This window comes from Flavobacterium nitrogenifigens, assembly GCF_003254565.1.
In the GTDB taxonomy this organism is placed as follows: domain Bacteria; phylum Bacteroidota; class Bacteroidia; order Flavobacteriales; family Flavobacteriaceae; genus Flavobacterium; species Flavobacterium nitrogenifigens.
The window spans coordinates 1-57,671 of sequence record NZ_QJRI01000177.1; the positions used below are offsets into that span (position 1 = coordinate 1).

General features: G+C 33.3%; 56 protein-coding genes (1 of these 56 running past the window's edge). 34 read left to right on the plus strand and 22 right to left on the minus strand.

Features of this window, described 5'->3' with window-relative positions:
- Nucleotides 1-485: 485 nt before the first annotated feature.
- Nucleotides 486-1,931: a glycosyltransferase gene (locus DM397_RS14465; protein ID WP_111378222.1), complete on the minus strand. Its 1,446-nt coding sequence runs from the start codon at nt 1,929-1,931 to the stop codon at nt 486-488.
- Nucleotides 1,932-2,458: 527 nt separating this feature from the next.
- Here DM397_RS14465 and DM397_RS14470 point away from each other — a divergent pair.
- Nucleotides 2,459-2,905, plus strand: a complete 447-nt coding sequence (locus DM397_RS14470) for a response regulator (RefSeq protein ID WP_111378223.1) — start codon at nt 2,459-2,461, stop codon at nt 2,903-2,905.
- A 12-nt stretch (nt 2,906-2,917) separates the two neighbouring features.
- Nucleotides 2,918-5,383: a PAS domain S-box protein gene (locus DM397_RS14475; RefSeq protein WP_111378224.1), complete on the plus strand. Its 2,466-nt coding sequence runs from the start codon at nt 2,918-2,920 to the stop codon at nt 5,381-5,383.
- Nucleotides 5,384-5,495: 112 nt separating this feature from the next.
- On the opposite strand, the gene DM397_RS14480 is transcribed toward DM397_RS14475, so the two are convergent.
- Both DM397_RS14480 and DM397_RS14485 read right to left on the minus strand, forming a co-directional pair.
- Nucleotides 5,496-5,912: a lipocalin family protein gene (locus DM397_RS14480; protein ID WP_111378225.1), complete on the minus strand. Its 417-nt coding sequence runs from the start codon at nt 5,910-5,912 to the stop codon at nt 5,496-5,498.
- A 119-nt stretch (nt 5,913-6,031) separates the two neighbouring features.
- The gene (locus tag DM397_RS14485; RefSeq protein WP_111378226.1) at nt 6,032-7,033 is read right to left on the minus strand and encodes a hypothetical protein; all 1,002 of its coding nucleotides are present in this window, start codon (nt 7,031-7,033) and stop codon (nt 6,032-6,034) included.
- Between the two features lie 346 nt (nt 7,034-7,379).
- Between DM397_RS14485 and DM397_RS14490 the strand changes: the two genes are divergently transcribed.
- The 8 genes from DM397_RS14490 (at nt 7,380) to DM397_RS14525 (ending at nt 13,893) form a co-directional block, all read left to right on the plus strand.
- Nucleotides 7,380-7,571, plus strand: coding sequence for a hypothetical protein (locus tag DM397_RS14490; RefSeq protein ID WP_111378227.1), 192 nt, complete (start codon nt 7,380-7,382; stop codon nt 7,569-7,571).
- Nucleotides 7,572-7,868: 297 nt separating this feature from the next.
- A complete protein-coding gene (locus DM397_RS14495) occupies nt 7,869-9,332 on the plus strand; it encodes a tetratricopeptide repeat-containing sensor histidine kinase (RefSeq protein WP_317048806.1) in 1,464 nt (487 codons plus the stop codon).
- 6 nt (nt 9,333-9,338) lie between these two features.
- Nucleotides 9,339-10,007, plus strand: a complete 669-nt coding sequence (locus tag DM397_RS14500; protein WP_111378229.1) for a response regulator — start codon at nt 9,339-9,341, stop codon at nt 10,005-10,007.
- 146 nt (nt 10,008-10,153) lie between these two features.
- Nucleotides 10,154-11,215: a type I restriction endonuclease gene (locus tag DM397_RS14505; RefSeq protein ID WP_394364557.1), complete on the plus strand. Its 1,062-nt coding sequence runs from the start codon at nt 10,154-10,156 to the stop codon at nt 11,213-11,215.
- A 75-nt stretch (nt 11,216-11,290) separates the two neighbouring features.
- Entirely contained in the window at nt 11,291-11,656 is a 366-nt protein-coding gene (locus tag DM397_RS14510; protein WP_111378231.1) for a DUF4359 domain-containing protein, read from the plus strand.
- 39 nt (nt 11,657-11,695) lie between these two features.
- Nucleotides 11,696-12,109 (plus strand): hypothetical protein, encoded by a 414-nt coding sequence (locus DM397_RS14515; protein WP_111378232.1) that lies wholly within the window; start codon nt 11,696-11,698, stop codon nt 12,107-12,109.
- A gap of 11 nt (nt 12,110-12,120) precedes the next feature.
- Nucleotides 12,121-12,330 (plus strand): hypothetical protein, encoded by a 210-nt coding sequence (locus DM397_RS14520; RefSeq protein ID WP_111378233.1) that lies wholly within the window; start codon nt 12,121-12,123, stop codon nt 12,328-12,330.
- Between the two features lie 210 nt (nt 12,331-12,540).
- Entirely contained in the window at nt 12,541-13,893 is a 1,353-nt protein-coding gene (locus DM397_RS14525; RefSeq protein ID WP_111378234.1) for a GH1 family beta-glucosidase, read from the plus strand.
- A 158-nt stretch (nt 13,894-14,051) separates the two neighbouring features.
- Here the strand turns inward: DM397_RS14525 and DM397_RS14530 are convergent, their stop codons facing one another.
- A complete protein-coding gene (locus DM397_RS14530) occupies nt 14,052-14,414 on the minus strand; it encodes a hypothetical protein (protein ID WP_111378235.1) in 363 nt (120 codons plus the stop codon).
- A gap of 374 nt (nt 14,415-14,788) precedes the next feature.
- The gene (locus DM397_RS14535; RefSeq protein ID WP_111378236.1) at nt 14,789-15,418 is read right to left on the minus strand and encodes a hypothetical protein; all 630 of its coding nucleotides are present in this window, start codon (nt 15,416-15,418) and stop codon (nt 14,789-14,791) included.
- Nucleotides 15,419-15,972: 554 nt separating this feature from the next.
- Here DM397_RS14535 and DM397_RS23935 point away from each other — a divergent pair.
- Entirely contained in the window at nt 15,973-16,146 is a 174-nt protein-coding gene (locus tag DM397_RS23935; RefSeq protein ID WP_167511668.1) for a hypothetical protein, read from the plus strand.
- A gap of 60 nt (nt 16,147-16,206) precedes the next feature.
- The gene (locus DM397_RS14545; protein ID WP_111378238.1) at nt 16,207-17,952 is read left to right on the plus strand and encodes a tetratricopeptide repeat-containing sensor histidine kinase; all 1,746 of its coding nucleotides are present in this window, start codon (nt 16,207-16,209) and stop codon (nt 17,950-17,952) included.
- A 70-nt stretch (nt 17,953-18,022) separates the two neighbouring features.
- Here DM397_RS14545 and DM397_RS14550 read toward each other — a convergent pair whose 3' ends face one another.
- A complete protein-coding gene (locus DM397_RS14550; RefSeq protein ID WP_111378239.1) occupies nt 18,023-18,556 on the minus strand; it encodes a 5' nucleotidase, NT5C type in 534 nt (177 codons plus the stop codon).
- 88 nt (nt 18,557-18,644) lie between these two features.
- Here DM397_RS14550 and DM397_RS14555 point away from each other — a divergent pair, with 88 nt between their 5' ends.
- The 3 genes from DM397_RS14555 to DM397_RS14565 all read left to right on the plus strand — a co-directional run bounded on the left by DM397_RS14555 (nt 18,645) and on the right by DM397_RS14565 (nt 20,889).
- A complete protein-coding gene (locus DM397_RS14555; RefSeq protein ID WP_167511667.1) occupies nt 18,645-19,394 on the plus strand; it encodes a DeoR/GlpR family DNA-binding transcription regulator in 750 nt (249 codons plus the stop codon).
- A 46-nt stretch (nt 19,395-19,440) separates the two neighbouring features.
- A complete protein-coding gene (locus tag DM397_RS14560; RefSeq protein ID WP_111378240.1) occupies nt 19,441-20,250 on the plus strand; it encodes a helix-turn-helix domain-containing protein in 810 nt (269 codons plus the stop codon).
- Between the two features lie 156 nt (nt 20,251-20,406).
- Complete coding sequence (locus tag DM397_RS14565; RefSeq protein WP_111378241.1) at nt 20,407-20,889, plus strand: YybH family protein; 483 nt, start codon at nt 20,407-20,409, stop codon at nt 20,887-20,889.
- A gap of 79 nt (nt 20,890-20,968) precedes the next feature.
- Here the strand turns inward: DM397_RS14565 and DM397_RS14570 are convergent, their stop codons facing one another.
- From DM397_RS14570 to DM397_RS14595, 6 genes are all read right to left on the minus strand, one after another.
- Nucleotides 20,969-22,009, minus strand: a complete 1,041-nt coding sequence (locus tag DM397_RS14570; RefSeq protein ID WP_111378242.1) for a S66 family peptidase — start codon at nt 22,007-22,009, stop codon at nt 20,969-20,971.
- Nucleotides 22,010-22,123: 114 nt separating this feature from the next.
- Nucleotides 22,124-23,575 (minus strand): TolC family protein, encoded by a 1,452-nt coding sequence (locus tag DM397_RS14575; protein WP_111378243.1) that lies wholly within the window; start codon nt 23,573-23,575, stop codon nt 22,124-22,126.
- Complete coding sequence (locus DM397_RS14580) at nt 23,568-26,735, minus strand: efflux RND transporter permease subunit (protein WP_111378244.1); 3,168 nt, start codon at nt 26,733-26,735, stop codon at nt 23,568-23,570. The genes DM397_RS14575 and DM397_RS14580 overlap by 8 nt, the downstream gene beginning before the upstream one ends.
- A gap of 108 nt (nt 26,736-26,843) precedes the next feature.
- Nucleotides 26,844-27,926: an efflux RND transporter periplasmic adaptor subunit gene (locus DM397_RS14585; RefSeq protein ID WP_111378245.1), complete on the minus strand. Its 1,083-nt coding sequence runs from the start codon at nt 27,924-27,926 to the stop codon at nt 26,844-26,846.
- A gap of 176 nt (nt 27,927-28,102) precedes the next feature.
- Nucleotides 28,103-28,483, minus strand: a complete 381-nt coding sequence (locus DM397_RS14590) for a hypothetical protein (protein WP_111378246.1) — start codon at nt 28,481-28,483, stop codon at nt 28,103-28,105.
- Between the two features lie 188 nt (nt 28,484-28,671).
- On the minus strand, nt 28,672-29,082 hold the full coding sequence (locus DM397_RS14595) for a GNAT family N-acetyltransferase (protein WP_111378247.1): 411 nt from the start codon (nt 29,080-29,082) through the stop codon (nt 28,672-28,674).
- A 171-nt stretch (nt 29,083-29,253) separates the two neighbouring features.
- Between DM397_RS14595 and DM397_RS14600 the strand changes: the two genes are divergently transcribed.
- Nucleotides 29,254-29,817, plus strand: a complete 564-nt coding sequence (locus tag DM397_RS14600) for an outer membrane beta-barrel protein (protein ID WP_111378248.1) — start codon at nt 29,254-29,256, stop codon at nt 29,815-29,817.
- Between the two features lie 43 nt (nt 29,818-29,860).
- Here DM397_RS14600 and DM397_RS14605 read toward each other — a convergent pair whose 3' ends face one another.
- The 4 genes from DM397_RS14605 to DM397_RS14620 all read right to left on the minus strand — a co-directional run bounded on the left by DM397_RS14605 (nt 29,861) and on the right by DM397_RS14620 (nt 34,745).
- Nucleotides 29,861-30,472, minus strand: coding sequence for a hypothetical protein (locus DM397_RS14605; protein WP_111378249.1), 612 nt, complete (start codon nt 30,470-30,472; stop codon nt 29,861-29,863).
- Nucleotides 30,473-30,635: 163 nt separating this feature from the next.
- Entirely contained in the window at nt 30,636-32,513 is a 1,878-nt protein-coding gene (locus DM397_RS14610; protein ID WP_111378250.1) for a M1 family metallopeptidase, read from the minus strand.
- 263 nt (nt 32,514-32,776) lie between these two features.
- A complete protein-coding gene (locus DM397_RS14615; RefSeq protein WP_111378251.1) occupies nt 32,777-34,357 on the minus strand; it encodes an NADP-dependent glyceraldehyde-3-phosphate dehydrogenase in 1,581 nt (526 codons plus the stop codon).
- A 76-nt stretch (nt 34,358-34,433) separates the two neighbouring features.
- Nucleotides 34,434-34,745: a rhodanese-like domain-containing protein gene (locus tag DM397_RS14620; RefSeq protein ID WP_095929060.1), complete on the minus strand. Its 312-nt coding sequence runs from the start codon at nt 34,743-34,745 to the stop codon at nt 34,434-34,436.
- Nucleotides 34,746-35,108: 363 nt separating this feature from the next.
- Here DM397_RS14620 and DM397_RS14625 point away from each other — a divergent pair, with 363 nt between their 5' ends.
- Nucleotides 35,109-35,735 carry a Crp/Fnr family transcriptional regulator gene (locus DM397_RS14625; RefSeq protein ID WP_111363407.1) on the plus strand — a complete coding sequence of 209 codons (627 nt, stop codon included), beginning with the start codon at nt 35,109-35,111 and terminating at the stop codon, nt 35,733-35,735.
- Nucleotides 35,736-36,141: 406 nt separating this feature from the next.
- Nucleotides 36,142-36,927, plus strand: coding sequence for a sulfite exporter TauE/SafE family protein (locus DM397_RS14635; RefSeq protein WP_111378252.1), 786 nt, complete (start codon nt 36,142-36,144; stop codon nt 36,925-36,927).
- Nucleotides 36,928-37,012: 85 nt separating this feature from the next.
- Here the strand turns inward: DM397_RS14635 and DM397_RS14640 are convergent, their stop codons facing one another.
- The 6 genes from DM397_RS14640 to DM397_RS14670 all read right to left on the minus strand — a co-directional run bounded on the left by DM397_RS14640 (nt 37,013) and on the right by DM397_RS14670 (nt 42,792).
- Nucleotides 37,013-37,399: a helix-turn-helix transcriptional regulator gene (locus DM397_RS14640; protein WP_111378447.1), complete on the minus strand. Its 387-nt coding sequence runs from the start codon at nt 37,397-37,399 to the stop codon at nt 37,013-37,015.
- Between the two features lie 229 nt (nt 37,400-37,628).
- Entirely contained in the window at nt 37,629-38,033 is a 405-nt protein-coding gene (locus DM397_RS14645) for a hypothetical protein (protein WP_111378253.1), read from the minus strand.
- 267 nt (nt 38,034-38,300) lie between these two features.
- A complete protein-coding gene (locus DM397_RS14650) occupies nt 38,301-39,155 on the minus strand; it encodes a hypothetical protein (RefSeq protein ID WP_142479093.1) in 855 nt (284 codons plus the stop codon).
- A gap of 232 nt (nt 39,156-39,387) precedes the next feature.
- Nucleotides 39,388-40,464: a cytochrome d ubiquinol oxidase subunit II gene (cydB, locus tag DM397_RS14660; protein WP_111378256.1), complete on the minus strand. Its 1,077-nt coding sequence runs from the start codon at nt 40,462-40,464 to the stop codon at nt 39,388-39,390.
- A gap of 2 nt (nt 40,465-40,466) precedes the next feature.
- On the minus strand, nt 40,467-41,813 hold the full coding sequence (locus DM397_RS14665) for a cytochrome ubiquinol oxidase subunit I (protein ID WP_111378448.1): 1,347 nt from the start codon (nt 41,811-41,813) through the stop codon (nt 40,467-40,469).
- A 388-nt stretch (nt 41,814-42,201) separates the two neighbouring features.
- Complete coding sequence (locus tag DM397_RS14670) at nt 42,202-42,792, minus strand: HD domain-containing protein (RefSeq protein WP_111378257.1); 591 nt, start codon at nt 42,790-42,792, stop codon at nt 42,202-42,204.
- Nucleotides 42,793-42,995: 203 nt separating this feature from the next.
- On the opposite strand from DM397_RS14670, the gene DM397_RS14675 reads away from it, so the two are divergent.
- The 16 genes from DM397_RS14675 to DM397_RS14750 form a co-directional block, all read left to right on the plus strand.
- On the plus strand, nt 42,996-44,408 hold the full coding sequence (locus tag DM397_RS14675; RefSeq protein ID WP_111378258.1) for an MBL fold metallo-hydrolase: 1,413 nt from the start codon (nt 42,996-42,998) through the stop codon (nt 44,406-44,408).
- Nucleotides 44,409-44,559: 151 nt separating this feature from the next.
- On the plus strand, nt 44,560-45,129 hold the full coding sequence (locus tag DM397_RS14680) for a YeeE/YedE family protein (protein ID WP_111378259.1): 570 nt from the start codon (nt 44,560-44,562) through the stop codon (nt 45,127-45,129).
- A 10-nt stretch (nt 45,130-45,139) separates the two neighbouring features.
- Nucleotides 45,140-45,616: a DUF6691 family protein gene (locus DM397_RS14685; protein ID WP_111378260.1), complete on the plus strand. Its 477-nt coding sequence runs from the start codon at nt 45,140-45,142 to the stop codon at nt 45,614-45,616.
- A gap of 23 nt (nt 45,617-45,639) precedes the next feature.
- The gene (locus DM397_RS14690) at nt 45,640-46,158 is read left to right on the plus strand and encodes a GNAT family N-acetyltransferase (protein WP_111378261.1); all 519 of its coding nucleotides are present in this window, start codon (nt 45,640-45,642) and stop codon (nt 46,156-46,158) included.
- A 758-nt stretch (nt 46,159-46,916) separates the two neighbouring features.
- Nucleotides 46,917-48,494, plus strand: coding sequence for a glycerol-3-phosphate dehydrogenase/oxidase (locus tag DM397_RS14695; RefSeq protein WP_111378262.1), 1,578 nt, complete (start codon nt 46,917-46,919; stop codon nt 48,492-48,494).
- A gap of 289 nt (nt 48,495-48,783) precedes the next feature.
- Nucleotides 48,784-49,242, plus strand: a complete 459-nt coding sequence (locus tag DM397_RS14700; RefSeq protein WP_111378263.1) for a MarR family winged helix-turn-helix transcriptional regulator — start codon at nt 48,784-48,786, stop codon at nt 49,240-49,242.
- Nucleotides 49,243-49,255: 13 nt separating this feature from the next.
- Nucleotides 49,256-49,888, plus strand: a complete 633-nt coding sequence (locus DM397_RS14705; RefSeq protein ID WP_111378264.1) for an NAD(P)H-dependent oxidoreductase — start codon at nt 49,256-49,258, stop codon at nt 49,886-49,888.
- A 37-nt stretch (nt 49,889-49,925) separates the two neighbouring features.
- Complete coding sequence (locus DM397_RS14710) at nt 49,926-50,492, plus strand: YceI family protein (RefSeq protein ID WP_111378265.1); 567 nt, start codon at nt 49,926-49,928, stop codon at nt 50,490-50,492.
- 204 nt (nt 50,493-50,696) lie between these two features.
- Nucleotides 50,697-51,977 carry a hypothetical protein gene (locus DM397_RS14715; protein WP_111378266.1) on the plus strand — a complete coding sequence of 427 codons (1,281 nt, stop codon included), beginning with the start codon at nt 50,697-50,699 and terminating at the stop codon, nt 51,975-51,977.
- Between the two features lie 300 nt (nt 51,978-52,277).
- The gene (locus DM397_RS14720; RefSeq protein ID WP_111378267.1) at nt 52,278-53,678 is read left to right on the plus strand and encodes an anthranilate synthase component I family protein; all 1,401 of its coding nucleotides are present in this window, start codon (nt 52,278-52,280) and stop codon (nt 53,676-53,678) included.
- Between the two features lie 114 nt (nt 53,679-53,792).
- Nucleotides 53,793-54,236 (plus strand): hypothetical protein, encoded by a 444-nt coding sequence (locus tag DM397_RS14725; protein WP_111378268.1) that lies wholly within the window; start codon nt 53,793-53,795, stop codon nt 54,234-54,236.
- A gap of 98 nt (nt 54,237-54,334) precedes the next feature.
- Nucleotides 54,335-54,901, plus strand: coding sequence for an anthranilate synthase component II (locus tag DM397_RS14730; protein ID WP_111378269.1), 567 nt, complete (start codon nt 54,335-54,337; stop codon nt 54,899-54,901).
- 85 nt (nt 54,902-54,986) lie between these two features.
- The gene (locus tag DM397_RS14735; RefSeq protein ID WP_111378270.1) at nt 54,987-55,394 is read left to right on the plus strand and encodes a GNAT family N-acetyltransferase; all 408 of its coding nucleotides are present in this window, start codon (nt 54,987-54,989) and stop codon (nt 55,392-55,394) included.
- A gap of 77 nt (nt 55,395-55,471) precedes the next feature.
- The gene (gene trpD, locus DM397_RS14740; protein WP_111378271.1) at nt 55,472-56,464 is read left to right on the plus strand and encodes an anthranilate phosphoribosyltransferase; all 993 of its coding nucleotides are present in this window, start codon (nt 55,472-55,474) and stop codon (nt 56,462-56,464) included.
- An 85-nt stretch (nt 56,465-56,549) separates the two neighbouring features.
- Entirely contained in the window at nt 56,550-57,335 is a 786-nt protein-coding gene (gene trpC / locus DM397_RS14745) for an indole-3-glycerol phosphate synthase TrpC (protein WP_111378272.1), read from the plus strand.
- Between the two features lie 140 nt (nt 57,336-57,475).
- On the plus strand, nt 57,476-57,671 hold the 5' end (the start) of the coding sequence (locus tag DM397_RS14750; RefSeq protein WP_111378449.1) for a phosphoribosylanthranilate isomerase. The gene runs 437 nt beyond the window's last position; only the first 196 of its 633 coding nucleotides appear in the window; the start codon lies at nt 57,476-57,478; the stop codon falls past the right edge of the window.

Sequence of the window (57,671 nt, forward strand, 5' to 3'; positions counted from 1 at the left end):
ATCAAACGTTCCTACGGAACGTAATTGGATGATCACCATTTGTTTTCTACCGATGAGACGTTCCTACGGAACGTAAACCTCCATTGTAAATTTTTATTCAACATTTCTACGGAATGAAAATGCTATTTTAAAAACACAAGAGTTCAAATCTTCGATGGAAAATATTCCGTAGGAATATCTCGTCGGTAGAAATTTTAGATTCAAATCATTGTTTTACGTTCCGTAGGAACGTTTGATTTTTAATCAGCATTTTATAAACAATTTGATGCGTCAAGCGTTCCTGCGGAACGCAATTGTGCGGTTACTTTTTTTTCTACCGACGAAACGTTCCTACGGAACGTATAATCGCAATATAAATTTTAATTCTACTACCTACCAGACATTCCTACGGAATGAATGGCATTTAATCAAAAAACCCGCTACAACAATTTGCAACGGGTAATTCTCTTGGGTGGAGTTTTATATATAGAGTGAAAGTGTACTTTTTATAAACCTCTTGTCAACCAGCCTTTTTTGTTGGCTGTTGCAATGGCATAAGGCGCGATCCAGAATAAGCTGAAAGTGTAAAAAACACTGTATGAATAAGCCCAGAATGATTCTGAAAGCGTGTATCTTTTTGCGTAAAACGCCATTGAAAAACTTGAAAAAATTAAGATTGCCAATAATGTAGAACTTAAAAATAATACTGGGTGAACTGCAATAAAGTAAAACATAAATAATAAAAACGGATATGTCATTGCAATTTTAAAGAACTGGTTTAAGAATAGCATTCTCGCGCCAAATTTTGATCCTTTTCTAAAATCTGTAAAAACATATTTTGCCATCATAAGGTTTTCACGAACGTTACTTCTCGCCCATCTTATGAACATTTTGTAAAGACCTTTATATTCTTCAGGAACATTTGTCAATACCACTGCATTTCTTTGAAATTTAACTTCAAAACCTTGTTTCAAAATCATATTAGTCAAAGCACGATCTTCTCCAATATCTGATGGTTCGCCCATAAAAGTCTGATTGATCCACTCTGGAAGACAATTGAATACAGCATCTCTTTTGTAAGCTGCCAAGGCACCAGGAGTACATAATACAGAACCTAACTCGCTTTCTACAGAACGTTGAAACTCGAAACTCATTACGAAACTCACATTCAACATTTTTGGTAAAATCGCTTTTTTATTGTTCAAAACCTGAACATTTCCTGCAACCGCTCCACATTTTTTGTCTGCCACAAACGGACTTACTAAGTTTCTTAAAGTATCTTTTTTTACAATAGAATCACTATCTACAGTGACAAAGATTTCTCCCGTTCCTAATTTAAATCCTCTGTATAATGCCTGACGTTTTCCTTGATTTTTTGGCTGCTGAAAAATCGTCACACGATCTCCTAATTTTGCTTTTGCTTCCTGCATCCAATACCAAGTATCGTCTTTACTTCCATCGTCAATAGCCAAAAGCTGTAATTTTTCTGCTGGATAATCGCTGTCTGCAAGACTCAATAAAGTATCCCAAACTAATTTTCCTTCATTATAAGCTGGAACGATAATCGTACAAGTTGGCAATAAATCATCTGATACGGATGGAACTGCTTTGTATCTTAAATACAAGAAAGAGCTGTACAAGAAAACACCTGCCTGATAAAAGAATAAAATGGTCGTTATGATTAAGAATGGTAATCCCCACGTTGAAGCAATTCTTTCAAAATGAAATTGCTCAAAATCGTCTTGCAATAAATATACTACTCCAACACCTGCTAGTAGTAATAAAAAAGTTCCGATAAGAACTGCCAACCCGAACGGACTAGTTGGTCTTTCTACAAATACTTTTTGTGATTTTTGTTTAGTTCCAAAAAAAGAACCGTTTATTGTTTTTTCACTGATCGCCGAACTGCTGTTCGCGTAAAATTGTTCTGAGATAATTGTTTCGCTTTCCATGCTTATACTCCTTTTTTAATTTGCTTAATGTGGCTTTTAGTAAAAATCTTTTCTTTTCTAATTATTTGCGACTCATATTCGAGAAACAATAAAAAAACAAACACATCAAAGATTTTGACATTAACACATTTTGCAAGCGACGTGCCAATACGATTTCAAACTGGTATAGAGCATTTTAGAAAAAAAGGCATAAAAAATAGTGTGTAATTATTTCACACTTTCTGGATACGGTATACACTAAAATTGTAGAATTTGGAATTGAAAAGACTAGCTTTTAAACGGCTTCAGAGCGTTTTTACTTTTCCTTTTTCAAAAAAGAGTCGAAGTTTCAAAATAATTTTCTGACGAAAAAATGGTAAGAATTAATAAAACGTCATTGTTGAAATAAAATTGTTTAGAAGAAAGAAAATAGATTTAAAAACAGCTTTTTTTGAGCTTTTAAAAAACATTCTTCATAAAAAATCAGGAAATCTTGCCGAAAAAAGTTAAATTTATCAAAGCAAACTTAAAATAAGGAGATTAAAAAAATGAGTAAGGAGCATTACTATCTTTTACTTGCTGACGATGACGAAGACGATTGTCTTTTCTTTAAAGAAGCTCTCGACGAAATAGCTATCAGCGCCGATCTTTTAACGGTTCATGACGGCGTACAATTAATGGATTATTTACAAAGTAATATTTCTAATCTTCCAGAAGTTCTTTTTTTGGATTTAAATATGCCACGAAAAAATGGCATTGAATGTTTGGATGAAATAAAAGATGACGAAAATCTAAAAAATCTGCCTATAATTATTTTCTCTACCTCGCTCGATAGTGAAATAGTAAACAAACTTTATCAAAAAGGCGCTTCTTATTATATTCGAAAACCGGGTGATTTTTCTAAGCTTAAAAACGTAATCGAAAAAGCACTGACAATTGCATCAGAAAATAACTTTAGACAGCCCGAAAGAGCTAATTTCATACTGCAACCTTAATCTTCTTTGGAAATGAGCCATAAAAAAAAGGAACATTATTTTCTTTCCGAAGGTGGAGAAATGGGAGAATTAATTCGTTCTGCAGATTGGAGCAAAACCTCTTTGGGTAATCCCGATAAATGGCCGCAAAGTTTGAAAACAATGACCGCAATGATGCTCAGCAATCCGTTTGGAATGTACATTGCGTGGGGAAAAAATTATATTCAATTATACAACGATGCTTTTCGTCCTATTCTTGGCACTTCAAAACACCCTGATGCTTTAGGCGGAAGTTCTAAAAATACATTTGCCGAAATTTGGGATATCATTGAACCAATGTTTTCCGATGTTATGAAAGGACATGCTGTAAGTTTTCCTGATTTTAAAGTTCCTTTGCATCGAAATGGTTATACGGAAGATTGTTTTTTTGATTTTTCGTATAGCCCCATAAAAGTAGAAGACGGTTCTATTGGCGGAATTCTCGTTACAGTTATCGAAACCACCGAAAAGAAAATTGTTGCTGATGCTTTACAGGAAAGTAATGCCCAATTTGTCAATAACATCATGCAGGCTCCTGTTCCGGAAGCCATTTTACGAGGAACCGATTTTGTAGTCGAAATGGCCAATTTTGTGCTTTTAAATAATATTTGGAAAAAAGAAGAAAATGAAGTTCAAGGAAAAAAGATATTAGAAATATTTCCCGAGCTGAAAAAACAGAAATATGCTGCTTTACTAAAGAAAGTTTACGAATCTGGAAATGCATATTCTGAATCAGAATCTTTGCTTTTTATTGATAATAAAAAAAATGGCAATCCATTTTATGTCGATTTTGAATTTGCACCGCTACGCGAAAGTGATAATTCGATTTCAGGAATAAGAATGACACTTATAGATGTTACAGAGAAAGTTGAAGCGAGAAAGAAAATCGAAGAAAGCGAGAAAAGATTCAGACTGCTTACCGAGAGTATTCCGCAATTAATCTGGGAAACCGATGCTGATGGAAATGCTCTTTTCACTTCGGGAAGATGGCTGGAATACACTGGAATTGAACCTGGAATAGAAGGTTCATGGCAAAAAATGATTCATCCCGACGATTTCGAAGAAAATATCAAAATCTGGCAGCACGCACTCGCAACGGGAGAAATGTACCGCTGTGATGTGAGAATGCGCAGAAAAGATGGCTCATACCGATGGCACACCGTTATTGGAGAACCTGTATTTGGCCCTGACAATAAAATTGTAAAATGGGTTGGTGCCTTTACCGATATTCATACCGAAAAAGCTTTTACGCATGAACTTGAACAACAGGTTACAGCCAGAACTAGAGAACTAATCCAGATTAACGAATCGCTTCGCAAAAGTGAAGAGCGTTACCATTTGATGGTTGAAGAAGTTCAAGAATATGCTATTTTATATTTGAATAGCAACGGTATTATTGAAAACTGGAATGCTGGTGCCGAAAAAATAAAAGGCTATAAAGCCGAAGAAATCATCGGAAAGTATTTTGCTGTTTTTTATACCGAAAAAGACCAGAAAAATAATCTTCCTCAAAGACTGCTGGAAATTGCCCGAGAGAAAGGAAAAGTCATACATGAAGGCTGGCGTGCGCGTAAAGATGGAAGTCAATTCTGGGCAAGCGTAGTTATTACAGCAGTTCATAACAAAAAAGGCGAGGTTATTGGTTTTTCAAAAGTTACGCATGACCTAACCGAAAGAAAAAAAGCCAATGATAAATTAAAAATGAATGCCCTGGAGTTAGAGCAAAAAAACAATGAACTGGAAGAAATGAACAAAGAACTTCAGTCATTTGCCTATATTTCAAGTCATGATCTGCAGGAACCGCTCAGAAAAATACAGACTTTTGCCTCTCAGATTATTGAGAAGGAAGCTGAAAATTTATCAGAAAACGGAAAAGATAAATTTAAAAGAATGCAGAATGCAGCACAGCGAATGCAGACTTTGATTAATGATTTATTAGCATACTCAAGAACAAATGTCCAAGAACGTATTTTTATCAAAACAGATCTTGCCCAAATCATAAATGAGGTAAAAGAAGATTTAACCGAAGAATTAGATCAAAAAAGTGCTGTAATTGAAATTGAACAAAGTATTGAAGTTGATATTATTCCGTTTCAATTCAAACAATTATTGTATAACCTCATCAGTAATTCGCTAAAATTCTCAAATCCTGATATTCCGATTGTAATTAAAATTAGAAGTAAAATTGCTTTAGGGAAAGATTTAGAAAATGAAAAACTGATTCCTACTAAAAAATATTGCCACATAGAAGTTTCAGATAACGGAATTGGTTTTGAAGCGCAATACAACAAAAAAATATTCGAAGTTTTCCAGCGTCTTCACGGACGTGACCGCTACAACGGAACCGGAATCGGATTAGCAATTGTGAAAAAAATTATTGAAAACCATAACGGAATCATCACCGCATCGGGTATTCAGAATCAAGGGGCTTCTTTTAATATTTATATTCCTGTAAAATAAAAGTTTTTCAAATTTCAAATTCTAAATTCCAATTCATAAAAAACGGAAACTGCAAATAAGCGGTTTCCGTTTTTCCATTTCAAAGGAAATTGAAATTATTTCAAAACAAATTTTATCTAGTATAAACAGTAATTACACCTGTTGTTTTGTCTTTAATTTTTAGCTCTTTGTTGGTAAGATTCATGATATCGCTAGTAGAACTTACATTTCCAATAGTAATAGTCAAATCATTGTGAGATCTTGCATAAGTACCAGTAGTTTCTGTTAAGGCGCAATCACTTCCCTTATAATCACCAATAACTGCAGCATTACTTAATCTTAAGTCTAAAAAATCTCTAGGACATCCACTTTGGTTTTGCGGAGCATCGACTAAAACTTCTTGTCCATTAACAATTGTTCCTGTTTGGCTTAGATTATACTTCCCTTGAATTGGAACTATTGTTTCTCCTTCATTATCGTCGTTACTACAAGAGGTTACGAACATTCCCGCGCTTAAGGCTAATACAAATAAAAAGTTTCTATTTTTCATGATTTCTTTGTTTTTTATTAATTTAATTCAATAATGCTAAATTAAAAGTATATACTTACAAAAAATTTCATGATTATGCGAATATTTTACATAAATCGCATTTTAGGAAAATTCTAAAATTAATTACATTTTGGTCTATCTGATAAGTACTGTTTTATAATATACTGCGTAATTGGTTTCAAGAATCTTTGTGTATTTTCTGGATAAGGCGCAAACTGATTATAGCATTCTACAGAATCTCCAACTCTTATATACCAGACTTGTGCTCTCCCATTATCATCAAAAAATTTTGTTGAATCACATACCTCTATCTTTTTTAAATCAAAATATCTAGCATCATAATAAGTATCACAATAACCCTCACCAGATCTTTCTATTCTTTCATAATGATTTCCAGTCCATTGCATACAATCTTTTGGCAACATACTTAAGTAAATGATTATAACAAATACAGCGAGAAAAGATGCAATTACAAAATATCTTTTCCATCTAAATTTTACTCTATCTTCTCCTCCTATCTTAACAGGAGTTGATATACCCGCTGGAATTGTTTCCAAATCCTGATTTTCATCTTGTTCTATTACATCAGCTTCATCTTGCTCTACTTCTTCATTTTTATCTTCTTTTACCTCTTCATTTTTTAAATCAGGAAAATTTTTGATTTCTATCTCATTACTAAAACCAACAGAAGAAAATTCAGGTTTATAATGTTTGGTGTCTCTTAACTCTTCAATCAATTTCAAATTCTCTGGATCAATTTCTTTTCTAAACTTATTAAAAGGTCTAGGATTAAAATCTACCAAAATTGCTGCCATATCAACAACATCGATTTTATCTGGATCTGTTTCTCCTTTAAAAAATTTTTCTACTGGTCTAAATAGATCAGTCTCTTGCTTAAACTTTTTTTTTGCACTAATATCAAAAGAAAGCCCAAGTAAAGAATTGAACACATTCAAATCATTTGAATGCATATCATTATTCGCAAATTTTTCCCAACATAACTTATTTAGTTTTCCTCTTGTTGGAGCATTCAAGAAATAAAAGTCATCACCATTTTTTACCTCTTCATATTTTTCTTTAATGGCTTTTTTATATAAATCTTCCAAAGTATTGTTATTCATAGGCTTCATTTTTTTGGGTTTTTAAGGATTTATAAGGATCAATAGGGATTTTATAAAACTTAATCGGAAATCCCGGAAATCCGTATCAACACAGGCTCAAAACCATCGTTACTTTGCCTCAACAAAATTAGTTAGCGCTTTGATCTGCAGGTCAAAACAAATGTACAAAACTAGTTCATGTACCAAGTGCGGAAAACCGTAAGACGGATTTTATTCCGGGAAGTATAGATGAAAATCTTACTGTTCTACGCACTTCACTTCCCAAGCAAGTTGGCACTGCCATAACAAAGTTCAGAACCTTTTTGAACGGCAATGCCCTTTATCTAAATTTTAAATCGTAAAAAAAATGAAAACACTATTTACATTGGGAGCGTGCGCGCTATTAAGTCTGACAATTTTTTCTTGTACAGCAGAAGATTTTGAAACAGCAAACAAAGATAAAACTCGAAATGAGGTAAAAAAAGATTCTACAAATACTTCGCAGGCAACTGGTCCGGACGATGATCCTATCGTTGTTCCACCGCCACCAAAAAAGTAATAAATAAAATTTGAAATATTCAATTAATTAGTAATTTCGGGGAAAGTACATTTTATGTTACGATCCCCGTTTTTTTGTTTTTTCTTTTTTTTATTTCTCCTTTCATGTAAAGAAAAAACAACTTCGTCTGTTAATATCGATCAAGCTACAAAAGATAAAGCTTTTGCGGTAAGAGATCAGGGTATATTAGATCTTCAAAACAAGAAGTACAATAGTAGCTTTTACAACTTCAATAAATCAAAAATAATATTTGAGAGTATAAAAGATAGTGCAAATATTGTTTATAATCTCATCCAGATGGCTTCGATTCAGCAAATCAATGGAGATTATTACGGAAGCAAAGAAACATTGACCGAAGCATTACCTTATCTTAAGAAGAAAGATATTTATAGTGCCTCTATTAATAATTTCTTTGGAATTGCAGATAAAGAATTATCTATTTATGATGATGCCATTTTTTATTACAATCAGGCTCTAAAAGATTCAGAAGATGCCACAGCAAAACAGTCTCCCTTAAATAATATTGCTGTTGTTTACATCCAGCAGAAAAAGTATGATAAAGCCATTGAACTTTTAGAATCTATAATAGAGAAATCAAATGATAAACTTACTGTTAAAAGTAAATGTAGAGTTTTAGACAATCTGGGATTTGCCTACTTTAAAAAAGGAATGAATGAAAAAGGGCTTTCTTTAATGAATGAAAGCCTTAAAATAAGAACCTCAACCAGTGATAGTTACGGAGCAATTGGAAGCAATCTTCATTTAGCTGAGTATTATGCCAAAACCGATCCAAAAAAATCAACTCAATATGCTGCAGATGCATATCAAACTGCTACAAAATTTAATAGCATTGATGAACGCTTAGATGCTCTATCTTTTTTGATCACAAATAATTCAAAAACTATAAACCCTGAGTACGTACAAAAATTCATTTTCCTGAATGACAGTATTATTAAAATCCGAAACAATTTTAAAAACAAATTCGCCAAAATTAAATACGATTCAAAAAAAGAAAAGGAAGAAAACCAAAAACTTCGTTTAGAGAATGTAGAGAATGAAGTTGCTCTGCAAAAAGCCGAAAATCAAAAAATATTATTTCTTTCTGGATTCATTATTCTCTCTATTGTTCTATTTTTTGTAAAGAAAAATCATCAAAACAAAACTAGAACTATAAAACTAAAAACAGCTTATGATACTGAAACCCGAATTGCCAAAGACATTCACGACGAACTAGCCAATGATGTTTTTAACACCATTACTTTCACCCAGACACAACCATTAGAAATTGAAAATACGAAGGAAACTTTAATTCAAAAACTAGATCATATTTATGCGCGAGTACGTGGTATTTCGAGAGAGAATAATACTATTGACACCAAGACCAATTTTGCATCTAACTTAAAAGAAATGCTTTCTACTTACAATAGCGACCATACCAACGTTATTATTAACAATATCGAAAAAGTAAATTGGCATTTGGTTGATGAGTTTAAAAAAGTTACGATTCATAGAATTTTACAAGAATTGATGGTTAATATGAAAAAACACAGTCAAGCATCAATAGTTGTAGTAAAATTTGAAAGCAACGGAAAAACAGTATTTATAGATTATACCGATAATGGCAAAGGGGCCGATAAAAATAAAATTATAAAAAATGGCATGCAAAATATGGAAAACCGTATTTTGGCCATAAAAGGAACTATTACTTTTGACACTAAACCCGATAAAGGTTTTAAAGTAAAAATAACAATGTCTAAATAAAAGCCTATGTTTAAAAAAGTAATAATAGCCGAGGATTTTGAAGAATTCAATTTAGCTGTACAGCAAACTTTGAATGATTTCAACATTGTCAATTTTCAACACGCAAAATATTGTGATGATGCCTTTCTTAAAATAAGAAAAGCGATTCAGGATAATGAGCCATACGATTTATTGATTAGTGATCTTTCGTTTAAAAAAGATCATCGTGAAGTAAAAATCGGCAGCGGCGATGAGCTGATTCAGAAAGTTCGAGAACTGCAGCCTGAAATTAAAATCATCGCCTACTCTATCGAAGATAAAAGTGCTCGTATAAAATCACTTTTTGAAGATGCAGAAATTAATGCTTTTGTTCTAAAAGGCCGAAATAGCATTGAGGATCTCAAAAAAGCGCTCACTATAATTTCTGCCTCCGATCAAAAATTTATTTCGCACGAAGTTGCTTCAATACTTCAAGAAAAAGGCAATTACGAAATAGACGATGTAGATATTAAAATCTTAAAATATCTGTCTGACGGAACATCTCAGGACGAGATTATAGAAATATTTAAAAACAATGACATAAAACCAAATAGTAAAAGTGCTGTGGAAAAAAGATTAGCAAAACTAAAAGACTTTTTTAAAGCCAATAATACTATTCATCTGGTTTCGATTACAAAAGATATGGGAATAATTTAAGTCCCTTTTTTACTTATTATTAAAGCTCCTTCGGGAGCTTTTTTTATTTCCAAAAATTAAAATATCGGATTATGGATTTCCGTAAAATACTGGTTTTGATTGGTTTTACTTTTGGGTTATCAATTTAAAACTACAAACTAATGGAAATGAACATTCAACTAAAATCATTAGCAGATAAAATAAATCAGCTGAAAAGTAAAATTGAAACCGAAGAATCTACAAAACATGCTTTTGTACTGCCTTTTATACATGCTTTAGGATACGATGCATTTAATCCGCTAGAAGTAGTTCCTGAGTTTACGGCCGATCTTGGCTTAAAAAAAGGAGAGAAGGTAGATTATGCTATTTTTCAAAATGGAGAACCTATTATCATTGTAGAATGCAAAAGCTGGAAAGAAAAACTTACGGTTCATAATTCTCAGTTATTCCGCTATTTCCACGTGACCAAAACTCGATTTGCACTTTTAACAAACGGAATCCAGTATCAGTTCTTTACCGATTTGGATGATCAGAATAAAATGGACGAAAAGCCTTTTTTAGAATTTGACATCTGTAATCTAAAAGAAAATACTATAAACGAAATTGCTAAATTTCATAAAGCGAATTTTGATGTTAATAATATTGTAAGCAATGCAAGTTCATTAAAATATATTAAGGAAATTAAAAAGCTTATCAATGCTGAATTAGAAAGCCCTTCGAATGATTTTACAAAACTCTTCGCGAGCAAAATATATGCAGGAAGACTGACGGAAAAAGTTGTGGATGAATTTAAAGATTTAGTTCAAAAATCGGTTAGCCAATTTATTAATGACAAGATTAATGATCGTTTAAATGCGGCTTTAAGCAAAGAAACTATTAAACAGCAAGATGAAGAAATTATCTCGGTTGAAGATGACAGCAAAGTGGTTACAACCGAAGAAGAACTTGACGCTTATCGCATAGTAGTTGCGATTTTGCGCCGAAAACTGCCAGTTGCCAGAATTGTATCTCGCGATACACAATCCTATTTTGGAATATTACTGGACGATAATAATCGAAAACCTCTTTGCAGACTTCACCTAAACAGCGGTAAAAAATACATAAGCCTTTTCAACAATAATAAAACGGAAGCTAAAATTGCAATTTCATCCATTGATGATATTTATCAATACGAAAAAGAATTACTAGAAACGGTGGCTCTTTACGAAACAGAATTAAATCCCGTATAAGTACTCATTTTAAAAAATTTAATTCTAATTAGATTTATCGCATCACAAAAATTACTAACCCACAATCAAAACATTATGAAACCTAAACATTACATAATTTCTGGACTTTGCTTGATTTTATTGGTCGCTGCACTTACTAATCCTGGAACTGAAAAACATAAAGAAGAAGTAAAACTGAAAATGAATGCATTTTTAGAAAAAGAAATGGATAAAGAAAATACAACTCAGGACGATGAAATGTCAAATGCTGGAGGAATGTTAGGAAATGCTCTAGCACAATCGATGGTAAACATGCTCGTAGATAATATAGTTTCTTCATCAAATTATATTCTTTTTTCGACAACAGATGTTACTGTCGACGGAAAAACCAAAACTATTGGCTTTGGTATTTTGGGAAATGTCTTTTTATCTAACAAAATAGATGAAGCAATAAAACAATAAAAAACAGAATTTTTCAGCTCACTAAATACCACATTGCCTATGCAAAAAAATTACCTCATCTTACTTTTATTATTCTCATTTTATTCGTGTAAGAAAGCGGCCTCTCCGCCTCCATTGCCAAAAGTAAATTCATTTTATAAATCGGTAATTACTGCGGATGACCGAAAGACGATCACTCCCCAAGAAGCCAGAACATATCACGTAAATAAAACTTATCAGTACGAATACAGAACAGGAAACCCTGGAAATTATGAGTACAATTATGATGTAAAAGGAATAAATAGCGTAGGAGATTCTGTCTCTGGCAATATAAATGTTTCGGGAAAATACGGCGCCGGAATTTTAACAACTGATACGATTTCAGAAATCGAAATCAATACAGAATGGATTTCATACGGGAAATTAAAAGCTTTTGATAAAAAAGGAAACGAATATCAATTAATTGTCAAATAAAAAATATCTAAATGAAATATACTTTACTGTTACTTTTTGTTTTTGCAACTTCATTTAGTCCATCAGAAACCAACGTCTATATTTGTGGTCCTACTGGTGCAAAAAAATACCATTATAATGAAAACTGCCGTGGCTTAAGTGCTTGCAGTCATGGAACAGTAAAAACATCTCTTAAACAAGCACAAGGTTTAGGCTTAACACTATGCGGATGGGAAGATTGATTATCTTCCCATTTTCATATTTAATCATTTGATAATAATCACTTTACAATAATTTCACATTAGTTTTCTTAATTTGATATAAAACTAATCGTTATGAAATTCTTTAATCTAAAATTCCTAGTATCATTCAAAGAATGGCTTTTTTTAAGAGCAATGCAATCTTCTTTCCTACATTAATAAACCATTATAAATAAAGGAAAGCATTATTGAATGAATAAAATTGAAAGCTCATTTTTGAACAAAAACCAATTTGGTAACGACTTCTTGTGGGGTGTTTCTACCGCCGCTTTCCAAATTGAAGGTGCACACGATGCCGACGGAAAAGGTTCTTCTATCTGGGACGTTTTTACTTCTCAAAAAGGAAAAATCAAAAACGGACATCATGCTATAACCGCTTGTGATTTCTACAATTGTTATCAGGATGACATTAATTTAATTAAGGAACTAAATATCCCGAATTTTAGGTTTTCTATCAGCTGGCCTAGAATTATGCCTACTGGTGTTCATCCTATCAATCAAGCAGGCATCGACTATTACAACAAAATTATAGATTCGCTGCTGGCTTCGGGAATCGAACCTTGGATTACACTTTATCATTGGGACTTACCGCATGAACTAGAAATAAAAGGAGGTTGGACAAACCGCGAATCGGTTTCTTGGTTCAAAGAATATGTAGAAGTCTGCGTACAGTTTTTTGGCGATCGTGTTAAAAACTGGATGGTCATTAACGAGCCTTCTGTATTTACTGGTGCTGGTTATTTTTTAGGTATTCATGCGCCTGGAAAAAAAGGCATTACCAATTATCTTAAAGCCATACATCACGTAACTCTAGCCACTTCTACCGGAGCTAAAATAATTCGAGAAAGAGTTCCCGATGCACATATCGGAACCACATTCTCCTGCACGCATATTGAACCTGCAACAGAAAGCGTAAAAGATGTTGAAGCCTCAAAACGTGTAGATACTTTATTGAATAGGACTTTTATTGAACCCATTTTAGGATTAGGATATCCGCAGAAAGATCTTCCTGTACTTAAAAAATTGAATAATTATATTCTTGAAGACGATTTAAATAATCTGGTTTTCGATTTTGATTTCATCGGATTACAGTGTTACACTCGAGAGGTTGTAAAACATTCTATTTTAACTCCATATATTGGCGCCGAATTGATAAGTGCTGAAAAAAGAAATGTAATCTCAACCGAAATGGGCTGGGAAGTTTATCCTCCTGCTATGTATCATATTCTTAAAAAGTTTAACGAATATGACGGAATAAAAAAAATCATTATTACCGAAAACGGAGCTGCTTTTCCAGATACTGTCCAAAACGGAAAAGTCCATGATATAAAACGAACCCATTTTATTCAAGACAATTTAGAACAAATATTAAAGGCAAAACAAGAAGGCTTAAATGTTGAAGGCTATTTTGTATGGAGCCTTACTGATAATTTTGAATGGGCAGAAGGTTATAATGCCCGATTCGGATTAATTCACGTTGATTTTGAAACGCAAAAAAGAACTATAAAAAACTCTGGATTGTGGTTTAAGGATTTTTTATCCTAGCTGTTTTGGTTTTACCGCAAAGGATTTTCGCAAAGTGCGCTAAGTCTTTTTAAGATACCTTTCAGTTAAAACAAAGTTCGCAAAGCGATATAAATTGCTTTGCGAACTTTGCGTTTAGCTTTGTGCCCTTTGCGGTTAAAAAACCAATCCAGATATCATTAAGACTTATATTTATAATTTTGTTTTAAGATTCCAACATTGACTTTTCCGTTAGTTTTTAAGTGTGCCATTATTCTAATGTACTTCTCTTCGGGATATTTTACATTAAAACTAAAGGTTGTATCTTTTGTTTTTACTTGAAGCAAGTGTTTTCCTTCATCAGATATTGATAATCCGACTGTTTCATAAGTAGGCAATGCTTCTGTTGCTTTTAAGGTAATTTCTTGAACTTTTTCTTTATCCAGAAATACTTCTAGTTTTAAATTGTCCAATTTCATATCTGTTGGCTGTTCAAACGAAACAACATATTTTTTACAGCTGACAGTGCATAAAACAATTAAGAGTATTAGGAGTTTTTTCATAAGGGGTATTTTAGACTAATTTTTATCAAAAATCAAAACCGTTTTTAATGTTTTATAAATATAAATAATTTTATTTCAATCTGGCTAAAAAACCAAATTTTACAATTTTTTGGAATACATAATTACTCCAAAAAAGACAGGGAAAAATTCTTCAAAAAAAAGGTAAAAAAAACAAAAAAATCTCTTATTTTATTGAATTTCATTAGGTTTATCGGGATTTTTTTCTTATCTTTATAGTGTAAATAACAGTAAATATATGCCGAAAAACACACTTTTTAAACGCCAAAATTACACTTCAAAAAATCATTCTTTTTATTCTTTCAAGCATTTTATTTTTCAAAATGCATTCAGATTTCATTTCGAAATCATGTTGCTTAATCTTTTTTCTGCACCAAGTATAAACATGCAGAAGACACCAGAGCAACTGTTCCAACCGCAATCGTAATTATTTTGCGAGGATATATTTTCTGAACCATTTCTTTAGAAAATAAATCTTTAAAATTTAGCATAAGATTTTCCTTTTCAGGAACTTCTTTAGACTCTTCATTTTCATTTTTCAACAAAACATTTTCTTCTATGCCATTACTATCAATTTCAACCGTTACATCCTTCGCGACATTCTTAGTTTGTTTTGCTTCTTCAATTCTACATTTTTCGTTGAACTTTTTAAAAGGACGCGGCTGAAAATCGACTAGCACTGCGGCAAGATTTATGGCGTCAATATTGGTTGGGTCTGTTTCGCCTTTAAAGAAAGTTTCAATAGGCCTAAACTTATCTTTTTGATTTTTAAACTTATTCTTTTGGGTATAGTCAAAATCTACGCACAGTAAATTTCTAAAAACTTTTAAATCATCTTGAGTCGGGTTGTCTTCAAAGATAAGCCAGCATAAATCGCGGAGTTTTCCGCGGGAAGGATGGTACAGAAAATCAAAGTACTCACCGTCTTTTTCAATCTCGTATTTAATTTTAATCGCCTTTTTATATTCTTCTAATGTATTGTTCATCTTACTTTTTTAGAAAATTCTTTTGACTCCTTTTATTTCCATTTTTAACTAAAACTTTTTTATATGCCTTTATTTTCAACCTCTAAATTTAATCATTACAAACAATTCAATTTCTATTCCAAATCTATACTATTTCTATATTTTTTTTAATAGTCCCAGCCAACTTTTGACAGACTTATTGCATCTATTATAATAAGAGATTTGTCTAAAATTAAATAATTCAAACTAGACTTTTAAGCTTTTTTCTGGGAATTTCTGGGAATCTCAGGAAAACGCGGGAATTCTGGGAATCCCTTGCCAGCTAAGGCCTGGAAGCTCCTTTACTTTGCATCAAGAAATTAGTTCAGGTTTTGTCTGCAGACTAAAACAATAAAGAAAACCAGTTCTAATTAAGAGTGTAAAAAAACTGTAAGACCGAGTTTATTCGGGAAGTATAAATAACGTCTTACTGTTCTACACACTTCACTTCCCAAAACCAATGTTGGTATTGTCCCAAAGCCTCTGGATCATTCCGGACAGCAATACCTATGTCTAATTTCTTAAAAATAAACAAAATGAAAAAACTAATACTATTTATCGCTTTTGCGCTATTGTTCACGATATTTTCTTGCACTCCTGATGAGTACGAGACACAACCAGTTAAGAAAACTGAAAAAGTAGATGGTCACGCTGGTAATGATATACCTGATGGTCCTGGTGATGTACCAAAACCACCTATAAAATCATAATACTAATAAATTTATTTTTAGTATCTAATTAATTACTATTTTCGGGGAAAGTAAATTTATATGTTACGGTCCCCGTTTTTTTATTTTATTCTACTTATTTTTCTTTTTTCTTGTAAAGAAGAAAGCATCAATCATCCTGATGCAGAATTGATTCGAAAACAAGCACTTAGTTTACGAGATACGGCAGACGAAAATTATGTAAAAGAAAACTTTAATAACGCTTTTTATGAATTTAACAAATCAAAAGCTCTTTTTGAAACTTTAAAAGATAGCACCAATATTTCTTATGTCCTTATCCAAATGGCAATCATTCAGCAGATCAATGGAGATTATTATGGCAGTAAAGAAACCGTAACTGAAGCTTTGCCTTATGCTAGAAAAAACAAAAATCATAGAAGTTGCATAAATAACGCATTAGGGATTGCTGATAAAGAACTTTCTCTTTACCAAGATGCTATATTTTATTATGAGGAGTCGGCTAAAGATTCCGATAGTTTTCAGGAGAAGCTGCCTTCTTTAAGTAATATTGCAGTTGTCTATATTCTTCAAAAGAAATATGATAAAGCAATTACACTTTTAGAATCAATTTTAAGCCAAAGATTACTAAACGAAAAATCTAACGCTCGTACCAAAGGAAGAATACAAGATAATTTAGGTTATGCTTATTTAAAAAAGGGAGCGGAAGATAAAGGATTTCATTTAATGGATGAAGCACTCCAGATCAAAATGGAAACTAAGGATACCTATAGCAGTATCGAAAGTTATTTACATCTTGCAGACTATTATTCTAAAAAGAATCTTCAAAAATCAGACGAAAACGCTCTTACAGCGTATAACATTTCTACAAAACTAAATAGTATTGATGAAAGATTAGAAGCCCTGCAAATATTAATCTCAAATGATAACAGTCCTAATACCGCAAAATATACCCAAAAGTACTTTACATTAAATGACAGCATTATTAAGGTTCGAAATAATTTTAAAAATAAGTCCGCAAAAATCAAGTACGATGCTAAAAAGGAAAAAGACGAAAACGAAAAACTTCGTTTAGAAAAGGCCGAGAATCAATTATCGCTTCAAAGAGCTAAATACCTAAAAATTGTATCGGTAATTGTTTTTGCTTTTTTAGTTATTCTAATATTCATTTTGATACGCTATTATAAAAATAAAAATAAAGCTATCGAATTTAAAACCTCATATAATACTGAAACCCGTATTGCTAAAAAAATCCATGATGAATTGGCAAATGATGTCTTTCAAGTTATAGCTTTTGCTGAATCTCAACCGTTATCTGTAGAAAACACAAAAGAAAATCTGCTGCAAAAACTGGATGATATCTACAGCCGTGTACGCGGAATTTCAAGAGAAAACAATAGTATCGATACTGGTGCAAATTTTACCCACAGCATAAAAGAAATGCTCTCGGCTTATAACACACGAGAGAGAAATATTATGGTTACCAATTTAGAAAACATAAATTGGGAAAATATTGATGATATAAAAAAGATCACCATAAGCCGAATTTTACAGGAATTAATGGTAAATATGAAAAAGCACAGCGAAGCAAGTATTGTGGTTATACGATTTGAAAGTGACCAAAAATCAATTTCGATAAGCTATAGGGACAACGGCAAAGGCTGCGAAAAAAGTATGGTTGTGAAAAATGGCCTTCAAAACATGTCAAATCGTATTCTAGCTGTTAACGGAACATTTGATATTGAAACAGAACCTGACAAAGGATTTAAAGTAAAAATATCGATGCCAGAACAAACCCAGATTAAGGTAAAAGAAAAATTCGCGTATTAAAAAAACCTTTCAGAATTAATCTGAAAGGCTTTTCTCTTCAAAAAACAATAGTATTATAACCTTTACTAGCTTATAATGTTTCGTTTAAAACAGCCACCGCTTCTTTCCAGTTATTTACTCTTAGATGGTGTGTTTTGTTTATATTGTGAAAGGCAGTAAACATAATAGGTTTACCCATACAGTAATCTAAATTTTTACAGTGATCATCAATTAAATAATCGGTGTTTATAATTCTTTTACTGCCGCATAAAACTATATTTTCCCATTTTATAAAAGGAAAGTGTTCTGCAAGCCATTCTACTTTTTCAGCAAGAGAGATTGGAAATTCTGTTGCTGCTGAAACAATAAATATTTCAAAATTCTTTTGGAGTTCTTGCAAACTCTCAACTGCATCTGGCATTACCGGCAGGTTTCTAAAAAAGTTCCCTTTATTTAAAATTCTGTGCAAAAGCGCTCTTTCTTTAAAAGCTTCTTCTTCGCTTAATCCTTGAATTCCTTCTTTCGAAAGGTTCATTCCGTATTCTTTATTATATTCTTCAATCAATTGGGTTTCTATATCGGCTAGTACCCCATCCATATCGACTGCAATGGTTTTCTTTCTCATGACAAAATTATTTTGCGGTAAAATTATGCAAAAATTGCAATATATTGCAATTTTTAATTTATTTTTGCAATATAAAACCGCAAGTAAAATGAAAAAGGAAGAACGTCAAAAAGCAATTTTAGAATATCTATCTAAAGAACACCGTGTTAGCTCTGTAGAATTAAGCGAATATCTGAGCGTTTCAGAAGATACTATCCGTAGGGATTTAAAAGAGCTTTCAGATCAAGGACTTTTAAAAGCAGTTCGAGGTGGTGCGGTGGCTCCTTCTCCGATTCCGCTTCATTATAGAAAAAGAGAAAAACACGATATCGAAAACAAAAAAATTATTGCTCAAAAAGCTATTTCGTATTTAAAAGACGGACAAGTCGTTTTTATTGACGGCGGAACCACTTCTCTAGCTTTAGTAGCAAGCTTTCCTTACGATTTAAAATTGACGGTTATTACCAATAGTTTTCCCATCGCTTCGTTGGTGGAAGATTTACCCAATATTGATTTAATTTTTGCAGGCGGAAAAATGTGCAAGACTTCTTTTGCTACTTCGAGTATTGAAACGATTGATTTCTTTAGGAATTTCAGAGCAGACATCTTCATTTTAGGAATTTGCAGTATTCATCACGAACGCGGTATTACGGGAATTTTATACGACGATTCTGTATTGAAAAAAAATATGATTAAAAACTCCAATTTTGTCATCGCTTTAAGTTCTATCGAAAAAGTGGAAACTGCCGAATCATATTTTGTCTGCCCAATAAAAGACATCGATGTTTTGGTAACCAATGTTTCTCCTGATGAGGAAATTTTAAAGGCGTACAAAAATACTGGTTTAACTATTCTTTAATTTCATAACTTTGATATAGACAATGATTTAACATTAATCTAGTGCAATGGAATTCCAATATTTTCTACCATCAGAAATTCTGAAACCTTATATAAAACACTATTATATTTTTGAATCAGATTCTGATATAGAATTTCAAGATACTGTTTTTCCTAGTGGCGAAATGGAAATGATTTTTAATCTCGGCGATGGCATTTGGGAATCATTGATTGATGAAAAATTTCATAAAACACCCAAAATTGAATTGTGGGGACAAATAACAAAACCACTTGCTATAAAATCAAAAGGCAGACACACTATGTTGGGTATTCGGTTTTATACCCATTCTGCAGCTTATTTTTTTAACGATGAGGTCGGAATCTTTAACGATCAAATTTTAGATTTAGAAGATGTAATTGGCAAGCCCATAACAACGCTACATTTACAGCTTTTGGAAACTCCAGAAATTCAAAAGCGAATTGAACTTATCGAATCATTTTTAATCAAAAAATTGATAATGAATGATAACAAGTCGCAAAAAATTCAAAAAGTGGCTCATATACTGTCTAGTTTAGTCCAAAATCCATCAGGAAGCGATATCAATACTATTGCTGCCAAATACGGAATGACGCCTCGTTATCTTCATAAACTTGTTTTTCAGCATACGGGTCTGGCTCCAAAATCCTTTAACAAGATTATCCGTTTTCAGCGCAGTTTAAAATTAATTGCCAACAACGATTCTCCTTTAACCTCAATTGCTTACGATTCTGGTTACTTTGACCAATCGCATTTTATAAGAGATTTTAAAGCTTTTACAGGAACCACGCCAACTTCTTACCTAGAAAATCTTTCTCCAATAAATAATTTAATTATCTAACATCAATATTCGGCACTACTTCTTAGCATCTTAGAAGCTTAGCAACTTAGAATCTTAAAAAAAAACTGTTCCGATTTGTACAATTTAAACGTTTTTAGACGCAATACCTTTGATTAAAATAATATCATTTTATTCTTTTAATTAAAAACTAACGTTATGAAAAATTATGCTCTTGGTACAATCTTAAAACTAATTGTATTTACCATATTATTAAACAGCTGTAATTCGGCATCAAAAAAAGAAACAGCCAATTTAGACGAAGCAAAAAAAGCAATTCAAGAAAGTAACGCGATTTATTTTAATTCATTTAAAAATAATGATCCCTCTATCTTTATAGATCGTTATGCCGATGATGCTTCAATATTGCTACCCAATGCACCTCAAATTTATGGAAAAGAAGGCGCCGCCAAATTCTTCAGAAAAGCCTATGACGAATATGGCTTAAGAGGCGGTAAATTTATTACGACAGCAGTTTATGGCGATGGCGTAGAATATGTTACCGAAGAAGGTTTGTGGCAGTCTTTAAATGCTAAAGGCGAACTTATGGATGATGGCAAATTTCTTGTTCTTTGGAAAAAAACTCCTAAAGGCTGGAAAATGTTTAGAGATTCTTTTAGCAGCAATCGCGAAGCCAAATAAAAGTACTTTATTAAAACCGAAAAAGACTTTCAGGATTTAACTTCCTGAAAATCTTTTTTATTTATAAACGTTTTTATAATTATTCTGAAACACCACTTTCTAATATGGTAAATGTTTTATTTACGCAGTCAATTTCTGCCAATACACCAAACGGAATGGTAAATGTTGGACAGGTATGCCCAAAATCCATTTCTGTTACAATGGCAAGGTCAGTCAGTTTTTCTTCTTTTATGATTTTTAAAATCTCATCATTATATTCTTTAGCATATTTAAAATCATATGGACGACCTAAAATAATGCCTTTTATACGATGTAAAATGCCTTGTGCTGCATAATTTCTCAGCCAATATCTCAGCGTACTTGGTTGGGCCATATTTTCAGAAGTTTCCAAAAACAAAATGCAATCATTCCATGTCTCTACAGAAGGCCAAAAATCTGTTCCCTTCAAAAATTCTAAAACATCTAAGCAACCTCCTATCAATCTTCCTTGTACTTTTTCTTTTCCTTGTAGAAAATTCCAACCATCAGATTTCACCAGCTTTCTTTTGGTATTGGATAACGATGTATCAAACCAATCCAGATATTCTGTTGTCCAACCTTCTATGTTCGGTACAATTTCTCCAACAGGTTTTGCCGCAAATAATGTTCTTTTAATATCCTGAATCTGATAATCGTGCATGCCGCAATTCTCAGCAAATCCAACCAAAACTGAAGTGCCATAAAAAGAAGTCAATCCAGCTTTTAAGCAGGCAAAATGCGTTATCGTTGAGTCAGAAAAACCTAAAAATATTTTCGGGTTCTTCGCTATAACATCCAAGTCCAAAAAAGGCAGAATCCGTACACTTTCTTCTCCCCCAATATTGCTAATGATAGCCTTTATAGATGGATCTGAAAATGCTTCCATTAAATCTTCTGCGCGAGCTTTTGGGTTATCATAAATCCAATCAGCAGGTTTCAGCGCATTTTTTGTTTCCACAACTTCCAATCCGAATACTTCTTGAAGCTGTTTCTTTCCATATTCATATCGGTGAGGCAATTCCCCTGCGCCTCCCCAAGAAAGCGATATGGTAGCAACTTTATCTCCTTTTTTTAATGCTTTAGGTTTAGTGAGATTTTTCATATTAATAGCTTTTGAAACACAAATATACAGAAGTCTTTTTTTTATTTGGAAACAAAAAAGCCTTTCAAGATTTTACTCTTAAAAGGCTTTCCTTCTACAAATTAATTGGCAAAATTATTTCCATCCGCCGCCCAAGTCTCTGTAAACATGAACTGCAGCATTTAGTTGTTCTTTTTTAGTGTCTATTAATTCTAGTTTTGCTTCTAATGCATCTCTCTGAGTCATCAAAACTTCGAAATAATCTACTCTTGCCGATTTAAACAAATCGTTTGAAACATCAATAGAAGTATTTAAAGCGTCAACTTGTTTTGACTTAAGATCATATCCTTTTTGAAGATTCTCAATCTTAGACATTTGGTTTGAAACTTCTAAATAAGCATTTAAAACCGTACGATCGTAATTGTATAATGCTTGAATCTGTCTTGCATTGGCACTTGCAAACTCCGCTTTAATTGCATTTCTGTTAATCAAAGGCGCTACAAGGTCTCCTGCCAACGAATATAAAAGCGATTCTGGCATGGTGAACAAATAAGAAGGTTTGAAAGCCTGTACTCCAATCGCAGCCGTAATATCCAAAGAAGGATAAAACTCAGCACGAGCAACCTTTACGTCCAGTTTTGCAGCAACCAATTCTAATTCCGCTTGTTTCACATCTGGTCGATTCTGTAATAATTGAGATGGAATTCCAGAACTTACAGCTGCTGGCAATAAACTTAAGAAATTAGTGCTGTTGGTTCTTTTAATTTCCTGAGGATATCTTCCTAACAAAAAGTTGATTTTATTTTCGTTTTCTTTTATCTTTTGTAAAATTTCGAACTCTAAACTCTGTGAAGTTAAAACCTCTGCTTCAAATTTCTTAACTCCCAATTCAGTTGCTCTTGCCGCTTGTTTTTGAACTTTTACAATTTCTAAAGCGTTAGTCTGCAATTTGATGGTCTGCTTAACAATATCCAACTGATTGTCTAAGGCTAATAATTCATAATAAGAATCGGCAACTTCTGCGATGAGGTTGGTAATGACAAAGTTTTTTCCTTCAACTGTAGCTAAATATCTGTTTAAAGCTGCTTTTTTAGAATTACGCAATTTTTTCCAGATATCTACTTCCCAGTTTGCATAAGCGGCGATAGTAAAATCTCCTAACGGGTCTGGTGTTTCTACGCCTGGTTTAATCTCTGTTGTAGCATCACCCGCACCTTGGCTGGTATATCTACCCACTTTTTCTACTCCCGCTCCCGCACGTAAACCTGCTGTTGGCAATAAAAGTCCTTTTTTTACACGGATATCATTCTTAGCAATTTCAATTTCCTGTAAAGTAATATTTAGTTCCTGATTGTTTTTAAGAGCAGCGTCTATTAACTCAACAAGGTTCTGATCTTTAAAATAGTCTTTCCAGTTTAATGCTGCTGTATTATTGTTGGCATCTTGCGTTTGAGCTGTTGCACCAAACGACTCAGGAACTGGTGTACTGGTTGTAACTGCTGCCTCAGGTGCAGGGGTTTTACACCCTGCAACTGCTAGACAAACAGCTAATGCAATACTATATTGATATGATTTAACTTTATACATGATTGTTATCAATTTCTTCTGTTAATGGATTTTCTAGTTCATGTTTAACCAATTTGTATTTTTCAGCAATTTTGGCAAAAATGAAATACAAGCCCGGAATTACAAATACACCGCAAATGGTTCCGATAAGCATACCACCCGCGGCTGCAGTACCAATTGTTCGGTTACCAATTTTACCCGGACCAGTTGCAAAAGCAAGCGGTAATAAACCTGCTATAAAGGCAAAAGATGTCATTAAGATTGGACGGAACCTTGCTTTTGCTCCTTCCATTGCCGCTTGTAAAACTGATAATCCTGCAGCGTGCCTTTGTATTGCAAACTCTACGATCAGTACGGCATTTTTACCTAATAAACCAATCAACATTACCATCGCAACCTGAGCGTAAATGTTGTTTTCTAATCCTGTTAATTTCAATAAAAGGAAAGCTCCAAAAATACCCGCTGGTAACGAAAGAATTACTGATAATGGCAGAATGAAACTTTCGTATTGCGCTGCTAATACCAAGTAAACGAATCCTAAACAGATTAAGAATACCCAAATCGCCTGATTACCTTGAGCAACCTCATCGGCAGAAATACCTGCCCAATCAATGTCATAACCTCTTGGCAATTTTTCGGCAGCTACTCTCTGAATTACTTTAATCGCAGTACCAGAACTATACCCCTGAGCTGGCGAACCACTGATTTGTGTTGAGGTATACATATTATGACGCGTAATTTCAGAAAGTCCGTATACTTTTTCTAATTTCATAAAAGCAGAATAAGGCACCATTTCATCACGATCGTTTTTCACATATAATTTCAAGATATCATCTGGCTGTGCACGATATTCTGGTGAAGCCTGAACAATTACTTTATAGTTGATTCCAAATTTGATAAAACTGATTTCGTAGTTACTTCCCACAAGAGTTGACAAAGTATTCATTGCATTTTCAATAGAAACCCCTTTTTGCTGTGCCAAGTCATTATCAACTTTCATCATGTATTGAGGGAAACTAGAACTATAGAAACTAAATACGTTTGATAATTCTGGCTGTTTATTCAATTCGGCAACAAAGTCGTTGTTTACCTGCTCCATTCTCTTATAATCTACAGAACCGGTTTTATCTAACAAACGAAGCTCAAATCCTCCCGCAGCACCATATCCTGGTACAGCAGGCGGTTGGAAAAATTCGATATTTGCCCCCGCAATATCTTTACATTTTTCCTCCATCTCGTGCATAATTTCAACAACAGATTCTTTTCTATCACTCCAGTCTTTTAAGTTCACCAAACAAGTTCCTGAGTTGGCACCTGTACCTTCAGAAAGAATCTCATAACCTGCCAATGAAGAAACCGATTTTACGCCGTCAATCTCTTCTGCAATTTTTTGAACTCTCTCTGCAATATTGTTAGTTCTCTCCAAAGATGAACCTGGAGGCGTCTGAATCACGGCATAAAACATTCCTTGATCCTCATTCGGAATAAATCCTGAAGGAACTGAACTGCTTATTAAAAATGTCCCAATACAGAAACCTACAAGTGCCACAATAGTTACCACTCTTCTATCAACAATTTTACCTAGTAGATTTTGGTATTTCCCTTGAGCTAAATTGAATTTTTCGTTAAAAGCATCAATAAATCTATTTGCTGGTGTTGGCTTTTTAGGCTGTCCGTGATTGTTTTTTAACATCATTGCACAAAGTGCCGGTGTCAATGTCAAAGCCACAATACCAGAAAGGATAATCGCCGTTGCCATAGTTACAGAGAACTGTCTGTAGAAAACCCCAACAGGACCAGACATAAATGCTACTGGAATAAATACCGCCGCCATTAAGAATGTGATCGCAATAATTGCTCCCGCAATCTCGTGCATGGCTTGTTTAGTAGCTTTAAATGGCGAGAGATGTTCTTCTTCCATCTTGGCGTGAACGGCCTCGATAACTACAATCGCATCATCGACGACGACTCCAATTGCCAATACCAAAGCAAATAATGTAATTAAGTTCAATGAAATATCGAAGAAAGTCATGAACACAAAAGTTCCAACTAATGATACGGGTACTGCAATTGCTGGAATAACCGTAGATCTCCAGTCTCCCAAGAAAAGGAATACTACTAAACCTACCAAGATAAAGGCCTCAACAAGTGTATGAACCACTTTTTCGATAGAAGCATCAAGAAATTTAGAAACGTCATACGAAATTTCATAATCCATTCCTCTTGGAAATCTCTGTTTAATTTTTTCCAGTTTAGCCTTAACTTCTTCAATAACCTGATTCGCGTTACTTCCAAAAGACTGTTTCAATACAATAGCTGCAGAAGGTCTTCCATTCAAATTAGAATAGATATCGTACATCGAGCTTCCGAATTCAACTTTTGCAACATCTTTTAATCTCAAAAGCTCTCCGTTTGGATTAGCTTTTACTACAATATTCTCATATTGTTCTTTAGTGGTAAAACGTCCAGAATATTTCAATACATATTCAAATGCTTGAGAACGTTTACCAGAACTTTCCCCCGTTTTACCAGGAGAAGCCTCCAAACTCTGACTAGATAATGCTTCCATTATCTCATCAGCAGAAATTTTATAGGCTAACATACGGTCTGGCTTCAGCCAGATACGCATTGCATATTCACGTGTTCCTAAGATATCTCCAGAACCAATACCGTTTACCCTTTTCAATTCAGAAAGTACGTTGATATCGGCATAGTTATACAAGAACTTCATGTCGGTATTTTTGTCTGTACTGTAAAGGTTTACATACATCAACATACTTGGTACTTCTCGGGTAATTTTGATACCCTCACGAATTACCAAAGGAGGAAGTTTATTGGTAACAGAAGCCACGCGGTTTTGAACATTAATAGCGGCTTGGTTAGGATCTGTACCTAAATTAAAAACCACTTTAATTGTAGCTTCACCGTCGTTTCCGGCATCAGAAGCCATATATTTCATCCCAGGAACCCCGTTTAAGGCTCTTTCCAAAGGAATAACCACTGCCTTAACCATCAGCTCACCGTTAGATCCAGGATAATCTGCGGTAACGTTCACCATTGGAGGTGAAATTGTAGGGAATTGTGTAATTGGTAAATTTAAAACCGACAACACCCCTAAAAAGACTATGATCAACGATATTACTATCGACAGAACAGGTCTTTGAATAAATTTATTAAACATTTTAATATTTTTTAAATGATTAAATTAAATGGAAATCAATACGCAGTCAGTAAAATTTTAAGCACAGCATTTTACTGAATACTTAAAACTGATAACTGAATACTTCATTTATTCTGCTTTTAAGCGTAAATGATTGATTACTTCTTTAGGAGATTCGTAATCGAATTTAATTTTGTCGTTTTCTTTTACTTTCTGAACACCTTCTAGTAAGATTCTGTCGTTTTCTGTAATACCGCTTTTGATTACATACAAATCAGGAATTTCTCCTGTAATAGTGATTTCTCTCGAACTCACTTTGTTGTCCTTACCTACTACAAAAACATATTTTTTATCTTGAATCTCGTAAGTAGCTTTTTGCGGAATTACAATAGCATTTTTAAGAGGAACATTCATTTGAACTTGTCCTGTTTCGCCATTTCTAAGTAATTTTCCAGAATTAGGGAATCTAGCTCTAAAAGCGATATTTCCTGTTTCGTTGTTGAATTCACTTTCAATAACCTCTACATTTCCTTTATCTTTAAACAGTTCTCCGTTGGCCAAAACTAAATTCACTTTGTTATCGGCACGGTCTTTAATATGCGTTTCATAACTAATGTATTCTGGTTCAGAAACATTAAAATAAGCAAACATCTGACTGTTGTCTGAAAGGCTTGTCAACAATTCGCCTTCGTCAATTAAACTTCCCAATTTTAAAGGAATACGGTCGATTGTTCCGTCAAACGGAGCTCTAATTTCTGTAAATGATAAATGAAGTTTTGCCAATGCAACCTCAGCTTTTGCAGATTGCAATTTTGCCTGAGCGACACTTAATTCGTTTTTAGAAACGATATTTTTATCAGCTAATAATTTTGAATTTTGCAATTCAATTTCTACTGATTTTTGTTCTGACTGCGCTTTTAATAATTCTGCCTGATACATGTTTGGCATAATTTTAAACAACAGCTGTCCTTTTTTTACAAACTGTCCTTCGTCAACATATATATTTTGTAAAAACCCTTTTTCTTGGGCACGAAGCTCGATATTTCGAACCGATTTTATTTGTGAAACATATTCTTTGGTAAATGAAGTGTCAATTCTAATCGGATTAGTAACCGTAAATTTTTCAACTTCTTCTTTTTCTTCTTTTTTAGATGTACAGCTCGTTAAGCACACCAAGGCCATTAAGCCTGTGAAAACAATGATTTTTTTCATGATTTAGTTTGGAAATTAAGCGATTGAATGCTTTGGAATGAAAATTCCTTTTGGATGTTAAAATGCATCAGCCAGCCTTAGTCCAGACCTTAACTTTATATAAGCAGAAGTAGAAAAATATACAACAGCAAGATACTCAGAGATCAAAACTCAGGTAACCGATGTATACTATAAAATCAAATTCTTAGTACTCGTTGAGTAATATAGATAGGATTTGAATGCCCGAATATAGGCGTAGAAAATTTTAAACGATTAGAATCATTCGCTGCAGACTGATCTGAAAGTGCCAGATACAAAGCGTCTACCAAACTATACGAAGCAGTAAAATATTTGTTCGCAAGTAAATCAACATCTTCGCCTCCAACAAGATCTTCTTCTAAATCAATATCTGTAGCTTCTTCAATTGTTGAAGTTCCACGATCTTGATTAGTAAACTTAACTCTGTGTTTTTGTAGATGATGGTGACTATGAGGACCAAAAGTATTTGCATTCAAATATTGGCCTCCGCCAAACAGAAGCATATTCATGAATACTAAAAATACTATTAACTTTCTCATTTCGGTGCGAAAGTAATAAAAGAATTAAAACAAAAAAAGATTTTTTAACAAGCTTTAACAGTTAGATAAAATGAAAACGTTTTCGGTAACATTTTATATGAAGACTAGATGAAGAAAAATAGTATTACAATCAAAAAAGCACAATTTAAACAACTACAAAACAATCATTTACCTAAAACAGATAATTATTATTTTAAAAATTTAATTTCCATAATTGTAAATTCTTGACCAGCTTTTGTAAATGTTTTATGAGTATCTATAAGCCCTATTTTTTCATAAAAAGACTTTTTGTTGCTTCTCGCGTTGCACCAAACTTTTTCTATTTTTTCATTTTTTGCGAATTCCAAAATGTGTTTTAAAAGATAAGAAGCTATTCCTTTTCCTTGATACTCTTCTATAGTAGCCAGTTTTCGAAATTGCATTTCTTCTCCTTCTATGAAACAAGAAACGATAGAAACTAATTTATTATCTTCAAAAACTCCGAAATGAAATCCTGAATCGTCTTCTTCTAATTGTACAAATTCAAACGGTTGGTCAGGCCACATTACTTCGTGACGGATCTGCCAAGTATCGGATGCTTTTATTGTTTTAATTTCCATAAGTATATATTAATCTTTTCAAAAATAATTGATTTTAATCTGATGTAAGAATGTAAAACAAAAAACATACAAAACTAAAATTCAAAAGTTTATAAAAAATAAATCAGACAAATCGTGCAATTTTGATCTATTATGTCTATTTTTATAATTCCAAAAATCAAATAAATCCTTATGAGAAAAATCTTTTTAGCAGCATTTTTATGTATTTGTGCAAATGGATTTGCACAATTAATACAAATCGGGCCACAGTTTTCAACGAATATTACTTCTGTTAACGCAAAAGGTTTTAGTTCTGATCATACAAACACAGGAATTGGCGCCTCCGCTTTTGCTCGAGTAAATCTTACCGTTTTTTATGCACAGGGTGAATTTGGTTATGCCCAAACCAACTTTAGCGTTTTTCAAGATGGTATTGGAGAAACCGAATTTAAATTGTCTGGTACTGATGTCACTTTAATAGCTGGTTTTAAAATTCTTCCGCTCGGGAAAATAGGAAATGTGAGGCTTTTTGTGGGATACAATTGGAAGAACTTCTCAGACATAAAGCCAAGCAACAATCTAAATTCTATAGCCTTTGAAAAAAACAATCATAGTATACTTGGCGGTGTGGGAGTTGATGTTTGGAGGCTTACTTTTGACCTAAGATATCTTGCAGGACTAAGTGATATAGATGCTTCAGATAGCGAAATTAAAACGGGCGTAACTAGTCTCTCGCTTGGATTTAAATTTTTATAAAACATTAAAAAAGGGAATCAATCGATTCCCTTTTTATTTACTCTTAGATTTTAGCGTAATAACTTTCTTCGTTATCATTGATTATTTTCTGTACTCCTTCTTTTGTTTTAACTGCGACATTAATAACATGAAGTATGTTTGACTTTTCATTCAGACTGCAATACCAAATAGTTCCGTCTGAAAGTATAATTTCTGAAAATACGGATGCAGTACAGCTAGCATTATTATAAACCAAATTTTCTCTTTTTAGGAGCTTCTTCTCTTTTGTTTTTTTGTCAACTTCGTAAAACAATATTTCGTTTACTTTAATCTCGATCAGTTCATCAAAACTAGATTGATTATCGTTTGCCGCTGCTGTTGACCAAATAGGCAGATTTCCTGTTCTTTTCCAAGTTCCAACAGCTAGATTCAAGATTTTCTTTCTCAAAAGTTTTCGTAAAGTATCTACTTTATTAACGGCATCTATTCCAATTTCACTATCTGGTTTAATATTTGCTGCCAAAGAGAATAAGTCTATTGCCTTTACAAAATCTGCTTTTTTATAGTATGCAACAGCTAATTCGTATTTGTTTTTTTGAAATACTATTTTTTGGTTATTCTGTCCAAAAAACTGAAATGTACTTAGCAATACAATCAGCACAAGTGTATTTTTCATTAAATTTGTAAGTTTTTTATTATTTTACAAACCTAATTTTTTTTCAATAAAAACCTTTACGGTTATCCGTATTTTTGATTATTGTTAAATATTACAAAAAAATAATAGTATTGCATTAAAAACAAAGCAACAATATTAACTAATTCATTAAAAACAATTCAATCTATTTAACAAGTAAAATGTTATTTTCTGGAGTTGCATCCATAAAAATACCACCATCAAGTTGAATTTGTGCTATTTTTTTTGTGCTTTTCAGAGTTATTCTGGCTATTTTTTGATTTTTCTCCCAAATTGCAGGCGTCTGATGTAATGTCACTTTCGATTTATCAGCGTAAGTAATTATAACGTCAAACGGAATTGCAAACCCTCCAATATTTTCTATTGTTATGGTTTTCTTATCAGCAGAAATGCCTTTTACTGCAATATCCAAATAATTGTTGGTAAAGAACCAATTATTAAAAAACCAGTTTAAATTCTTTCCTGTTGCCGTGTTAAATGAATTAAAATAATCCCATGGAATTGGGTGTTTCCCATTCCAATTATCCATATAATCGTGTAGTGCTTTTTTGAATAAATCATCACCCAATAAATCTTTCAAAGCTAAATAAGAAAGAGAAGCTTTACCATAAGAATTATTTCCGTAGCCTGCTCCAGAAACCTGTGTAGACATTGTGATAATAGGCTGATCTTGTTCTGAAGATCGATCGTTTATATAGTGTTTTACTCTGAACTCTTTGTAAAAGTTATCTGCAGCCTCTTTGCCATGCTCTGCAATTCCGATTAAATATTCAAAAGTTGTTGCCCATCCTTCATCCATAAAAGCATAACGAGTTTCATTGATTCCCATATAAAAAGGAAAATAAGTATGTGCTACTTCGTGATCTTGCACCAATTGCGCAAAAATAGGATCTCCCATTTCAGAATCGTTGCACATCATTGGATATTCCATATCCGCGAAACCTTGAAAAGCTGTCATTTTTGAGAATGGATACGGAACTCCAGGCCAATTATTTGAAAACCAATCTAAAGCATATTGATTATTTTTTACAGAATTCACAAAATCTGTTCCCTTAATATCGTAAGCCGCCTGAACACTTACACGGCGGTTTGTTTTTTTATCTACAATAACACTGCTCGCATCCCATAAATAATGATCACTTAAACCAAAACATACATCTGTAATATTTTTAGCTTCAAATTTCCAAACGTTCCAGTCATATTGTTTGGTTACAATACCACTTTTCATTTCTTGTTCGTTAGCAATATGAAGAATTTCATCTGTTGTGTATGATTTTTTTAAACGTGAAGCAAATTCAGGCTGTAAAACCTCATCTGGATTTAACAAATCGCCTGTTGCATATACCACATAATTTTTAGGTGCTTTTACAGAAAAAACATAATCATTAAAATCATTATAAAATTCCTGACGGTCTGTATGAGGCAACCTATCCCAACCATTATAATCGTCAAAAACTGAAACTCTTGGGTAACTATAAGCTACAAAAAAAGTAGTTTCGTCAATCTGCCCCTCTCTTCCACTTTCTTTAGATAAAGGATAATTCCATTGAATATTTATATTAGTTTTTGAATTTGGTAAAATCGGTTTTTGCAATTTTATGTTTCCAACAGTTCCCCATTTTTTAGCATCTTCTTTGTACACTTCATTTTCCACTTTTAATGAAGTAATCGTTAATCCGTCACTTAGAAAATCTTCACTTACATCATTTCCACGAGACGAAGTAGGTTTATGAAGATTATTCACAAATCGGATCACTAAGTTTTTTAAAGTGTCTTTGCTGTTGTTTTCGTAAATAATGGTTTCTGTACCACTAACCAATCTGGTTTTAGGGTCAACAGAAATTTCCATATTATATTTTCCGCGGTTCTGCCAATAGTTTACACCTGGTTTCCCGTCTTTAGAACGTGTTCCGTTCTCATAAGCTTTTTTTATATTTCGAGGCATGTAAAGCTCTTGAGCAATAGTATCTTGGGCAAAAAAAACAAATGCTATTAATGCAAATTGCAAAAAACTCTTTTTCATAAATAATCTTTAGATTGTTTGATATATAAGACTGCTGTTTTAAAACAATGTTACAAATTTAATTATTAATTGTGAATTGTTGGTGGTTGATGGCTTGTAGTTGATGGTTGCTGGTTAACAGTGCTTTTTAATTTTTAATTTTTAATTTTTAATTAAAAAAACTAAGCATCTTAGCATCTCAGAACCTTAGCTTCTTTAAAAGAAAAAACCGTCTATCACCTAAGCAACAAACGGCATCTACAATTAATATATAACCTTGATGACTACAAAATATAATCGGTATTAATAAAATTTGATTCTTTGCTGTTAAGCAATTCCTGCAGAATCTCATTATTATAGTCGATATCTTTTGAAGCTACAAACGTACGGATTGAGAATGAACGTAAAGCATCTGGGATACTCAAAGTTCCCACAGCAGAATCTTTTCTTCCTGTAAAAGGGAAAGCATCTGGCCCTCTCTGGCAAGAGCTGTTTAAGTTTACTCGACAAACTAAGTTTACCAAAGCATCAATTAGTGGCGCCAATGTTTTGATGTCTTTACCAAACAAACTTACTTGCTGTCCGTAATTTGATTCTGCCATATCTTTCAATGGTTCTTTAATATCTTTAAAAGAAAGCACAGGAACAACTGGTCCAAACTGCTCTTCGTGATACACACGCATTTCTTTGTTTACTGGATATAAAACTGCTGGAAAAATATAATTATCAGTGTGTTTTCCTCCTTTTTCATTGATCACTTTTGCTCCTTTGTGAAGAGCGTCATCAATTAAACCTTGAATATATTTTGGTTTATCGGTTTCCGGAAGCGGTGTTAATGAAACTCCTTTTTCCCACGGATTTCCAAAAACCAAACTATCTACTTTCTCAGCAAAACGTTTATTAAATTCTTCTCTAATTGATTCGTGAACATATAACACTTTTAGAGCTGTACAACGCTGCCCGTTAAAAGACAAGCTACCTGTAATACATTCTTGAATAGCCAAATCCAAATCGGCATCTGGAAGAATAATAGCTGGATTTTTAGCTTCTAAACCTAAAATCAAACGCAATCTGTTTTTGTTTGGATGCTGATCCTGTAAAGCAATCGCCGATTTACTGTTTCCAATTAATGCCAAAACATCAATTTTTCCAGATTTCATAATCGGAGAAGCCACTTCGCGACCTCTACCGTAAACAATATTGATTACTCCTTTTGGAAAACTGCTTCTGAACGCTTCTAATAATGGCGAGATACATAAAACGCCATGCTTAGCAGGTTTGAAGATTACGGTATTCCCCATAATCAAAGCTGGAATCAGCAATGAGAAAGTTTCGTTTAAAGGATAATTGTATGGTCCAAGACAAAGTACAACTCCAAGAGGTCCACGACGAATCATGGCGTTTACTCCTTGCACTTTTTCGAAGTGTGAACTGCGTCCATTTAATTCTTTGTAACTTGCAATAGTATCATAAATATACTCTACAGTTCTGTCGAATTCTTTTTGCGAATCTCCTAATGATTTTCCGATTTCCCACATTAAGTATTTCACTACTTCTTCGCGGGTTTCTTTCATTTGCTTCACAAAATTTTCCATGCATTTAATACGATCCACTACTTTCATAGTTGGCCATAAACCTTGCCCCATATCGTATGCATTGGTAGCAGCTTCGACAACTTCTGCTGCTTCTTTTTCTCCCATAAAAGGGATAGATCCTAATAAAGTCGGTGAATATTTTTCTGTTGAAGAAATAGTAGAAAACACAGGTGTGGTTTGCCCTGTCCATTGTTTCAATTCTCCATTTACAAGATAAGTATCTTGATTTATCAGCGCATTAATCTGATATTCTTCTGGTATAAAACTCATAATTTGGTTTGTTTAATGGTCTGGTAATTCTATTTTTCAAAAGAAAAAAGAGGCTTTTTTAGTGCCTCTTCTTCTTTTATGGTTGTACTGTTTCGCCTTCCCAATCCAGGATTCCTCCAAGCAGATTGTACGCGTTTTCGATACCTAATTCGTTCATTATCTGGCATGCTTTTGCACTTCTAGCTCCAGAACGACAGTATACATAATAATTTTTATTTTTGTCTAATTCTTCGATTTCATAGATAAATGCCTGCCCTTTATTGATATCAATATTTAGAGCATTCTCAATGTAGCCGTCATTAAATTCGTCTTCAGTTCTTACATCAAGTATAACTGCATTTTCGTCAGCCTCTAACTGAGCAACCCAATCTTCTTGTGATAAATTCATAATAAAATGTGTTTTTGTAAAATTACGACGTTTCTATATATAAAAAACGTACCAAATGCGATTTCGATTATTATTCTCAGAAAACGTTTTAGAGAAAGTATTATAATCAGTGAATTACAAATTTAGTTACTATTTTTAAAAATTCAGCCTACAAAATCGATAGAAAATAGGATTTTTTCATTTGCATAAAATTAATCTTAAATCTAGTTTTCTGATAATTATTCCCACCCCAAACCCTTATCTTTGCAAATAATCACATATTTTAATTCTATTTTGATAAAAATATTCGCCACGAACTAGACTAATTCTTAAAAGTAAATTGGTGTGAATTAGTGTAATTCGTGGCAAAAAAAAAACTATAAAATGCAGCATTCATTAAAAACCATATTTCCTAATTTCTCCAACGAGCTTATTGCTACAATTGAAGAAAACGGAAGCCTTCAGGATTTTGAAGCAGGAACCATTTTAATGCGTACCGGACAGTATATTAAAAATACCGTTTTGATTATTAAAGGTAAAATCAAAATCTATCGCGAAGGCGAAGATGGCGGAGAGTTCTTGATGTATTATTTACAACCAGGACAAGCCTGCGCCATCTCGATGATTTGTACCGCTAAAAGCGAAAAAAGCCAGATAATGGCAAAAGTAGTTGAAGATGTTACCGTGATGATGATTCCGTTGCAATTGATGGATAAATGGATGATGGAACATAGAAGCTGGTATGAATTTGTAATTGAAACCTACCGAAGCCGTTTTGAAGAAGTTCTCGAAGTGGTTGACAACATCGCCTTCCGTTCTATGGATGAAAGATTAGAGTTTTATTTAAAACGTCATTCTGATGCCTGCGGCTGCTCTGAAGTGAATCTTTCGCACCAAGAAATCGCAACCGAATTGAATACTTCACGTGAAGTGGTTTCTAGATTACTCAAAAAAATGGAACAGCGCGGTCTAGTCAAACTCAACCGAAACCAGATTGAGTTATTGAAATAAAGTTTTCAGCCACGAATTCACGAATTTTATTTTTTTAAATCTGAATCGAAGCAAATTAAATAATCTGTGAAATTCATTACACAAATAAAATTAGCGCTAATTCGTGAATTCGTGGCTAAAAAAAAAAATCTTCTGTGATAAATGTTACTCAAAAAAAAGGAACAGCGAGGTTTGGTCAAACTCAACCGAAACCAGATAGAATTATTGAAATAATTTTTTTAGCCACGAATTCACGAATTTGTTTTTTTTAAATCTGAATCGAAGCAAATTAACTAATCTGTGAAATTCATTACACAAATAAAATTAGCACTAATTCGTGAATTCGTGGCTAAAAAAAAAATCTTCTGTGATAAATGTTACTGTAGGATTCTAATTTCCGAAGCAACTTTGCATTAAAATAAATGCAATGGAATATTTAGGATTTTTTGCTTCAATCATAATCGGAATCTCGCTTGGTTTAATCGGCGGAGGCGGTTCTATTCTAACAATTCCAATTTTAGTTTATTTATTTAAAGTCAATCCAGATCAGGCAACTTCTTATTCCCTGTTTATTGTGGGATTAACGGCATTGTTTGGAAGTTATAGCCATTATAAAATGGGAAATTTAAAACTGAAATCGGCTTTGTATTTTGCAATTCCTTCGGTTATTTCGATTCTGATCATCCGCGAAGTGATCTTTCCGCAAATTGCTTCTACCTTATTTTCTGTAGCATCTTATACTGTTTCAAAAGATTTTCTGATTATGATCATCTTTTCCGTTTTAATGATTACGGCAGCTATTTCGATGATTAAAAAAAATCAGACCGAAATAACATCAACGGAAACCAATTATTTGCAACTAAGCCTGATTGGATTTTTGGTCGGAATCGTAACTGGTTTTCTAGGTGCTGGCGGGGGATTCTTAATTATTCCTGCCCTGCTTTTTTTCGCCAATCTTCCTATGAAACAAGCCGTTGGAACTTCATTATTGATTATTACCATAAATTCGTCAATTGGTTTTGCTGGCGATTTATATATCGGAACACCAATAAATTATACTTTTCTTTTAAACGTTTCTGCAATGGCCTTAATCGGAATGCTTGTTGGAAGCCAGCTTTCTAAGAAAATAGACGGCACAAAATTAAAACCCCTTTTCGGATGGTTCGTTCTCGTAATGGGATTTTACATCATTACCAAAGAAGTTTTATTTTAATAGAACTCACAAATTTTATTTAGTTTCACTTGTAGAGTAATCTTTGTCAAAGCCTAACACTTTGACAAAGATGAAACTAAAACCTTCAAATTGCTCCAAACTTATCTTTATAACGTTCCAGCTCAATTTCGGTTCTTGAAAGCAGTTTTTCTAATAATTGAATTTTGTCTTCATAAAGTTCTTTTAGAATCGAAGAATTATCGGCATTAATCAAAATACTGCCATTATTATTTCCTGTGATTTTATTAAAACTATTAAAATATTTATCGTATTCAAAACTAATTATATCCTCAACGCTGACATCTAAAATCTTTCCTATTTCAACTAATTTTTCGTAACTCAAAGAAGTCTTTCCCTTTTCGATTTTACTGTAACCCGCCTGAGTTACACCTAATCTTTCTGCCATATATTCTTGAGTGTAATTTTTTAACTCTCTAATGTTTCTAATCTTGTTTTTAATTGTTGTGGCCATAATTTTATTCTGATTTGAGGTCATGTATAGCTAAAACAGCCAGCCGTTAATTTCTAACGACTTAACTATACTTCTTTTGGGTATTTTAACGCTTTATAAATAGAAAAATATGATACAGCGTTTCGTTAATATTTTCTTTTAGTAATAAAATAATCGTACATCAAAGCTGCCATTATGAAAACAAAGTCATAATGGGAAATAGTAAATTCAAACATCTTTGATTTTTTTGTTAGGCAGTTATTTTTACACTTCTTTCAAACTGAAGATCCAAATAATAATCCATCTGCTCTCCAACCAACACATGGTCTTTTGGTGCGATTTTAGTTTTTATTTCTTTTTGGTAAATATCTTTAACAAAAAGAAAATATACAAATTCTGCTTTATCGCTAAACCACAATGCCACAATCAATGCATAACTTAAAACCGCAGGAATAACATAATGTAGGTCTATTAGATTAGAAAATAGCATACAGTAATATGCGGTGGCGGTTACGGCTATAAAAGAGCCATTTTCAAGAAAATATTTTCTCTTTTTTTTGAGCAGTATAAGTTCTTTAATTTCGTCAAATTGATACTGCCAGTTTTTAGATTTAAAACGAAATCTAACCTCATCGGAAAAAATTGTTAAAGGCATAATTTAAGTAGGTAAATATAGCTTTACGCTTTTAGTAAAAATAAATTGCTAAAAATTCTTTAGGGGGAAAAAATTCTTAGATACGCAATATTAAACATTAACTGCTTTTTTTTCTTACAATACAACTTATAGAATATAACTATCGGTTGTAATTCAATCTTTTGTAAAAATTATCATATGTTTTTTTTCAGCTTCTAAGTCCAAACAAAATAACTCCCATAACAACTGAAGGGCATTTATGTTGTTAATATAAAAAATTACATAATTTTATTTCAGTTCATAAGTCCATTTCAATGTCTTCTCATCAAAATCTACAGATATGTAAGCCATGTAATCAACGGCAATTTGTGAATTTTTATATTTTTTTAACTCCCAGATTTTCAAATTTTTCAGTAATTCTATGGTATAAATTTCAAATTCTGTTAAAGGTCTTCTACTTTTCACTTTAAATTCTTTCATTAAACCAAAGGCTGGATCAATTATAAAATCTTCAGAAGATTTGTACCAATCAAAAAAATTAAAAACAGAAACCAGTTCTCCTTTTTTATTAATGTACAATGCAAAAAGTCCTAATGGTTTATCAGATTTTATAGCTTTTGCATTTTTAAAAATAGAGTCCAGATTGGTAATTGGTTTTGCAGAATTAAATTCACCGTTTACAGTATTATCAAGATCGTAAATGTAGTTATCTAATTTAAATTCGTTTCCATGATCCAACACCTTTTGAAGAAGCGGATTAATTCCACTTTCCTGAATAACCTGCGAATTGGAACACATAATACTAAAACCCAATTTTCCTTTATATTCAGAAGCAAAAACTAATAGTTTCTGATTCTTGTGAACTTCCATATGACAAGAACTTCCACCAGAGGACTCTTTCTCATAATAAAGTGTAAAATGTAGTTCTTTTGGAATATTACCTTTTTTATAATTCTTGAGCACTTTAACTTTTATAGAATAAGTAGCAGAATCTTTGGCAATTTTTTTAAATGTAACTAATCCTTCAAAAACATATTTGGAAGAATAAAACTCTAAAATTGGTTTAGGTGTATCACAACTGCAAGCAACTGCTTTTACAGACACAAATAAGAAAATAAGTAACGTTATTATTTGTTTTTTCATTGATACTTTTCTGAATTGCCTCCAGCTTCAGCTGGAGGTAAGCAAATGTATATAAAAAAGGCTTTAGCCAAAAACCGCAAAGTTTGGCTAAAGCCCAATTCAAATCTCAACAAAAAACCTCCAGCTAAAGCTGGAGGCAATTCATTTTATATTGAAACTAAAATTCGTGTAATCTATAGCTATAAAATTCATTAATCAGAATAAAATTCGTGAATTCGTGGCTATAAAAAAATCAATGTTCCCCATACCCAACATCATCCATTTTCCCACTAAAAACACGATATTGAATGATAAAATAAATAATCACGAGAAACAAAGCGATAAAAAACCAGCTCAATCCCGCATTTAATCCGTATTCGTGAGCGGCAGTATTGTAAATGGTTAATGACGGATTTATATTATTGGTTGAAGGCAAAACATTCGGAAAAATAGAAACCGCTGTCGAAGCAAATCCACCAACTAAGAATAAAGTCGAAAAAATAAATCCTTGACCGTCTTTTTTGAAAGAACGAACTTTGAATAATCCCGCAATTCCCACAAAAGTCATTAAAGGAAAAAACCAAAGAACAGGGTTTTCAACGAAATTATGAAACGGCTTCGGCTCAATAAAATGCCAAATTCCTAAAGAAATAAAAACCAAAACCAGCAAAACAAAGTTCAACCTAAAAACTACATTTTTCAATTTCGGATTCAGCGCCGAATTTGTTTTATAAATAATCCAATTTGCGCCGTGAATCGTCAATGCGACTACACTCACAATTCCCAAGAAAAGTGTAAACCAATCGATAATTCCCAATTCATTTGCCTGTGGACTAAAAGTCGGATTCCATAAAGGCAAAAAGAAAAAATGTGGTTCTTGCGTAGAAACGCCATTTTGAACCATCCCTAGATTTACGCCACGAACGATGTTTCCTAAAGCAATTCCGAAAAAGAGAGCTAAAAGCAAACTTGCAATTCCGAAAGCTTTATCCCAAATACTTTCCCACATATGATTATGAATCTGTCCGCGCATTTCAAGTCCGATGGCGCGAAAAATCAAAAGCCACAAAATCATAATTAGAGGCAGATAAAATCCGCTGAAAGATGATGCATATAAAGTTGGAAAAGCAAAAAACAAAACGCCTCCTGCTGCAATTAGCCAAACTTCATTGGCATCCCAAAACGGTCCAATTGCATTGGTAATTGCCTTTTTATCTTTTTCTGTATCGGCAAAAAATAAATGAATAATTCCTGCACCAAAATCATAGCCGTCTAAAACCAGATAAACAGCCAGAATTCCCATTAAAACTACGTACCAAAAAAATTCCATACTTATATTTTTTCTGTTGAAAGTTCCACATGGTGCGGTCCTTTATTGATAATTTTTCCAACTAAAAGCAAAAACAGCATTCCTAGCAAAAGGTACAAACCAATAAAACCAAGAAGAGTAAACAAGGTATTTCCTGATGAAACTGTTGGCGAGGCTCCTGCTGCTGTTCGCATTAAATTATAAACCAGCCATGGCTGTCTTCCTAATTCTGCCGTATACCAGCCTGTAGTATTGGCAATATACGGAAATGGCATCATGAACATCAAAGACCATAAAAGCCATTTGGTTTCAAACAATTTCCCTCTGATTAACTGAAAAAGAGAAAGTACCATTAATCCAATAAAAACAGTTCCAAGACCAACCATGATATGATAGGCATAGTACAAACCAGAAATATTCGTTGGATGCAGATCTTCTTCAAACTGATCTAAGCCTTTTATTTCCTGGTCCCAATTTCCGTAAGTTAGGAAACTTAAAATATTGGGAACGGCGATTTTATTATCCAATTTTTTGTCTTTTACATCAGGTTGTCCGATTAAGACAATTTCAGAACCTTTCTTTTCAGTATGAAAAATCCCTTCCATCGCAGCAAAAGTTACTGGCTGATATTTCACCACATTTTTAGCGGCTAAATCTCCCGTTGGAACAGCTACAATTACACTCGAAATCAATCCGAAGATTACTCCTGTTTTCAAGAACAATTTCCCGAAAGAAACATTTTTGTTGCTTAAAATATAGAACGCTCCAATTCCAGCCACAACAAAAGAACTGGTTACTAAAGAAGCCGCTTGATTGTGCAAATAAGAAGGCCAAAGCCATGGATTCAAGAATAAAGCTTGAAAGTTATTCAATACAAATTTTCCGTTTTCCAAGATTTCATAACCAACAGGATTTTGCATCCAAGAATGTGTCGCAATGATTAAAAATCCACTAGCCCAAGAACCTATCATAATTAATAATCCGGTTACAAAATGCCATTTATGCCCAAGAAGTTTTTCTCCAAACAGAAATAATCCGAGAAAAGAAGATTCAAGAAAGAAAGAAAACATTCCTTCCATTGCCAATGTCTGGCCAATGATTCCGCCTGTTAATTCAGAGAATTTTGCCCAATTGGTTCCAAACTGAAACTCCATCGGGATTCCGGTTACAACGCCCATTGCAAAATTGAGGGCGAAGATTTTCATCCAGAAATGGGTAGCGTGATTGTATTGTTCGTCTTTAGTCTTGAGATATTTCCACTTGAAGTATACAATGATCAACGAAAGACCCATTGTAAGTTGCGGAAAAAGATAATGAAAAGTGATCGTGAAGGCAAATTGCATTCGATCATAAAAGAGCATTTCTTCCATAATGGTAATTTGTTTATGAAGTTCCACAAATTTAACCATTAGAACCCGAATTAACGCCCTTTAAAAAAAGTTTATCTCCCGATATTTGTTAAACTTTTCAACAATTTAAAGGTATTGATTACACTTCTACTCTTTTTGATTTGGTTATAGTTTGTAATTTCGACAAAGGAGAAATCTTCGCAAGTAACTCCGCAACGAGAAGCCATTCTTTGTCGAGCTTCTTACGACGATTTCTCCTTCGTCGAATGAAATGACAAAATTGCGTATAGATTTACATGATTAAACATAACCCGTGGTTTCAACTACCGGAACACAATGCATATCCGATACATTTCCTGCGGTTGAAACCGCAGGAAATGTTTGATTTTGTTTACGCATTTATTTTTGATTATTTTTCTAAAATCCCTTTTTCGACACTTTCATTAATCAAGCCTTCAGCGTAATTCCATATCGATTTTGAACCCTCTTTAATAATGCTTTTCTTCTCGTAAACTTTATCATATTTCACTCCAAACTCTTTCCAAGTTCCGCCATTGTTAGATGTGTTTTGCAATAACGGTTCAAGTCTGTCCATAGATCTTGCAAATTTGGCTTCGTTGGTTTCACCGGCTTCAAATTCTTCCCAAATCGAAATAAACTCTTCAGCTTGTTTTTTTGGAAGCAAACCAAAGATTCTGTTCGCTGCTAAACGTTCTTCATCTGTATTGTCATGACTTTTTACAGTATCATAAATAAAAACGTCTCCCGCATCAATTTCTACGATATCGTGTATCAAAACCATTTTTACCACTTTCAAAATATCAATCGGTTCATTGGAATGTTCTGCCAAAACAATTGCCATTAAAGCCAAATGCCAACTGTGCTCTGCATCATTTTCGCATCTATCACTGTTGAATAATTTTGTCTTGCGCTGAATGTATTTTACCTTATCAATTTCTTTTATAAAAGCAATTTGATCTATTAAATCCTGTGTGTTCATTTTCTTTTTTGTTTTGAAATGACATTCGTCATACGCAAAATTAAAGCTTAAAGCGTAATTGCTCAACTTAAAATTAACTTATCTCAGATCGTACAAGAAAATCCATATTATTTTACACAAAAACCTAATTTCTGTAACATTAGTCACCAATTTTTTTAAAAAACAAGACTACCTTTGTCTTCCATTATTTTTATTATTGAATCATGAAAATAGAACAAATTTACACCGGATGCCTTGCTCAAGGTGCATATTATATCACTTCAAATGGCGAAGCAGCCATTATTGATCCGCTTAGAGAAATTCAGCCTTATCTAGATCGTTTAGAACGTGATGGAGTGAAACTGAAATATATTTTTGAAACACATTTTCACGCCGATTTCGTTTCTGGCCACGTTGATTTGAGCAAAGAAACTGGAGCGCCAATCGTTTACGGACCAAATGCTGCCTGCGAATTTGACTGCATTTCTGCAAAAGACGGACAGGAATTTAAAATCGGAAAAGTAACTATTAAAGTTCTGCACACTCCTGGCCACACTATGGAAAGTACAACTTTTTTACTTATCGATGAAAACGGAAAAGATCACGCTATTTTCTCTGGAGACACCTTATTTATTGGAGATGTTGGACGTCCAGATTTAGCTCAAAAAGCAGCGGGAATGACACAAGACCAATTGGCTGGAATTTTATTTCATTCATTAAGAGATAAAATCATGACTTTGGCCGATGACGTAATCGTTTATCCTGCTCATGGCGCTGGAAGCGCCTGCGGAAAAAACATGAGCAAAGAAACTGTTTCTACTATTGGGAATCAAAAAGCAACCAATTATGCTTTGCGTGCTAATATGACCGAAGATGAATTCATTAAAGAAGTAACTGACGGTTTATTGCCTCCTCCTGCCTATTTCAGCATGAACGTTGCAATGAACAAAGGTGGTTACGAAAGTTTTGAAACTGTTTTACACAACGGAATGAGAGCAATAAATGCAAAAGAATTTGAAGCCGTTGCTGAAGAAACTGGAGCTTTAATTCTAGATACAAGAAGTGCTGCCGATTTCAGTAAAGGGTTTATTCCCCAATCTATCAACATCGGAATTAATGGTGATTTTGCTCCGTGGGTTGGAACTTTAATTGCCGATGTAAAACAACCAATAGTATTGGTTACCGCGGCGGGAATGGAAGAAGAAACCGTAACTCGCTTAAGCCGTGTTGGTTTTGATACGATTATCGGACATTTGAAAGGTGGTTTCGAAGCTTGGCAAAATGCTGGTTTTGAAATTGATACTGTAAATAGAATCACTGCTGAACAATTTTCAAATGAATTTAAATTTGGAGAAGACAAAGTGGTAGATATTCGTAAAGAAACAGAATACGCAGCAGAACATATAGATGACGCTTACAGCAAACCTTTGGCTTATATTAATGATTGGGTAAAAGATATTAATCCAAATGAACATTTCTATCTGCATTGTGCAGGCGGTTACAGAAGTATGATTGCAGCTTCTATCCTCCAAGCAAGGGGTTTCAGAAATTTCTCTGAGGTTGAAGGCGGTTTTGGAGCAATTTCAAAAACTAATGTTCCTAAATCAGATTTTGTTTGTCAAAGCAAAACACTATAAAGTGTAATTTTATCACCATTAAGACATTAAGTTAATTAAGTTTTTGAGCTTAATGAAACTTTTCAAAGGAAGCTAAGAAAATTAAGCATTCCAACTTAATTAACTTAATGTCTTAATGGTTAAAAATAAAAAAACTAAATTTTAAAAGTAAATGAGTCTATTAGAAATCATAAAAGAACCTTGGCCTTGGTACGTTGCAGGCCCTTTGATTGGATTAACAGTTCCAATTTTATTAATTATCGGAAACAAATCTTTCGGGATTAGTTCTTCACTTCGCCATATTTGTGCGGCTTGTGTTCCAGCGAATATTTCGTTTTTTAAATACGACTGGAAAAAAGAAAGCTGGAATTTATTCTTTGTTTTAGGGATATTTTTAGGCGGTTTTATCACTGCTCATTTTTTATCGAATCCAAATCCTGTAGAGATTGCTCCTGAATTATCAGAGAAATTAGCCACTTACGGAATCACAGATCATAGTGGTTTAGTTCCTGCACAATTATTTTCTTGGGAAAGTTTATTAACGCTTCGCGGATTTATTATGATTGTAGTGGGCGGATTCTTAGTAGGTTTTGGAACTCGTTACGCTGGCGGATGCACAAGCGGACACGCGATTATGGGATTATCAAACTTACAATGGCCATCTTTGGTAGCTACTATCTGTTTTATGATTGGTGGTTTTGTAATGGCACTTTTGATTTTACCTTATATTCTTTCACTTTAAAATTTCAAAAATGAATTTAGAAAATAAAAATATAGACGGCGAAGGAATCAATGCAAGCCAGAAAAAAGAAACTGCATTAGGAAACTTAAAATATTTAATCGTTGGAATCTTTTTCGGAATTGTATTCGTAAAAGCTGAAATCATCAGTTGGTTTCGTATTCAGGAAATGTTCAATCTAGAATCATTTCACATGTATGGCGTAATTGGATGCGCTGTCGTAGTTGGATTAATATCGGTACAATTGATTAAAAAATTCAACATCAAAACTCTTGATGGAGAAAAAATTGAAATCCAACCAAAGACTTTTAATAAAGGACAAATCTACGGCGGATTGTTATTCGGTTTCGGATGGGCAATTACTGGAGCTTGTCCAGGTCCGCTTTTTGCTCAAATTGGTACAGGAGCTACAGTAATTGTAGTTACCTTGGTTAGTGCAATTGCTGGAACTTGGGTTTATGGTTTGCTTAAAGACAAACTGCCTCATTAATTCTTAATAAAGTAAATCCAAAAATGAATTCTACAGAACAGTTAGTATTACGAAAAGCAGTTCTTTCTGAAATACCGGTAATTTGGGAAATATTGCAAGATGCAATTGAACAAAGACGATTAGACGGAAGTACGCAGTGGCAAGATGGTTATCCGAACGAACTTTCTATTAAAAATGATATCGAAAATGGTAATGGCTATGTACTAACAGAAAACGAATCTATTTTGTGTTATGCTGCTATTATGTTCGACAAAGATCCTGCTTACGAAAACATCGAAGGCAAATGGCTAACTGATGGCGATTATACTGTTGTACACCGCGTCGCAGTTTCAAAACTAGCAAAAGGAAAAGGAATTGCAACAAAACTATTTGAAAAGATTGAAATTTTATCTGTTGAAAACAAAATATACAGCATAAAAGTTGACACTAATTTTGACAATGTTCCAATGCTTAAAATTTTAGATAAGCTAAAATATACGTATTGTGGCGAAGTCTATTTAAGAGGCTCTGCAAGAAAAGCATTTGAAAAACGACTGTTATAAATATATAATCCGTAAATTGATAACCCGACATTTTAAAAATTTGTCGGGTTTTGCTTTTTAAGAAGCAATTCATTCCGTAGGAATGTCTCATCGGTAGAATTGAATTCGGATTCCATTGATACGTCCCGCAGAAACGTTTGAGCAATAGACCTAGATATCATTTACAAAAAACAGGTGTCCCTACAGGACACAATACTGAACAATATTTTTTTCTACCGATCAGATATTCCCATGGAATATTTCTAAGTTGGTTAAACCCGACAGGTTTTTAAAACCTGTCGGGTTTGTATTCTAATGACCTATTCATTCCATAGGAATGTCTCATCGGTAGAATTGAATTTGGATTCCTTTTTTACGTTCCGTAGGAACGTTTGATTGATTTACAAATACATTATAAATAGCTGTCCCCACAGGACACAATACAAAACGATATTTTTTTCTACCGATCAGATATTCCCAGGGAATATTTCTAAGTTGGTTAAACCCGACAGGTTTTAAAAACCTGTCGGATTTGTATTCTAATGACCTATTCATTCCATCGGAATGTCTCATCGGTAGAATTGAATTTGGATTCCTTTTTTACGTTCCGTAGGAACGTTTGATTGATTTACAAATACATTATAAATAGCTGTCCCTACAGGACACAATACAAAACGATATTTTTTTCTACCGATCAGATATTCCTACGGAATATTTCTTCATCAATTTTTAATTTCATTTCGTTAAGTTTGCTTTAAACAAAAAGTCCCATAAAAAACATGAATCGTTCAGAGCAGTTACTAAAACTACAAAATACAGAAAATTGGGACGTAATAATTATTGGCGGAGGAGCAAGCGGACTTGGAACTGCAATTGATGCGGCGAGCCGAGGTTATAAAACCATTTTATTTGAAGCCGTAGATTTTGCAAAAGGAACTTCAAGCCGAAGCACCAAATTGGTTCATGGCGGTGTGCGGTATTTGGCACAGGGAGATGTGCATTTAGTTCGAGAAGCATTAAAAGAACGAGGACTATTAGCACAAAACGCGGCTCATTTAGTCAAAAACCAATCGTTTATAATTCCGAATTATCATTTGCTGAGTGGTTATTTTTATACGATCGGGTTAAAAATATATGATTTATTATCAGGCTTTTTAAGTTTAGGAAGTTCTAGATATCTTTCAAAAAAGAAAACTATCGAAATGCTTCCTAACGTTGAGGAAAAAGGTTTGGTCAATGGCGTTATTTATCATGACGGTCAATTTGATGATTCTCGCCTAGCCATTAATCTTGCTCAAACCGCTGTAGAAAATGGAGCTTGTCTTTTAAATTACATAAAGGTTACCAATTTATTGAAAGACGACAAAAACCAAATTATTGGCGTTCAGGTTGAAGATCAAGAAAGCGGAATTAAATATGATATAAAAGGTTCTGTCGTTATAAATGCAACAGGAGTTTTTACAAACGCCATCATGAAATTAAATGATAAAGTCTATAAAAAATATATTGTTCCAAGTCAGGGAATTCATTTGGTTCTAGACAAATCTTTTCTTCCAGGCGAAAATGCTTTAATGATTCCGAAAACAAAAGACGGAAGAGTTTTATTTGCTGTTCCGTGGCATAACCGAATTGTAGTTGGAACAACTGATACTTTAATTAAAAAGCAAAGTTTAGAACCTATTGCTTTAGAAAGCGAAATTCAATTTGTTTTGGAAACTGCGCAAAGATTCTTGGCAAAAAAGCCCGAAAGAAAAGATGTATTATCTGTTTTTGCAGGATTGCGTCCGTTGGCAGCGCCAAAAGAAGAAGGCAAAAGCACCAAAGAAGTTTCTAGAAGCCATAAAATTATAGTTTCAGAAACGGGTCTAATTACCATTACTGGAGGAAAATGGACAACATACAGAAAAATTGCTGAGGATATTATTGATAAAGCTATCAAAACTGGCAAATTGCAACCAAAAGAATGCAATACAGAACATCTTTCTATTCATGGAAACCAACCTACTAATTCAGCAGACAGAGAAAATCACCTCTATATATATGGTACTGATATTCCAAAAATAATAGAATTACAAGAAAGCGAGCCTGAGCTGAAAGAAAAACTGCATCCTAATCACGAATTTACAATGGCAGAAGTGGTTTGGGCAATTCGTTACGAAATGGCACGAACTGTAGATGATATTTTAGCCAGAAGAGTTCGTTTATTATTCTTAGATGCCAGAGCTGCAATTGAAGTTTCGGAGAAAACAGCAAGAGTAATTGCCAACGAATTGGGGCATGATGAAGCTTGGATAAACTCAGAAATTGCCAATTTTAAGCAAATTGCAAAAGGTTTTCTACTGTCTGAATTCCGATAAATCGTAAAAATAGCTGATTATGAGAATCTTTTAGCTTAAAGTTACCTTACAAAAAATCAATTGCTAAATATTTTAAAATTAAAAATCGTCTTGATATTAAAAAATTATTAATTAACAACATATCAGTACGTTACATAAAAAATTATTTTAATTTTATTCTCTAAAAAACGATTCTTTTAGTTCTTGCAGAACAAGCATTTGTATATATTAACAAAAAATTAACACAACACTTGTATATACAACTATTAAAAGTTATACATTTGTATATACAAATTATACACTTACGACTATGACAATTGAAGAGGTTATTAAGAGTACGGTTAAGATGGATAATGCGAAAAAAGTTATTCTGAATATCATGTACACGCAAAATGTGATTCAGGATCATTTCAACGAGTTGATCAAACCGTATGATTTATCTGGAGAACAGTACAATGTGTTGCGTATATTAAGAGGACAAAAAGGAAAGCCTGCTAATATGTGCGTGATACAAGAGCGAATGCTTGCTAAAACAAGCAACACAACACGTTTGGTAGACAAATTATTATTGAAAGATTTTGTTACACGGAATGTCTGTCCGAATAATCGAAGAAAAATTGAAGTTTCGATTACACAAAAAGGATTAGACGTTTTAAAAGAATTAGATCCGAAAGTAGATGAACACGAACAAACGTTTGCAAACAATTTAAAACCAGAAGAATTAGTTTTCTTAAACCAACTATTAGAAAAATATAGAACCAACAAATAAAATAATAAAAACTATGAGCAATTTTTTAGCAAATCAAAATTGGCGATACGCAACTAAACAGTTTGATGCATCAAAAAAGATATCAGATGCTGATTTCAATACACTAAAAGAAGCAGTTAGATTAAGTGCTTCTTCATACGGATTACAACCTTATAAAGTAGTTATTGTTGAAAATCCAGAATTAAGAGAAAAATTAAAAGGTGCAGCTTGGGGACAAACTCAAATTACAGACGCTTCTCACCTATTCATTTTTGCAAACGACTTAAGCCTTGATGCAGGTTCTGTTGACAAATATATCAGCAACATCAGCGAAGTAAGAGGTGTTCCAGTTGATGCTTTAGGCGGATTCAGTGATATGATGAAAAATGTAATTTCAAATTTATCTGAAGATGCAAAACACATCTGGACTGCAAAACAGACTTACTTAGCTTTAGGAAACTTATTAAATGCAGCGGCTGAATTAAAAATTGACGCAACTCCTATGGAAGGTTTTAATGCTGCTCAATTTAATGAAATATTAGGTTTCGATAAATTAGGTTTAAACGCTTCAGTTATTGCAACTGTAGGTTACAGACATGATGACGACAAATCTCAACACCAGAAAAAAGTTAGAAAATCACACGAGGAATTATTTATCACACTATAATTATTTATTAATCAAATTCAAATTTAATTTTAAAAACATGAAAAATTTAAAAACTATTGCAATAGCATTATTCGTAGCAGCAGCTGGAATCTCAGTAAACGCTCAAACTAAAAAAATCGACGTAAAAGCATCTACTATTAAATGGGTAGGTAAAAAAGTAACTGGAGAGCACTCTGGAACTGTAAACTTCAAAGAAGGAGCTGTTATTTTCAAAGGAAAAAAATTAGCTGGTGGTAACTTTACAGTTGACATGACTTCATTAACTTCTACAGATTTAACTGGAGAATACCAAGGAAAATTAAACGGTCACTTAAAAGCTGACGATTTCTTCGGAACTGACAAATTCCCAACTTCAAAATTAGTTTTCAAAACTATCGGTGCAAAATCTGCTGACGTTTACACTGTAACTGCAGACTTAACTATCAAAGGAATCACTAAACCAGTAACTTTTGATATCACTGTAAAAGGAAACACTGCTACAACTGCTTTCAAAGTTGACAGAACTAAATACGATATTAAATACGGTTCAGGTAGCTTCTTCGACGGTTTAGGAGATAAAACTATCAACGACGAATTTGAATTGGCTGTAGCTTTAAAATTCTAATATTTCAAGCTTACTAATTCAGAAATATAATAAGCCCCAACAGTTTAAAACTGTTGGGGCTTATTTTTTTTAACTTTTCAAAAACTTAACGTTCTTAATAATATAGTAACTCTTTCGTAATAAGTATCAGGACTTTGATTAACATACGGCTTCTATTTTTGGGACAATTAAAAAAATCAAAAACTAGAAATTAAAATCATAGTTATGAAAACAAAACTACATATTGTATGTATACTCTTCATTATCAGCTTTTTCGCACAAGCTCAACAACTGCCTAAAGGAATCACTGGCACTTCAAACTGGATGACCAACTGGACGAGCTTTAGACCGGCTGCTAATGACTACGGTGAAGCTACTAATATAATTGCAGGAACAATTGACAAAGACACTCGATTAGTAAAACGTAATATTTATCATTTAGTTGGTGTTGTGTATGTTACAAACAATGCAACTTTAACTATTGAGCCTGGAACTGTTATTCGTGGCGACGATAAGACATGCGGAACTTTAGTAATTACAAATGGCGCAAAAATTATGGCTGAAGGACTAGAAACTGATCCAATTGTTTTTACATCTGAAAATGAAATAAATAACAGAAAACCTGGCGACTGGGGCGGAATTATTATTTTAGGAAAAGCTCCTATAAATTCTCTAGGAGGAATTCACACTTTACCTTTTGATTTAGATCCAACTTTAAATCATTACGGAGGCCAAGATCCAGAAGATAATTCAGGAATCATGAAATATGTGAGAATCGAATATGCTGGAAGAAAATTAAGTGCTTCTAAAGAATTAAACGGTCTTTCTCTTGCTGGTGTTGGAAGAAAAACAACGGTTAGCCACGTTCAAATCAGTTATTCAAATGATGATTCTTTTGAATGTTATGGTGGAGATTTGAATCTGAACAATTTAGTTTCATACAGAACAACTGATGATGATTTTGATTTTACGCAAGGTGCTCAAATTAATATCTCTAACAGTATTGCAATTCGTCATCCGTTTTCTTCAGATATTTCAGGTTCAAGATGTTTTGAAGTAGATTCATATGAAAAAGTTGGCACAACAGATATGACCAAAAAAATGACCAAAATAAATGCAAGCAACATCACATTAGTTAATTTAGAAGAAAACAATCAAGGTTTGGTTAGAGAATCTGCTTACATTAAAGAAAATACATTCTTCAACTTAACCAATAGTGTGGTTTCTGGGTTTGCCCCTTTCATTTTATTGGAAGGAAATATCGGAAACGGTGAAGCCAATCTATCAAAAATCACTTTTAAAAACGTTGTGGCAAATAATTGCCAAGGTGAAATTGAAAGCGAATCTGGAAGCAATATTCCAGGTATAAAAAGCTATTATGGCAACTCAGCTTTTGGAATAGAATACACAAAAATGAAACTTAACGAGCTGTTTGCGCTTCCAAACATCAAAGGAAACCCAGATTTTAGATTAAATGTAAACAACACGATAGCAAGTGGAAATTAAGGAGTTACAGAAGCATTCCAAATCAAAATTTAACAAATTTCATAAATTAGAAAAGATTTTTTTCAAATTTTATATACTTTAATTAAAATTACATTTATATCTTTGTCACATCAAAATAAAGAAATGAGAACAATTTTAAACAATACTTGGTGGTGGAGCAATTTACGTCAGACGTCGTGAACGAAGCTTCCTATGGTATTGTAAGAAATATAAAAATATAAAGGGCTTGTCATCACGACAAGCCCTTTTTTTTTGATCAAAACCGAAACATAAATTAACAACACATAAAAACTATATATTTTGAAACCTTTTATTCTTAATACACATTACAAACAAATTCTGGCAGATACGGTTACGCCAGTAAGCATTTATTTCAAAATCAGAGATGAATTTCCAAACAGCTTATTGCTAGAAAGTAGTGACTATCACGGAAATGACAATAGTTTCTCTTACATCTGCTGCAATCCGATTGCTACTATAAAAATCGAAAATGAAGTTATCTCTAAAACTTTTCCAGACGGAACTTCAGAGAAAATCGCTATTGATGCTTCGACTAATATTCCCCAGGTAATTCAGGAATTTTCAAGTCAGTTTCAATCAGAGAAAAACGATTTTAAATTCATTAATAACGGTTTGTTCGGATATATCTCTTACGATGCAGTTCGTTATTTTGAGAAAGTTTCAATTGCAAAAAAAGATAATGCCACTTCAATTCCTGATGTTTTTTATGCTGTTTATCAAAATATTATTGCAATCAATCACTTCAAAAATGAAGCTTATATTTTTTGCCACAGCGTTGACAATAAAAACAACATTGCAGAAATCGAGCAATTGCTTCAATCTAGAAACATTGCCTCTTATAAATTTTCTAAAGAAGGTGAAGGTTTTTCTAACCTAACCGATGAAGAATTTAAAGCAAATGTAGCTTTAGCTAAAAAACATTGCTACCGCGGAGATGTTTTTCAATTGGTTCTTTCTCGCCGATTTACACAAGGTTTCAAAGGAGACGAATTTAATGTTTACAGAGCTTTAAGAAGCATTAATCCTTCTCCATATTTATTCTTTTTTGATTATGGAGATTTCAAAATATTCGGTTCTTCTCCAGAAGCTCAAATTATCGTAAAAAACAGAAAAGCTGAAATTCATCCAATTGCTGGAACTTTCAAAAGAACTGGAAATGATGAGCGTGATGCACTTTTAGCAAAAGAACTTTCTGAAGATAAAAAAGAAAATAGCGAACACGTTATGCTAGTCGATTTGGCAAGAAATGATCTGAGCAGAAACGGACATGATGTAAACGTAGAAAAATACAGAGAAGTTCAGTTTTTCTCTCACGTAATTCACTTGGTTTCTAAAGTTACAGGACATTTACACGATAAAGCAACAACAATGCAAGTCGTAGCCGATACTTTTCCTGCAGGAACTTTAAGCGGTGCTCCAAAACACAGAGCGATGCAGTTAATTGAAGAATGTGAAAAAACAAACCGTAATTTCTACGGAGGCGCAATCGGGGTTATGGACTTTGACGGAAACTTTAATCACGCGATTATGATTCGAACGTTCCTTTCAAAAAATCATCAATTGCACTGTCAAGCGGGAGCTGGAATCGTAGCAAGCTCTGATGAAGAAAGCGAAATGCAGGAAGTTTATAATAAATTAAGAGCATTGAATACAGCGCTAGAAATGGCAGAACAGATTTAGTTTCAAGTTTTTTTAGTTTCAGGTTTCAAGTTATTGGAACGTGAAACTTGAAACTTGAAACCTGAAACCTTAAACTTGAAACAATTAAAAAACAAACCATAAAAACCACAAACTATGAAAAAAGCAGTATCAATTTTAGTTTTAATCATTACTATGACTTCTTGTAATTCAGAAAAAAAACAAAACCCGATTGAAGGAACCTGGCGTCTTATATCAGCTGAAACCACAGAGAAAGATTCGACTTTTTCAACTTTCAATACAAAAACAAAAATGATCAAGATTATTAACGATACACATTTTGCCTTTTTTAATCATGATTTAAAACACGGAAAAGATACAACAGCAGCATTGTTCTTTGGCGGAGGCGGAAAATATACTTTAAAAGACAGTATTTATTCAGAACATTTAGAGTTTTTCAACAACCGCGATTGGGAAGATAGCAAATTTGAATTTGTGGTGAAAGTTCAAAACGACACCTTAATTCAAAAAGGAGTAGAAAAAGTAGAAAAATTAGGTGTAGATCGTGTTATCGTAGAAAAATACGTTCGAGAAAAATAAAAAATTTAGTTGCCAGTCTCAGTTTCTCCCGATAGCTATCGGGATCAGCAAAAAAACTTAGTAACTCAGAACCTTAGCAACTTAGAACCTTAAAAAAAATGAAAAAAATTTTAGTTATAGACAATTACGATAGTTTCACTTACAATTTAGTGCACTATTTAGAAGACTTAGACTGTGAAGTTACCGTTTACAGAAACGATGAATTTGATATTGATGAAATTGCATCTTTCGAGAAAATATTGCTTTCACCAGGACCTGGAATTCCTGATGAAGCTGGTTTATTAAAAGCAGTAATCGAAAAATACAGTCCTACAAAAAGCATTCTTGGCGTTTGTTTAGGACAGCAGGCAATTGGAGAAGTTTTTGGCGGAACGCTTTCAAACCTTGACAAAGTATATCACGGAGTGGCTACGAATGTAAAGACTTTAGTAGATGACGAAATTTTGTTTGAAGGTTTAGGAAATGAATTCGAAGTTGGAAGATACCATTCTTGGGTTGTTGACAGCAATTTGCCTGAAGATTTAGAAGCAACTTCTGTTGACGAAAACGGACAAATTATGTCTTTACGCCACAAAAATTATGATGTAAGAGGCGTTCAATTTCACCCAGAAAGCGTTTTGACACCAAATGGGAAAAAGATTTTAGAGAATTGGATTAAGAGTTAAAAAAGGTTTCAAGTTTCAGGTTTCAAGTTCTTGGAACGTCAAACAAAACTTGAAACCTGAAACCTGAAACAAAAAAACAAAACCAATGGAAATAACAATTTTAGAAACCCGAGAAATAAATATTGAAGATATTTTAGTCTTATATAAAGCAAATGAATGGAGTTCAGCTAGTAAACCAAACGAATTGTACAACGGATTATTAAATTCAGAAACATTAGTAACGGCTTGGGAAGGCAAAAAACTTGTTGGACTTGGGAATGCAATTTCTGATGGATTCTTAACAGTTTATTATCCGCATTTGCTAGTACTTCCTGAATATCAAGGAAAAGGAATTGGAAAATTGATTTTGGATAAAATGCAAGAAAAATACAGCCACTTTCACATGCAAATGTTAACGGCAGATGGGAAATCGGTTGATTTTTATAAAAAAAATGGTTTCGAAAGGGCTGGAAAAACAGAACCCATGTGGATTTATCAAGGGAATGAACATTAATAAAAGTATTCAGTCCCAGTCTCAGTAAAAACCTTAGAATCTCAGCATCTCAGAACCTTAGCAACTTAAAAGAAAAAATGAAAACTATATTAAACAAATTAATCAACCACGAAGTGCTTACTAAAGAAGAAGCCAAACAAGTATTGATTAATATTTCAAGCGGTCAATATAATCCAAATCAGATTTCGGCATTTTTGACTGTTTTTATGATGCGAAGCATAACAATTGACGAACTTTCGGGCTTTCGTGAAGCTTTATTAGACTTATGTATTCGTGTCGATTTATCAGCCTACAACACCATCGACTTATGTGGAACGGGCGGTGACGGAAAAGATACTTTCAATATTTCAACTTTAGCTTCTTTTGTATCGGCTGGCGCAGGAATAAAAGTGGCAAAACACGGAAATTACGGAGTTTCATCTATTTCTGGATCAAGCAATGTAATGGAAAAAATGGGAATAAAATTCAGCAACGATCCTTCATTTTTAGAAAAATGTATTGATCAGGCCGGAATCTGTGTCTTGCACGCTCCCCTATTTCACCCAGCCATGAAAAATGTTGGTCCAATTAGAAAAGAATTGGCGGTAAAAACATTCTTCAATATGTTAGGCCCAATGGTAAATCCGTCATTTCCGCAAAATCAATTAGTTGGAGTTTTCAACTTAGAATTGGCAAGAATGTACGCTTATTTATATCAAAATACCGATGTGAATTTTACCATCTTACATTCGCTTGACGGATATGATGAAATTTCATTAACTGGCCCGACAAAAACAATTTCTAATCACATGGAAGGAATGTTGAATCCAGAAGATTTTGGCGTTCATCTTTTATCTCAATCCGAAATTGAAGGTGGAAAAACCATCGAAGAATCTGCAGAAATTTTTACAAATATAATTTCAGGAAAAGGAAACGAAGCGCAGAATAATGTAGTTTGCGCGAATGCGGCAATGGCAATCGCAACGGTTACAAAATGTTCTCCAAAAGAAGGATTTGAATTAGCAAAAGAAAGTCTATTGTCAGGAAAAGGATTAAAAGCTTTACAGAAATTACAAGAATTAAGTAAATAAATTTTGTTTCAAGTTTCAGGTTTCAAGTTATTTTGAACGTTCTACAACTTGAAACATGAAACGTGAAACGTGAAACAAAACAATAATGAACATTTTAGATAAAATCATAATAGACAAAAAACAAGAAGTTGTTCTAAAGAAATCAATTATTCCAGTTTCTCAATTGGAAGCTTCTGTATTTTTTGGAAAACAAACTATTTCTCTTAGCCAGAAATTAAGAGAAAGCAATTCTGGAATTATCGCAGAACACAAACGCCGTTCGCCTTCAAAATCAATCATCAACAATAATTTTACAGTTGAAGAAGTGGTGAAAGGTTACGAAAATGCAGGCGCTTGCGGAATTTCAGTTTTAACCGATGGTAAGTATTTTGGTGGTTCTCTTGACGATTTACTTTTAGCAAGAGCTTCAGTAAATATTCCGCTATTGCGAAAAGAATTTATTGTAGACGAATATCAAATCCTTGAAGCAAAAGCACACGGAGCCGATTTGATTCTATTAATCGCAGCGGTTTTAACCCGAGAAGAAATTAAATCATTATCTGAATTCGCAAAAAGTTTAGGTTTAGAAGTTTTATTGGAAGTTCATAATCAAGAAGAACTAGAAAAATCGATTATGCCAACTTTAGATATGATCGGTGTGAATAACAGAAGCTTAAAAACATTCGAAGTAAGCTTAGATTTCAGTAAAGAACTAGCATCCCAAATTCCAAACGATTTTGTAAAAGTATCCGAAAGCGGAATCTCATCAATTGAAGCCATCCAAGAATTAAAACCATACGGCTACAAAGGTTTCCTAATTGGAGAAAACTTCATGAAAACCGACAACGCGGGACAAGCAGCAACGGATTTTATTAAAAATCTGGGCGTTTAAAAAATAGCCACGAATTCACGAATGATTGTAAATTAAATTCGTGAATTCGTGGCAGAAAAACTTTGCGAACTTTTTCGCATTTTAAACACAATACAGAAAGAAAAACCTTAGCGCGCTTTGCGTTAAAAACACACAACGAAATGAAACTCAAAATATGCGGTATGAAATATCCTGAAAATATTCTCGAAGTAGGCGCGCTCCTACCCGATTATATGGGATTTATTTTCTGGGAAAAATCCGCGCGATATTTTAACGGAACCATTCCTGAACTTATAAAAACAGTTAAAAAAGTAGGCGTTTTTGTAGATCAGAGTCAGGAAGAAATTCTGGAAAAAG

Bases quoted from the DNA above. Each gene is read 5' to 3' on its own strand.
- DM397_RS14635 (WP_111378252.1), top strand. From the start codon at position 36,142: ATGGAATATTTAGGATTTTTTGCTTCAATCATAATCGGAATCTCGCTT.
- DM397_RS14715 (WP_111378266.1), top strand. From the start codon at position 50,697: ATGAAAACAAAACTACATATTGTATGTATACTCTTCATTATCAGCTTT.
- DM397_RS14605 (WP_111378249.1), bottom strand. From the start codon at position 30,472: ATGAAAAATACACTTGTGCTGATTGTATTGCTAAGTACATTTCAGTTT.
- DM397_RS14665 (WP_111378448.1), bottom strand. From the start codon at position 41,813: ATGGAAGAAATGCTCTTTTATGATCGAATGCAATTTGCCTTCACGATC.
- DM397_RS14580 (WP_111378244.1), bottom strand. From the start codon at position 26,735: ATGTTTAATAAATTTATTCAAAGACCTGTTCTGTCGATAGTAATATCG.
- DM397_RS23935 (WP_167511668.1), top strand. From the start codon at position 15,973: ATGAAAAAACTAATACTATTTATCGCTTTTGCGCTATTGTTCACGATA.
- DM397_RS14495 (WP_317048806.1), top strand. From the start codon at position 7,869: ATGGCTTCGATTCAGCAAATCAATGGAGATTATTACGGAAGCAAAGAA.
- DM397_RS14600 (WP_111378248.1), top strand. From the start codon at position 29,254: ATGAGAAAAATCTTTTTAGCAGCATTTTTATGTATTTGTGCAAATGGA.
- DM397_RS14700 (WP_111378263.1), top strand. From the start codon at position 48,784: ATGACAATTGAAGAGGTTATTAAGAGTACGGTTAAGATGGATAATGCG.
- DM397_RS14525 (WP_111378234.1), top strand. From the start codon at position 12,541: ATGAATAAAATTGAAAGCTCATTTTTGAACAAAAACCAATTTGGTAAC.
- DM397_RS14515 (WP_111378232.1), top strand. From the start codon at position 11,696: ATGCAAAAAAATTACCTCATCTTACTTTTATTATTCTCATTTTATTCG.
- DM397_RS14685 (WP_111378260.1), top strand. From the start codon at position 45,140: ATGAATTTAGAAAATAAAAATATAGACGGCGAAGGAATCAATGCAAGC.
- DM397_RS14520 (WP_111378233.1), top strand. From the start codon at position 12,121: ATGAAATATACTTTACTGTTACTTTTTGTTTTTGCAACTTCATTTAGT.
- DM397_RS14590 (WP_111378246.1), bottom strand. From the start codon at position 28,483: ATGAGAAAGTTAATAGTATTTTTAGTATTCATGAATATGCTTCTGTTT.
- DM397_RS14670 (WP_111378257.1), bottom strand. From the start codon at position 42,792: ATGAACACACAGGATTTAATAGATCAAATTGCTTTTATAAAAGAAATT.
- DM397_RS14570 (WP_111378242.1), bottom strand. From the start codon at position 22,009: ATGAAAAATCTCACTAAACCTAAAGCATTAAAAAAAGGAGATAAAGTT.
- trpC (WP_111378272.1), top strand. From the start codon at position 56,550: ATGAACATTTTAGATAAAATCATAATAGACAAAAAACAAGAAGTTGTT.
- DM397_RS14595 (WP_111378247.1), bottom strand. From the start codon at position 29,082: ATGGAAATTAAAACAATAAAAGCATCCGATACTTGGCAGATCCGTCAC.
- DM397_RS14465 (WP_111378222.1), bottom strand. From the start codon at position 1,931: ATGGAAAGCGAAACAATTATCTCAGAACAATTTTACGCGAACAGCAGT.
- DM397_RS14615 (WP_111378251.1), bottom strand. From the start codon at position 34,357: ATGAGTTTTATACCAGAAGAATATCAGATTAATGCGCTGATAAATCAA.
- DM397_RS14510 (WP_111378231.1), top strand. From the start codon at position 11,291: ATGAAACCTAAACATTACATAATTTCTGGACTTTGCTTGATTTTATTG.
- DM397_RS14710 (WP_111378265.1), top strand. From the start codon at position 49,926: ATGAAAAATTTAAAAACTATTGCAATAGCATTATTCGTAGCAGCAGCT.
- DM397_RS14505 (WP_394364557.1), top strand. From the start codon at position 10,154: ATGAACATTCAACTAAAATCATTAGCAGATAAAATAAATCAGCTGAAA.
- DM397_RS14625 (WP_111363407.1), top strand. From the start codon at position 35,109: ATGCAGCATTCATTAAAAACCATATTTCCTAATTTCTCCAACGAGCTT.
- DM397_RS14555 (WP_167511667.1), top strand. From the start codon at position 18,645: ATGAAAAAGGAAGAACGTCAAAAAGCAATTTTAGAATATCTATCTAAA.
- DM397_RS14545 (WP_111378238.1), top strand. From the start codon at position 16,207: ATGTTACGGTCCCCGTTTTTTTATTTTATTCTACTTATTTTTCTTTTT.
- DM397_RS14730 (WP_111378269.1), top strand. From the start codon at position 54,335: ATGAAAAAAATTTTAGTTATAGACAATTACGATAGTTTCACTTACAAT.
- DM397_RS14640 (WP_111378447.1), bottom strand. From the start codon at position 37,399: ATGGCCACAACAATTAAAAACAAGATTAGAAACATTAGAGAGTTAAAA.
- cydB (WP_111378256.1), bottom strand. From the start codon at position 40,464: ATGGAATTTTTTTGGTACGTAGTTTTAATGGGAATTCTGGCTGTTTAT.
- DM397_RS14485 (WP_111378226.1), bottom strand. From the start codon at position 7,033: ATGAATAACAATACTTTGGAAGATTTATATAAAAAAGCCATTAAAGAA.
- DM397_RS14705 (WP_111378264.1), top strand. From the start codon at position 49,256: ATGAGCAATTTTTTAGCAAATCAAAATTGGCGATACGCAACTAAACAG.
- DM397_RS14550 (WP_111378239.1), bottom strand. From the start codon at position 18,556: ATGAGAAAGAAAACCATTGCAGTCGATATGGATGGGGTACTAGCCGAT.
- DM397_RS14725 (WP_111378268.1), top strand. From the start codon at position 53,793: ATGAAAAAAGCAGTATCAATTTTAGTTTTAATCATTACTATGACTTCT.
- trpD (WP_111378271.1), top strand. From the start codon at position 55,472: ATGAAAACTATATTAAACAAATTAATCAACCACGAAGTGCTTACTAAA.
- DM397_RS14650 (WP_142479093.1), bottom strand. From the start codon at position 39,155: ATGAAAAAACAAATAATAACGTTACTTATTTTCTTATTTGTGTCTGTA.
- DM397_RS14585 (WP_111378245.1), bottom strand. From the start codon at position 27,926: ATGAAAAAAATCATTGTTTTCACAGGCTTAATGGCCTTGGTGTGCTTA.
- DM397_RS14470 (WP_111378223.1), top strand. From the start codon at position 2,459: ATGAGTAAGGAGCATTACTATCTTTTACTTGCTGACGATGACGAAGAC.
- DM397_RS14480 (WP_111378225.1), bottom strand. From the start codon at position 5,912: ATGAAAAATAGAAACTTTTTATTTGTATTAGCCTTAAGCGCGGGAATG.
- DM397_RS14475 (WP_111378224.1), top strand. From the start codon at position 2,918: ATGAGCCATAAAAAAAAGGAACATTATTTTCTTTCCGAAGGTGGAGAA.
- DM397_RS14610 (WP_111378250.1), bottom strand. From the start codon at position 32,513: ATGAAAAAGAGTTTTTTGCAATTTGCATTAATAGCATTTGTTTTTTTT.
- DM397_RS14695 (WP_111378262.1), top strand. From the start codon at position 46,917: ATGAATCGTTCAGAGCAGTTACTAAAACTACAAAATACAGAAAATTGG.
- DM397_RS14530 (WP_111378235.1), bottom strand. From the start codon at position 14,414: ATGAAAAAACTCCTAATACTCTTAATTGTTTTATGCACTGTCAGCTGT.
- DM397_RS14690 (WP_111378261.1), top strand. From the start codon at position 45,640: ATGAATTCTACAGAACAGTTAGTATTACGAAAAGCAGTTCTTTCTGAA.
- DM397_RS14645 (WP_111378253.1), bottom strand. From the start codon at position 38,033: ATGCCTTTAACAATTTTTTCCGATGAGGTTAGATTTCGTTTTAAATCT.
- DM397_RS14735 (WP_111378270.1), top strand. From the start codon at position 54,987: ATGGAAATAACAATTTTAGAAACCCGAGAAATAAATATTGAAGATATT.
- DM397_RS14535 (WP_111378236.1), bottom strand. From the start codon at position 15,418: ATGAACAATACATTAGAAGAATATAAAAAGGCGATTAAAATTAAATAC.
- DM397_RS14490 (WP_111378227.1), top strand. From the start codon at position 7,380: ATGAAAACACTATTTACATTGGGAGCGTGCGCGCTATTAAGTCTGACA.
- DM397_RS14675 (WP_111378258.1), top strand. From the start codon at position 42,996: ATGAAAATAGAACAAATTTACACCGGATGCCTTGCTCAAGGTGCATAT.
- DM397_RS14560 (WP_111378240.1), top strand. From the start codon at position 19,441: ATGGAATTCCAATATTTTCTACCATCAGAAATTCTGAAACCTTATATA.
- DM397_RS14680 (WP_111378259.1), top strand. From the start codon at position 44,560: ATGAGTCTATTAGAAATCATAAAAGAACCTTGGCCTTGGTACGTTGCA.
- DM397_RS14575 (WP_111378243.1), bottom strand. From the start codon at position 23,575: ATGTATAAAGTTAAATCATATCAATATAGTATTGCATTAGCTGTTTGT.
- DM397_RS14620 (WP_095929060.1), bottom strand. From the start codon at position 34,745: ATGAATTTATCACAAGAAGATTGGGTTGCTCAGTTAGAGGCTGACGAA.
- DM397_RS14500 (WP_111378229.1), top strand. From the start codon at position 9,339: ATGTTTAAAAAAGTAATAATAGCCGAGGATTTTGAAGAATTCAATTTA.
- DM397_RS14565 (WP_111378241.1), top strand. From the start codon at position 20,407: ATGAAAAATTATGCTCTTGGTACAATCTTAAAACTAATTGTATTTACC.